The sequence below is a fragment of the Cupriavidus sp. DB3 genome, assembly GCF_020418465.1.
Classification (GTDB): Bacteria; Pseudomonadota; Gammaproteobacteria; order Burkholderiales; family Burkholderiaceae; genus Cupriavidus; species Cupriavidus cauae.
In genome coordinates this window covers 164,454-220,095 of the sequence record NZ_JAIZPL010000007.1, presented here as the reverse complement: position 1 = coordinate 220,095, position 55,642 = coordinate 164,454, and the positions used below count along the sequence as shown (strand labels likewise).

At 68.4% G+C, this 55,642-nt stretch carries 51 protein-coding genes (1 of these 51 running past the window's edge); 20 read left to right on the top strand and 31 right to left on the bottom strand.

The features are described 5' to 3' along the window. The first annotated feature begins 3 nt into the window (after positions 1-3). The gene (locus tag K7G19_RS21960) at positions 4-933 is read left to right on the top strand and encodes a LysR family transcriptional regulator (RefSeq protein WP_226109143.1); all 930 of its coding nucleotides are present in this window, start codon (positions 4-6) and stop codon (positions 931-933) included. 55 nt (positions 934-988) lie between these two features. Here the strand turns inward: K7G19_RS21960 and K7G19_RS21955 are convergent, their stop codons facing one another. From K7G19_RS21955 to K7G19_RS21920, 8 genes are all read right to left on the bottom strand, one after another. Further along, on the bottom strand, positions 989-2,467 hold the full coding sequence (locus K7G19_RS21955; protein WP_226109141.1) for a hypothetical protein: 1,479 nt from the start codon (positions 2,465-2,467) through the stop codon (positions 989-991). Between the two features lie 179 nt (positions 2,468-2,646). Next, positions 2,647-4,299, bottom strand: a complete 1,653-nt coding sequence (locus K7G19_RS21950; protein WP_226109139.1) for a hypothetical protein — start codon at positions 4,297-4,299, stop codon at positions 2,647-2,649. 227 nt (positions 4,300-4,526) lie between these two features. Next, positions 4,527-5,417: an NAD-dependent protein deacetylase gene (locus tag K7G19_RS21945; RefSeq protein ID WP_226109208.1), complete on the bottom strand. Its 891-nt coding sequence runs from the start codon at positions 5,415-5,417 to the stop codon at positions 4,527-4,529. A gap of 5 nt (positions 5,418-5,422) precedes the next feature. Further along, positions 5,423-5,614: an oxidoreductase-like domain-containing protein gene (locus K7G19_RS21940; RefSeq protein WP_226109137.1), complete on the bottom strand. Its 192-nt coding sequence runs from the start codon at positions 5,612-5,614 to the stop codon at positions 5,423-5,425. A gap of 136 nt (positions 5,615-5,750) precedes the next feature. Continuing rightward, positions 5,751-6,737, bottom strand: a complete 987-nt coding sequence (locus K7G19_RS21935; RefSeq protein WP_255650876.1) for a tripartite tricarboxylate transporter substrate binding protein — start codon at positions 6,735-6,737, stop codon at positions 5,751-5,753. Between the two features lie 265 nt (positions 6,738-7,002). Next, the gene (locus K7G19_RS21930) at positions 7,003-8,088 is read right to left on the bottom strand and encodes a phosphotransferase (RefSeq protein WP_149319352.1); all 1,086 of its coding nucleotides are present in this window, start codon (positions 8,086-8,088) and stop codon (positions 7,003-7,005) included. 72 nt (positions 8,089-8,160) lie between these two features. Continuing rightward, positions 8,161-8,940, bottom strand: coding sequence for an oxepin-CoA hydrolase, alternative type (locus tag K7G19_RS21925; protein ID WP_226109135.1), 780 nt, complete (start codon positions 8,938-8,940; stop codon positions 8,161-8,163). A gap of 42 nt (positions 8,941-8,982) precedes the next feature. Beyond that, on the bottom strand, positions 8,983-10,506 hold the full coding sequence (locus K7G19_RS21920; protein ID WP_226109133.1) for a 3-hydroxyacyl-CoA dehydrogenase: 1,524 nt from the start codon (positions 10,504-10,506) through the stop codon (positions 8,983-8,985). Between the two features lie 162 nt (positions 10,507-10,668). Between K7G19_RS21920 and K7G19_RS21915 the strand changes: the two genes are divergently transcribed. Then, positions 10,669-11,313, top strand: coding sequence for a glutathione S-transferase (locus tag K7G19_RS21915; RefSeq protein WP_226109132.1), 645 nt, complete (start codon positions 10,669-10,671; stop codon positions 11,311-11,313). Positions 11,314-11,531: 218 nt separating this feature from the next. On the opposite strand, the gene K7G19_RS21910 is transcribed toward K7G19_RS21915, so the two are convergent. Next, the gene (locus K7G19_RS21910; protein WP_226109131.1) at positions 11,532-12,695 is read right to left on the bottom strand and encodes a pyridoxal phosphate-dependent aminotransferase; all 1,164 of its coding nucleotides are present in this window, start codon (positions 12,693-12,695) and stop codon (positions 11,532-11,534) included. Positions 12,696-12,780: 85 nt separating this feature from the next. Beyond that, complete coding sequence (locus K7G19_RS21905; RefSeq protein ID WP_149319347.1) at positions 12,781-13,362, bottom strand: putative toxin-antitoxin system toxin component, PIN family; 582 nt, start codon at positions 13,360-13,362, stop codon at positions 12,781-12,783. 38 nt (positions 13,363-13,400) lie between these two features. Between K7G19_RS21905 and yaaA the strand changes: the two genes are divergently transcribed. Together yaaA and K7G19_RS21895 are read left to right on the top strand one after the other, a co-directional pair. Next, entirely contained in the window at positions 13,401-14,198 is a 798-nt protein-coding gene (gene yaaA, locus K7G19_RS21900) for a peroxide stress protein YaaA (protein WP_150084788.1), read from the top strand. 89 nt (positions 14,199-14,287) lie between these two features. Continuing rightward, positions 14,288-15,445 (top strand): M14-type cytosolic carboxypeptidase, encoded by a 1,158-nt coding sequence (locus K7G19_RS21895; protein WP_226109130.1) that lies wholly within the window; start codon positions 14,288-14,290, stop codon positions 15,443-15,445. Between the two features lie 129 nt (positions 15,446-15,574). Here the strand turns inward: K7G19_RS21895 and K7G19_RS21890 are convergent, their stop codons facing one another. The 3 genes from K7G19_RS21890 to K7G19_RS21880 all read right to left on the bottom strand — a co-directional run bounded on the left by K7G19_RS21890 (position 15,575) and on the right by K7G19_RS21880 (position 18,530). Further along, on the bottom strand, positions 15,575-16,402 hold the full coding sequence (locus K7G19_RS21890; protein WP_370639587.1) for a BspC domain-containing protein: 828 nt from the start codon (positions 16,400-16,402) through the stop codon (positions 15,575-15,577). A gap of 234 nt (positions 16,403-16,636) precedes the next feature. Next, on the bottom strand, positions 16,637-17,518 hold the full coding sequence (locus K7G19_RS21885; protein WP_226109128.1) for an N-formylglutamate amidohydrolase: 882 nt from the start codon (positions 17,516-17,518) through the stop codon (positions 16,637-16,639). Between the two features lie 25 nt (positions 17,519-17,543). Beyond that, positions 17,544-18,530, bottom strand: a complete 987-nt coding sequence (locus tag K7G19_RS21880; protein ID WP_149319342.1) for a tripartite tricarboxylate transporter substrate binding protein — start codon at positions 18,528-18,530, stop codon at positions 17,544-17,546. Between the two features lie 197 nt (positions 18,531-18,727). Here K7G19_RS21880 and gcvA point away from each other — a divergent pair, with 197 nt between their 5' ends. After that, positions 18,728-19,630: a transcriptional regulator GcvA gene (gene gcvA / locus K7G19_RS21875; protein ID WP_064573152.1), complete on the top strand. Its 903-nt coding sequence runs from the start codon at positions 18,728-18,730 to the stop codon at positions 19,628-19,630. Between the two features lie 16 nt (positions 19,631-19,646). Here the strand turns inward: gcvA and K7G19_RS21870 are convergent, their stop codons facing one another. From K7G19_RS21870 to K7G19_RS21860, 3 genes are all read right to left on the bottom strand, one after another. Beyond that, positions 19,647-20,822 carry a VWA domain-containing protein gene (locus tag K7G19_RS21870; protein ID WP_226109127.1) on the bottom strand — a complete coding sequence of 392 codons (1,176 nt, stop codon included), beginning with the start codon at positions 20,820-20,822 and terminating at the stop codon, positions 19,647-19,649. Between the two features lie 100 nt (positions 20,823-20,922). Further along, positions 20,923-21,528 (bottom strand): GNAT family N-acetyltransferase, encoded by a 606-nt coding sequence (locus K7G19_RS21865; RefSeq protein ID WP_149319340.1) that lies wholly within the window; start codon positions 21,526-21,528, stop codon positions 20,923-20,925. A 69-nt stretch (positions 21,529-21,597) separates the two neighbouring features. Beyond that, positions 21,598-22,488 carry a MoxR family ATPase gene (locus K7G19_RS21860; RefSeq protein WP_149319339.1) on the bottom strand — a complete coding sequence of 297 codons (891 nt, stop codon included), beginning with the start codon at positions 22,486-22,488 and terminating at the stop codon, positions 21,598-21,600. 324 nt (positions 22,489-22,812) lie between these two features. Here K7G19_RS21860 and K7G19_RS21855 point away from each other — a divergent pair, with 324 nt between their 5' ends. From K7G19_RS21855 to K7G19_RS21840, 4 genes are all read left to right on the top strand, one after another. Beyond that, a complete protein-coding gene (locus K7G19_RS21855) occupies positions 22,813-23,160 on the top strand; it encodes a cytochrome c (RefSeq protein ID WP_006578948.1) in 348 nt (115 codons plus the stop codon). Between the two features lie 11 nt (positions 23,161-23,171). Beyond that, entirely contained in the window at positions 23,172-23,570 is a 399-nt protein-coding gene (locus K7G19_RS21850) for a c-type cytochrome (protein ID WP_149319338.1), read from the top strand. A gap of 77 nt (positions 23,571-23,647) precedes the next feature. Continuing rightward, positions 23,648-23,956: a DUF4160 domain-containing protein gene (locus K7G19_RS21845; protein WP_226109126.1), complete on the top strand. Its 309-nt coding sequence runs from the start codon at positions 23,648-23,650 to the stop codon at positions 23,954-23,956. 4 nt (positions 23,957-23,960) lie between these two features. Continuing rightward, positions 23,961-24,215: a DUF2442 domain-containing protein gene (locus K7G19_RS21840; RefSeq protein ID WP_149319337.1), complete on the top strand. Its 255-nt coding sequence runs from the start codon at positions 23,961-23,963 to the stop codon at positions 24,213-24,215. 48 nt (positions 24,216-24,263) lie between these two features. Here K7G19_RS21840 and aroG read toward each other — a convergent pair whose 3' ends face one another. The 4 genes from aroG to K7G19_RS21820 all read right to left on the bottom strand — a co-directional run bounded on the left by aroG (position 24,264) and on the right by K7G19_RS21820 (position 32,633). After that, positions 24,264-25,343 carry a 3-deoxy-7-phosphoheptulonate synthase AroG gene (aroG, locus tag K7G19_RS21835; RefSeq protein WP_174105859.1) on the bottom strand — a complete coding sequence of 360 codons (1,080 nt, stop codon included), beginning with the start codon at positions 25,341-25,343 and terminating at the stop codon, positions 24,264-24,266. A gap of 403 nt (positions 25,344-25,746) precedes the next feature. Then, positions 25,747-27,207, bottom strand: coding sequence for a metalloprotease TldD (gene tldD, locus K7G19_RS21830; protein WP_226109125.1), 1,461 nt, complete (start codon positions 27,205-27,207; stop codon positions 25,747-25,749). A gap of 148 nt (positions 27,208-27,355) precedes the next feature. Continuing rightward, positions 27,356-28,168 (bottom strand): carbon-nitrogen hydrolase family protein, encoded by an 813-nt coding sequence (locus K7G19_RS21825; RefSeq protein WP_226109205.1) that lies wholly within the window; start codon positions 28,166-28,168, stop codon positions 27,356-27,358. Positions 28,169-28,286: 118 nt separating this feature from the next. Next, a complete protein-coding gene (locus K7G19_RS21820) occupies positions 28,287-32,633 on the bottom strand; it encodes a YhdP family protein (RefSeq protein WP_226109124.1) in 4,347 nt (1,448 codons plus the stop codon). A gap of 120 nt (positions 32,634-32,753) precedes the next feature. On the opposite strand from K7G19_RS21820, the gene glnE reads away from it, so the two are divergent. Continuing rightward, positions 32,754-35,669, top strand: coding sequence for a bifunctional [glutamate--ammonia ligase]-adenylyl-L-tyrosine phosphorylase/[glutamate--ammonia-ligase] adenylyltransferase (glnE, locus tag K7G19_RS21815; RefSeq protein WP_150084793.1), 2,916 nt, complete (start codon positions 32,754-32,756; stop codon positions 35,667-35,669). A 6-nt stretch (positions 35,670-35,675) separates the two neighbouring features. Continuing rightward, positions 35,676-36,335, top strand: coding sequence for a rhombosortase (gene rrtA / locus K7G19_RS21810; RefSeq protein WP_370639586.1), 660 nt, complete (start codon positions 35,676-35,678; stop codon positions 36,333-36,335). 128 nt (positions 36,336-36,463) lie between these two features. Here the strand turns inward: rrtA and mprA are convergent, their stop codons facing one another. From mprA to K7G19_RS21790, 4 genes are all read right to left on the bottom strand, one after another. Continuing rightward, the gene (gene mprA, locus K7G19_RS21805) at positions 36,464-38,101 is read right to left on the bottom strand and encodes an MprA protease, GlyGly-CTERM protein-sorting domain-containing form (RefSeq protein WP_226109123.1); all 1,638 of its coding nucleotides are present in this window, start codon (positions 38,099-38,101) and stop codon (positions 36,464-36,466) included. A gap of 234 nt (positions 38,102-38,335) precedes the next feature. Next, complete coding sequence (locus tag K7G19_RS21800; protein WP_226109122.1) at positions 38,336-38,827, bottom strand: hypothetical protein; 492 nt, start codon at positions 38,825-38,827, stop codon at positions 38,336-38,338. A gap of 83 nt (positions 38,828-38,910) precedes the next feature. Then, complete coding sequence (gene recN, locus K7G19_RS21795) at positions 38,911-40,632, bottom strand: DNA repair protein RecN (RefSeq protein WP_226109121.1); 1,722 nt, start codon at positions 40,630-40,632, stop codon at positions 38,911-38,913. A 62-nt stretch (positions 40,633-40,694) separates the two neighbouring features. After that, positions 40,695-41,612, bottom strand: a complete 918-nt coding sequence (locus tag K7G19_RS21790) for an NAD kinase (RefSeq protein ID WP_149319330.1) — start codon at positions 41,610-41,612, stop codon at positions 40,695-40,697. A gap of 102 nt (positions 41,613-41,714) precedes the next feature. On the opposite strand from K7G19_RS21790, the gene hrcA reads away from it, so the two are divergent. From hrcA to K7G19_RS21775, 3 genes are all read left to right on the top strand, one after another. Beyond that, positions 41,715-42,752 (top strand): heat-inducible transcriptional repressor HrcA, encoded by a 1,038-nt coding sequence (gene hrcA / locus K7G19_RS21785; protein WP_149319329.1) that lies wholly within the window; start codon positions 41,715-41,717, stop codon positions 42,750-42,752. Positions 42,753-42,816: 64 nt separating this feature from the next. After that, positions 42,817-43,932, top strand: coding sequence for a ferrochelatase (gene hemH / locus K7G19_RS21780; protein ID WP_023263767.1), 1,116 nt, complete (start codon positions 42,817-42,819; stop codon positions 43,930-43,932). Next, on the top strand, positions 43,929-44,324 hold the full coding sequence (locus tag K7G19_RS21775; protein WP_226109120.1) for an RNA-binding S4 domain-containing protein: 396 nt from the start codon (positions 43,929-43,931) through the stop codon (positions 44,322-44,324). Before hemH ends, K7G19_RS21775 begins: the two co-directional genes overlap by 4 nt. A gap of 36 nt (positions 44,325-44,360) precedes the next feature. On the opposite strand, the gene K7G19_RS21770 is transcribed toward K7G19_RS21775, so the two are convergent. Continuing rightward, on the bottom strand, positions 44,361-44,546 hold the full coding sequence (locus K7G19_RS21770; protein ID WP_149319327.1) for a hypothetical protein: 186 nt from the start codon (positions 44,544-44,546) through the stop codon (positions 44,361-44,363). Positions 44,547-44,808: 262 nt separating this feature from the next. On the opposite strand from K7G19_RS21770, the gene grpE reads away from it, so the two are divergent. Beyond that, complete coding sequence (gene grpE, locus K7G19_RS21765) at positions 44,809-45,399, top strand: nucleotide exchange factor GrpE (RefSeq protein WP_149319326.1); 591 nt, start codon at positions 44,809-44,811, stop codon at positions 45,397-45,399. 89 nt (positions 45,400-45,488) lie between these two features. Then, positions 45,489-45,905, top strand: coding sequence for a co-chaperone YbbN (locus K7G19_RS21760; protein WP_149319325.1), 417 nt, complete (start codon positions 45,489-45,491; stop codon positions 45,903-45,905). A gap of 121 nt (positions 45,906-46,026) precedes the next feature. On the opposite strand, the gene K7G19_RS21755 is transcribed toward K7G19_RS21760, so the two are convergent. Together K7G19_RS21755 and K7G19_RS21750 are read right to left on the bottom strand one after the other, a co-directional pair. After that, complete coding sequence (locus tag K7G19_RS21755) at positions 46,027-47,346, bottom strand: phospholipase A (protein ID WP_226109203.1); 1,320 nt, start codon at positions 47,344-47,346, stop codon at positions 46,027-46,029. A gap of 140 nt (positions 47,347-47,486) precedes the next feature. Further along, positions 47,487-47,918 (bottom strand): DUF1841 family protein, encoded by a 432-nt coding sequence (locus K7G19_RS21750; protein ID WP_149319324.1) that lies wholly within the window; start codon positions 47,916-47,918, stop codon positions 47,487-47,489. A 294-nt stretch (positions 47,919-48,212) separates the two neighbouring features. On the opposite strand from K7G19_RS21750, the gene K7G19_RS21745 reads away from it, so the two are divergent. Together K7G19_RS21745 and K7G19_RS21740 are read left to right on the top strand one after the other, a co-directional pair. Next, positions 48,213-49,145: a DMT family transporter gene (locus K7G19_RS21745; RefSeq protein ID WP_226109119.1), complete on the top strand. Its 933-nt coding sequence runs from the start codon at positions 48,213-48,215 to the stop codon at positions 49,143-49,145. A gap of 84 nt (positions 49,146-49,229) precedes the next feature. After that, on the top strand, positions 49,230-49,817 hold the full coding sequence (locus tag K7G19_RS21740) for a malonic semialdehyde reductase (protein WP_150081793.1): 588 nt from the start codon (positions 49,230-49,232) through the stop codon (positions 49,815-49,817). A 104-nt stretch (positions 49,818-49,921) separates the two neighbouring features. Here K7G19_RS21740 and nth read toward each other — a convergent pair whose 3' ends face one another. Both nth and rsxB read right to left on the bottom strand, forming a co-directional pair. Beyond that, positions 49,922-50,566, bottom strand: a complete 645-nt coding sequence (nth, locus tag K7G19_RS21735) for an endonuclease III (RefSeq protein ID WP_149319321.1) — start codon at positions 50,564-50,566, stop codon at positions 49,922-49,924. Then, on the bottom strand, positions 50,563-51,375 hold the full coding sequence (gene rsxB, locus K7G19_RS21730; RefSeq protein WP_150081923.1) for an electron transport complex subunit RsxB: 813 nt from the start codon (positions 51,373-51,375) through the stop codon (positions 50,563-50,565). Before rsxB ends, nth begins: the two co-directional genes overlap by 4 nt. A 255-nt stretch (positions 51,376-51,630) precedes the next feature. Here rsxB and K7G19_RS21725 point away from each other — a divergent pair, with 255 nt between their 5' ends. After that, positions 51,631-52,266, top strand: a complete 636-nt coding sequence (locus tag K7G19_RS21725; protein WP_149319319.1) for a TetR family transcriptional regulator — start codon at positions 51,631-51,633, stop codon at positions 52,264-52,266. A 205-nt stretch (positions 52,267-52,471) separates the two neighbouring features. Here the strand turns inward: K7G19_RS21725 and K7G19_RS21720 are convergent, their stop codons facing one another. Then, a complete protein-coding gene (locus K7G19_RS21720; protein ID WP_149319318.1) occupies positions 52,472-53,713 on the bottom strand; it encodes a polyhydroxyalkanoate depolymerase in 1,242 nt (413 codons plus the stop codon). A 373-nt stretch (positions 53,714-54,086) separates the two neighbouring features. Then, complete coding sequence (locus tag K7G19_RS21715) at positions 54,087-55,283, bottom strand: amino acid aminotransferase (RefSeq protein WP_149319317.1); 1,197 nt, start codon at positions 55,281-55,283, stop codon at positions 54,087-54,089. Between the two features lie 153 nt (positions 55,284-55,436). On the opposite strand from K7G19_RS21715, the gene uvrB reads away from it, so the two are divergent. Continuing rightward, positions 55,437-55,642 carry the 5' end (the start) of an excinuclease ABC subunit UvrB gene (gene uvrB / locus K7G19_RS21710; protein ID WP_149319316.1) on the top strand. The gene runs 1,891 nt beyond the window's last position, so only the first 206 of its 2,097 coding nucleotides appear in the window; the start codon lies at positions 55,437-55,439; its stop codon lies off the right edge, out of view.

The window sequence follows — 55,642 nt, the reverse complement described above, 5'->3', positions numbered from 1 at the left end:
GCCATGCAGCTCTCCCGCATCGACCTGAACCTGTTCGTCGTGTTTGACGCCATCTACACCGAAGGCAGCATCACGGCGGCCGCCCGGCAGCTGAACCTGACGCAGCCGGCGGTCAGCCATGCGCTCGGCCGATTGCGCACGCTGTTCGACGACCCGCTGTTCGAGCGGCGCGGGCAGGGCATGGCGCCGACCCCGCTGGCGCGCTCGCTGGCCGGGGAGGTGCGCGCCGCGCTGCAGTCGTTCGCCCGCACGCTGCAGGACACGCCGCATTTCGATCCGGCGGCGACGGTGCGGCGCTTCACCATCGGCATGCGCGACGCGCTGGAGTCGACGCTGCTGCCGCCGCTGATGTCGCGCGTCGCCGCGGTGGCGCCGCACGTCGACATCGCCGCGGTGCGCTTCGATCGCCGCGAGATGGAGTCGGAGCTGCTGGCCGGGACGCTCGATGCCGCGATCGACATCCTGCTGCCGGTCTCGCCGGCGATCCACCACGCGCAGTTCATGGCCGATCCGATGGTGGTGCTGGCCCGGCGCGACCATCCGCTGGTGAAGAAGGAATTGACGCTGGAGCGCTATCTGGCCGCCGAGCACGTGCACGTGTCGTCGCGGCGGCGCGGCGCGGGGCTGGAGGACCAGGCGCTGCATCGGATGGGCATGACGCGGCGGGTACGGCTGCGCTGCCAGCACTACGCGGCGGCCTGCCGCATCGTCAGCTGCACCGACCTGCTGGCGACGCTGCCGCTGCGCTATGCGCGCATCGCCAACGAGGCCTATGGCAATCGCCTGCTGACGCTGCCGTTCAAGGTGCCGTCATTGGAGCTGCACTTGTATTGGCATGCGGGCGGGGAGAATGATGGCGCGAACCGGTGGCTGCGGGAGCAGCTGATGGCGGTGATGACGGGGTTGGAGAAGGGCGCGCCGGCAACCTCCTGATCCGTTGCGTCGGCGGCACCGTCGGTAGCGGCGGTGCCGCCGGCGCTCCCCGCGCTCAGTCGGCCATCCGCGGAACCATGACCCAGCTGCCACCGAATAGCGAAAACCGCCGGCGTGCGGCCGCCGCGGTGCCCGAGTCCGGGATGGGGGCCGGATCCTCTGCGATGTCGGCGACCGGCGCGGATTCCTGTTCGGCGATGTCGCGCGCGGACGACTCGCCGCCGGCGCGCTCTTCGCCGTCGTCATCGTCGCTGAGGTCCGACGCTTCGTCGGACGGCGGTTCGCCATGCACCGGTTTGGGCGGCTCCATGCCGCGCGAGTCGTATAGAACCGATTGCATGCAAGGCCGCAGGTCGCCGTCGGTGGTCGATTGCCGCATGACATGGTGCTCGGCGTCGAGCGCTTCGAAGACATAGCAGCCGGAGCCGTTCATCTGACCGTCCGTCCTGCGGGCGACATAGTGGCGTTCATTGGCACGTCTGTATTCGATCGGTTTGAGACTCCTGTCCCGCGCTTCACGTTGCCGATGCAGCTGGATCGGCGTCAGCGACTGATCCTCGGCGGCGTCATCGCTGCGATATTGTCCGATTCCGCAGGGGCGCTCGCATCGGAAGGACTCCGCCTCGCCGGCCGCGATGATGCGGTAGGCCACTCCCTCGCGGCGGCGGCATTCGTCCAGCATGTCGTGAAAGAGGTCGGAGAGGTAGTCGAGCAGCCGGGACAACAGGCGTATCAACAGATTGCCGCTCCCTGGCTGCATCGTCGTCAGGGCCTGGTCCAGCGCCGGCGCCAGGCATGCCACGTGAATGGCGTCGGAGCGTTCGCCCAGCTTGTATCGCTCGGGCTCTCGTCCCTGGAGCCAATTCAACAAGCTGCGCAATGGCGGGTCGTTGGCATCCCAATGGATCTCGATCTGATGATCGATCGTCAGCACGGGGCGCAGATTCGACATGTAATAGGTGTTGTCGTCCGGGCCGGTGTAGGAATGCCATTTCATCAGCTTGTTGATGCGCCAGCCGGTGCCGTCTTCCAGCGGCGTGATGCGTGCGCTGACCACCGAGGGCAGCAGCGGCAGATCGATTCCGTTGCGCACGGAAATCGCTTGCAGCGCCACCGCCTCGGCCTTCCAGAACTCGTCGGTGCAAAGGGTCGCCGCGGCGGTATAGGCGTGCGCCAGATTGTCGATGTTCTGTCCGGGCGCCGCCTGCGCCTTCAATTGGCCCGCTATCGCGGCAATCAGTTCGTGGCCGGCCTGGGTTCTGCTGTAGGGCTCCGCCTCGCGCGCGCGCCTGTCGCGGATGCGATTGTTCAGCCTGGCTTGTTCGACGAGATGATCGGAATTGACATGGCTCGCGCCCGCGAATTCGATGCGGCACCGCTCATCTTCGAACAGTCGCCATGCGGTCTGGGCAAAGGCCATGCCGAAGTTGGCACGCGCAATGTGCTCGGACGGAGCCGTCGGGATGGGCATCGGCGCATGCGTGACGGCGTGCAGCATGGCACAGGGATCGATGAAGGGTTTGGAGAATGGCATATCGGGTAGCAGCGATCGGTATGGAATACGCCGCTGGCCGATCCGCGATCCGGGGCGAATGATCTGCGGGATGCCGAAAGATTTCGATCCGATGCGGCGTCGGCCGGGCGACCTGGACAGGCGATGCAAATGCGGCGCAGAGCGTCCGCACCGCATCGGTGACGTGCTGCGAGCCGGTCTTATGGCTTGTCGTCTGCCCCGGTCGGCGACCCGGTGCCGGCTGCGGCGTTGTTGGCGACCGTAGGCGAAGAGCCCTTCTCCGGCCCCGAAAACGTCATCGCGCGGCCCCTTTTCCCCGGGGTCGGCGCGCCGTTCTGCTTCCGCTCATCCGTTCCCTTTCGCTGCTGGTAGACGAGATCCATCGGTATTTTTGCGAGGTTTTCAGCGGCGAGGCCCGCCTCGTATTTGGCGACCTTCGCTTGCAGTTCCCGTACCTTGTCCTGGGTTTCCTCGTACTGGCTTGTCACCTGCTCGAGCCGGGGCCGCAGGTGGTTTCGCTCGCCCTCCGCGGCGGTCAACCTTTGCTCGAGGTTCGCAACGCTCGCGAGAAGCGTGTTCCGCTCTGCCAGCACCGTGTTGTGCTCGCCCTCGATCCCCTCCCGCAATCGACGTTCCCTTGCCACGGTTTGTCGCAGTGCTTCCAGTTCCGCCTGGACCTCCGGGGATGGGCCGAGCGGCGGTTGCGGGACGAAGTCCGGCGGCGGTAGCGGAAGGTCAGGGGGAGCGATCGGGGCGTCCGGCTGACGGTGCTCCTGATGCTCGATGGGCCCTTGCTGGTTCCAGTCGCCGATGGCGACCCTCTGCCGAAGCGCAGGGTCGCGCTGCTCCAGCAGTGTCCTCAAGGAAGAGGGGGCATCGCCGGCAGCCGGGCCATGTATGCGATGGATCCAGTTGGGCCGATGCGCGAGCTTCTTGATGACGATATGCTGGCCGCTTGCTTCGGGATCCGGTGCGTGCGCGACATGCTGGCTGCCTGCCCATGACCAATTGCCCAGGCTCTTGGGGACCTTCGCGAGGCGGTGACGATGAAAGTCCACGCCTCCGACCCGCACCTTGATCTGCACGCCGCGAAACAGCCGCCCCAATAGCGGAATACTGGCCAGCGCATCGAGCAGCGCGGTGACGAACCCGCGGGTGCCATGCTTCATCAGCTTGTCGCGGATCTCGGGCAGCGGGCTGTTGACATGCAGCGAAACAAAGCTGCCCTCCAGCCACTGATTTCCGGCCCTGCGCTTCAGCGGTATCACGACCTTGACATTGGCGGTGAGCACCGCGCCGTGCTCGCGCATGCAATGCCACTGGCCACCGGACTGGTATTCATGCCAGGCCGCGCTCAAATGGCATTCCATCGATTTGCCGTCCTTCGACATCTCGACGTTCATGCCCAACTGGGCAGGGCTCGCCAAGCGGATTTCGCCGTAAGTGGTGTCGTGGTTCAGCGTCGACCGAAGCGTGGTTTCGGCCGTATTCCAAAAGGCTGGGCTGGCGATCAACGCTGCCACCGCATAGTAGGCCGATTCCTCGATGGCGGAAGTCGGCGCCTGGCCGGCAAACGTGCGGGGCAGCCTCGCCGCGATGCCCTCCAGGATGGCAGCCCCTTGCCTGTCATGGCTGTGTCTTGCGATGTCCTCGAGGGGGACGGCTTCGCCCGCGATCTCCAACTTGACGCGTGGCTCCATGCGTGGGTCCGAGAGGAACAACCGCTCGGCACCATCGAGGAGCTGCGGCAACTCGTCGGCCGTCAGCCCGGGGACACTGATTGGCGCCGCGAACAAGTCCTTGGCCGCATGGCTGTGTCCGGTCGACATCGAATTCAGATAGGAGACTTTCATGGTATTCGCCTGTGACAGGGGAGGTTCACGTCCGGGCGGCATGTACATACCGTGCACCGGACCCTTCGCGCGTGGCGGTGGTCGACGATCGCGACGGACATCCCCAGTCCACGCCGACGCCACAACCAACGACGGGTCACATGCTGCTACCGAATTGGTGTCTCAACTGTCGGTGGTTTACGGCCGTTTCTGATTTGCGACTTATTCGTATCGAAATTGCTGCGAAGTCAGGCGGCGATGTTGCGCAGCGCGGCGTCCAGGCGCGTCAGCGTGGCGCCGCAGGGCGCGGCGATCTTCATGGTCAGCAGGGGATCGGCGCGGGTGCGGCCGAGATTGATCGCGACGACCGGCTTGCCGGCCTGCGCAGCGGCGACGCAGAAGCGGTATCCGGAAAAGACCATCAGCGAGGAGCCCACGACCAGCAGCGCGTCGGCGCGCTGCAATGCCTCGTGGACCGCGGCCACGCGATCGCGCGGCACCGAATCGCCGAAGAACACCACGTCGGGTTTGATGATGCCGGCGCAGCGGCGGCAATGCGGCACGGTGAAGCCGTGCAGGTCGTCGGGCTCGAGATGCGCGTCGCCATCGGCCGACGGCACGGCCGACAGGCCGGCGATGGCCGGGTTGGCCGCTTCGAGTTCGTGCTGGATGTCGGCGCGGGCGTGACGTTCGCCGCAGGACAGGCAGACGACCGAACTCAGGCTGCCATGCAGCTCGATCACGCCGGTGCTGCCCGCCGCCTGGTGCAGGCCGTCGACGTTCTGCGTGACCAGCGCCTCCACGTGCCCGGCCTGTTGCAGGCGGGTCAGCGCGCGGTGGGCGTCGTTGGGCAAGGCGCGCGACATGATCGGCCAGCCCACCATGCTGCGCGCCCAATAGCGCTGGCGGCGCGCGTGCGATTCGAGAAATTCGCGATGCTGGATCGGCGTGCTCGCACGCCAGTTGCCATCGGCATCGCGATAGCCGGGGATGCCCGAATCGGTGCTGATGCCGGCGCCGGTCAGCACCAGCAGGCGCGGGTGCCGGCGTACGAAGCCAATCAGCGCGTCATCGTCGCCATGCGGCGGACCGTCGACCGCGATCGGCGCGGCAGCGCCCGGCGTCGCCGCGGTGGTCATGGCCGTCACGGCGAGGGCGCCTCCTCGGGATGCCGCGCCAGCCAAGCGCGCAGTTCCTGCCGGTAGCGCTCCATTTCTTCGTAATAGAAATCGAAGATGCAGGGGCTGCAGCCGCTCCCGCAACAGGCGTCGTCGTCGGGCCGGTTGGGCGGCAGCGGGCGGGGATCGTCGTGAGAGTGAGGGGAGGGGGCGGACACAGCGGCGGACAAGGTAGCGGACAGCGTGAACCGGTCAAAATCGATAGCAACGGCCAGTATACGCTTGCCGCCTGGGCCACGCCCGGGCTCATCCGGGCCGGGAGGGGAGTGCCGAAAGCCTCCCGGCTGGCCGCCGTCAGTCCAGCTTGATGCCCGCCTGCTTGACCACCGCAGCCCAGCGCGTCTTCTCGGCCGCGAAGAAGCGGTTGGTCTCGGCGGGCGTCATCGTCACCACCTCGGCGCCCTGGCCGGCCAACTGCGCGCGCACCTCCGGCGAACGGATGATGCGCACCAGCTCGGCGTTCAGGCGCGTCACCGCGGCGTCCGGCATCCTGGCCGGCGCCATCACGCCCTGCCAGGTGCCCGATTCGAAATTGGCGACGCCCTGTTCGGCGATGGTCGGCAGATTGCCCACCAGCGGCATGCGGGTGCGCTTGGACACCGCGATCGCCTTCAGCTTGCCGCTCTGCACATGCGGCAGCGTCGCCAGCATGCCGTTCATCAGCACCTGCGCGGTGCCGCCGACGGTATCGGCAATCGCCTGCGCGCCGCCCTTGTACGGCACGTATTGCCATTTGGCGCCGGTGGCTTGCTGCACAGCCACGCCGGCCAGATGCGGGGCGCTGCCGATCGCGGTGACGGCGAAATTCAGCTCGCCGCGCTTGGACATCTCGACCAGGTCCTTCAGCGTATTGGCCTGCACCGACGGGTTGACCACCAGCATGTGCGGCGAATAGGCCAGCATGCCGACGCCCTTCAGGTCCTTGGCCGGATCGAAGGTCAGCTTGGTGTAGACCGACGGGCTGATCGCCAGCGCGCCGACATCGCACAACAGCAGCGTGTGGTTGTCGCCGCCGGACTGCGCCACGAAGGCGGCGCCGACATTGCCGTTGGCGCCCGGACGGTTGTCGACCACGACGGGCTGGCCCAGCGCCTCGCCCAGCTGCTTGCTGATCAGCCGCGCGATGATGTCCGACGAGCCGCCAGCGGGATAGGGCACCACCAGCCGGATCGGGCGGTTCGGCCAGGTATCGGCGGCAAGGGCGGGGGCCGCCAGCGGGGCGGCGGCAGCGGCGAGGGCGGCGGTGGAGGCCAGTCTGAGGAAGCGGCGGCGTGCGTGCATGATGTCTCCGGAACGAGTTATTTGTCAGTCGTCATACAACAATGGTCGCCATCATAAGAGCCGGAATGCCAGGCCGTCTAGCGGTTGAGACCGGATTTTTTGCCCGATTCAGGGAAATCCCGGAGGTGGTGGCGCGGGCTCTGGTTATATGTCATCGGACAATGTGGCGGATGCTTAGAGCCGATGGCGCACAAAGAAAAAGGGCTGGCGCGGCTCGTCGCCGCGCCAGCCCTTGTCGGCCCAGCCTGGGTCGTACGTACCGCGCTCAGGCGATCCGCTGCTTCGCCTTCTGCGCGTACTGCCAGCCCATCTCGGCCATCGGGCGGGCCCGCCGGCCGGCGTCGACCGCCTGCGCCGACGATGCCGTGCCGTCGACCACGCGCTTGGCGATGCCCTGCAGGATGCCGGCGATGCGGAACATGCTGAAGGCCAGGTAGAAGTTCCAGTCGCCGGTGATCTGGCGTCCGGTGCGCTGCTCGTACATGCGGCGGTAGGTCGCCTCGTCGGGAATGCCGAGCGCGGCGTAGTCGAGCCCGGCGATGCCGCGGAACTGGCCCGGCGCGATATGCCAGCTCATGCAGTGGTAGCCGAAGTCGGCCATCGGATGGCCGAGCGTCGACAGCTCCCAGTCCAGCACCGCCAGCACGCGCGGCTCGGTGGGGTGGAACATCAGGTTGTCGAGCCGGTAGTCGCCATGGACGATGCTGGTCAGGTCCTGGTCTTCTTCCGGGATATGGTGCGGCAGCCAGTCCATCAGCGCGTCCATCGCGTCGATCTTCTCGGTCTCGGACAGCTTGTACTGCTTGGTCCAGCGCTCGATCTGGCGCGCGAAGTAATTGCCCGGCTTGCCGTAGTCGCCCAGCCCGATGGCCTGGTAGTCGACGGTATGCATCGCGGCGATGACGCGGTTCATCTCGTCGTAGATCGCGGCGCGTTCGCTCGGGCTCATGCCCGGCAGCGACTGGTCCCACAGCACGCGGCCGTTGACGTACTCCATGATGTAGAAGGCGCGCCCGATCACGGCCTCGTCCTCGCACAGCGCGTACATGCGCGCGACCGGCACGTCGGTGTTCGCCAGCGCGGCCATCACGCGGTACTCGCGCTCGATCGCGTGCGCCGACGGCAGCAGCTTCGACTTCGGTCCCGGCTTGGCGCGCATCACGTAGGTGCGGCCCGGCGTGATCAGCTTGAAGGTGGGGTTGGACTGGCCGCCCTTGAACTGCTCGACCGTCAGCGGCCCGGCGAAATCCTCGACATGGTCGCGCAGCCAGGCTTCGAGCGCGGCGGTATCGAAGCGCTGCTGCTCGGCGACCGGGCGCGTGCCCTCGAACTGGGAAAGATTGCTGCTCATGCTGTCTCCGGTATCTTTTTTATCGGGATCGGTGCGGGTGGGACCGCGGTCGGCCGCGCTGGGCCGTGGGCTTCAACGATAGGTCGGCTTGCGCTTCTCCAGGAAGGCGCTGATGCCTTCGCCGCCGTCGGGGTGATGCAGCGCGGCGACGAAGTTCTCGCGCTCCTGCGCCAGATGCGCGTTCAGCGACAGCGTGCCGGCCTGGTTGATCAGCCCCTTGATGCGGCCCATCGCGTGCGAGGACTGCGCGGCCAGCGACTGGCCCAGGCGCAGCGCTTCGTTCAGCGCCTCGCCCGGCTCGGTCACGCGGTTGACCAGGCCGAACTGCGCAAGCCGCTGCGCGTCGACGGTCTTGCCTTCGATCAGCAGCTCGGAGGCCAGCTGGCGCGGCAGCGCGCGTGCCAGCTCATACGAGCCGCCGCCGTCGGGGGTCAGGCCGACCTTGACGTAGGCCATCACGAACTTGGCATTGCTGGCCGCCACCACGAAGTCGCAGGCCAGCACCAGCGAGAAGCCCGCGCCCGCGGCCGCGCCCTCGACGGCCGCGATGATCGGCTTCGGAAAGGCATGCAGGCTTTCGATCCAGGCATGCAGCATCGTGATGCTGTCGGCCTGCACCTGCGGCGGCTGCGCGCGATTGCCGAGCAGCCGGTTCAGGTTGCCGCCGGCGCAGAACATGCCGTCGGCGCCGGTCAGCACCACCGAGCGGATGCCGCTGTCCTGCTCGGCCGCCTGCAGCGCTTCCCTGGTCGCGAGGTAGATCTCCGGGCCGAGCGCATTGCGCATTTCCGGATTGGAGATGGTCAGCACCAGTGTCGCATCGACGCGTTCGGACAGCAGTTGGGCAGGCATGGCGGCTCGGTGGTGTGATGGAAGGGAAGGGGCCGGGGAGCGTCAGGCTTCCTCGGTCAGCAGCGACAGGCCCAGGCTGGCACGGCGCCACAGCCAAGGGCTCGGGCGATAGCGCATGTCGCCGGTCAGCCGCTCCATATTGCGCAGCACCTCGAGCACCAGTTGCGGGCCGATCGCATCGCCCAGCGCCAGCGGGCCCTTTGGATAGCCCAGGCCCAGGTTGACGGCGAGGTCGATGTCCGACGGCGTCGCGATGCGCTGCTGCGCGATATCGGAGGCGATATTGACGATGCACGAGACGATGCGCTGGGCGACGAAGCCGGCCGAATCGCGGATCACCGTGACCGGCACGCCGTCGCTGGCGAACAGGCCGTGGGCGCAATCGCGCATGGCCGCGCTGGTGGCGGGCGTCGTCATCAGCGTGCGGCGCCTGGTGGCCTCGAACGGCAGCAGCGTGTCGATGGCGACCACGCGGCTGGCGTCCAGGCCCTGCTGCAGCGCGCAGGTGGTGGCATCCAACCCGAGCGGCGTGACGACGATCAGCGCATCGGCCGACGGTGCGTTGCCGCCCTCGGGCGTGACGCCCATCGCGGTCAGCAGCTTGACCACCATCGCATGGCCGCGCTCGCTGTCGCGGCTGACCCAGACGTTGGCCGGGCGCGCGCTGGGCGCCGGCGCGGCGGCGGGCAGCTGCTTCTGGCCATCGACATAGCGGTAGAAACCGGCGCCGGTCTTGCGGCCCAGCAGCCCGCCGACCTGGCGGATCGCCGTGATCGGCGAGGGGCGGTAGCGCGGCTCCTGGTAGAACTGGTTGTAGATCGACTCCATCACCGGGTGCGAGACGTCGAGCCCGGTCAGGTCCATCAGCTCGAACGGGCCCATGCGGAAGCCCGCCTGCTCGCGCATGATCGCGTCGATGTCGGCGAACTCGGCCACGCCTTCCTGCGCGGCCTTCAGCCCTTCGATGTTCATGCCGCGGCCGGCATGGTTGACGATGAAGCCCGGCATGTCCTTGCAGCGCACCGGCGTATGGCCCATCCGGCGCGACAGCGCCATCAGCGCATCGCCGACCGCCGGATCGCCGGACAGGCCGTCGATCACCTCGACCACCTTCATCAGCGGCACCGGGTTGAAGAAGTGATAGCCGACGACGCGGCCTGGGTGCTTCGCGCCGACCGCGATTGCGGTGATCGACAGCGACGAGGTGTTCGACGCGATCACCGCGTCCGCACGCACGATGGCCTCGAGCTTGGCGACCAGCTCGCGCTTGACCTCGAGCCGCTCGACGATGGCCTCGAGCACCATGTCGCAATCGGCCATTTCCTCGAGCGCGCCGCACGGCTGCACGCGCGACAGCGTGGCGGCGGCATCGTCGCTGCTGATCTTGCCCTTGTCGGCGAGCTTGGCCAGCGTGTCCTGCAGATACTGGCGGGCGGCCGCGACGGCCTGGGGATTGGTGTCGAACAGGCGGACGGTCAGGCCGGCCTGCGCCGCGATCTGGGCAATGCCCCGGCCCATCGCGCCGGTGCCCACGATGCCGAGGGTGTCGATAGTCAAAGTGCTCATCGTGCTTCCAAAAAGTTGTGGTTAAATTAGCACGCTCGTGCGGTTTTTGCACTCGTTGCGTGAACACTGCCGCGCCGGCGCGTGCGCTGATCGGCCAAAAAAGCCGGGGCGCGGCCACCGATCCCGTCCGGGAGAACGCAGCACAACAAAGGAGACATACCCATGCTGAAGCTCTGCGGCTTTGCTGCCAGCAACTACTACAACAAGGTCAAGCTGGCGCTGCTGGAAAAGAATGTGCCGTTCGAGGAGGTGCTGGCCTGGATCGGCGAGACCGACCTGAACGCCTCGCCGCTGGGCAAGGTGCCGTACATCGTCGCGGACGGCGGCACGCTGTGCGAATCGGAGGTGATCGCCGAATACCTGGAGGCCGCCTATCCGCAGACCCCGCTGCTGCCGGCCGATCCGCTCGCCGCCGGCAAGGTGCGCGAACTGGTCACCTACATGGAACTGTATCTGGAACTGACCGCGCGGGAGCTTTATCCCGAGGCGTTTTTCGGCGGCAAGGTCAGCGATGGGGTCAAGGAGCGCCAGCACAAGCTGCTGACCCGCTACATTCCCGCCTTCGCCAGGCTGGCGAAGTTTTCACCATATATGGCCGGCGACACCTTCACGCTGGCCGACTGCGCCGCGGTGGTGCATCTGCCGCTGGTGTCGGCGTGCACCAAGATCATTTACGGCAACGACATGCTGGCCGACCTGCCGGTCAAGGACTATCTGAAGCGCATGAGCGAGCGGCCGACGGTGCAGAAGGTCAACGCGGACCGCAAGACCAACACCGAGCTGATGCTGAGCCGGAACAAGCCGTAAGAGGGCGATCGCGGTTTGGAGCCCCCCTCTCCCCAACCCTCTCCCCCTGAGGGGAGAGGGAGAACTCCGCCGGGCCGGGCATTCGTTGCCGGTCCTTCGTAGCGCGCCGGTGTTCATAACCCTCGGTGTACTCCCTCTCCCGCTTGCGGGAGAGGGCCGGGGAGAGGGCCGGGGAGAGGGCAACGGGCGGTCGCATGGCGCAGACCGCCCGCCCTGCCTCACAGCTTGCGCAGCCGCTCCAAGGCCAGCGCCAGCGTCTCCTCCCGCTTGGCGAAGCAGAAGCGCACCACGCCGGATTCGCGCGGCTGCGAATAGAACGCCGATACCGGAATCGCCGCGACGCCGATCTCGCGCGTCAGCCACATCGCGAAATCCGCTTCGCTCATGTCCGAGATCGCCGAATAGTCGACGCACTGGAAATAGGTGCCGTCCGACGGCAGCAGCTTGAAGCGCGTATCGGCCAGTCCCGCACGGAAGTAATCGCGCTTGGCCTGGTAGAAGGCCGGCAATTCGAGATAGGGCCCGGGGTCGGCCATGTAGTCGGCCAGGCCGTGCTGCACCGGCGTGTTGACGGTGAACACATTGAACTGGTGGACCTTGCGGAATTCCGCCATCAGCGCGGCCGGCGCGGCGACATAGCCGACCTTCCAGCCGGTCACGTGATAGGTCTTGCCGAAGCTCGACACGACGAAGCTGCGCCGCGCCAGTTCCGGATGGCGCGCCACCGACTGATGCGACTGGCCGTCGTAGACCATGTGCTCGTAGACCTCGTCCGACAGCAGCAGGATGTCCGTGCCCGCCAGCAGCGCGGCCAATTGGCGCATATCGTCCTCGCGCCAGATCGTGCCTGTCGGGTTGTGCGGCGTGTTGATCAGGATCATCCGCGTGCGCGGCGTGATCGCGGCCGCGAGGCGGTCGAACGGAATGCGGAAGTGCGGCGCGTCCAGCATCACCGGCACCGGCTTGCCGCCGGCCAGTTCGATCGCCGGCAGATAGCTGTCGTAGCACGGCTCCAGCACGATCACTTCGTCGCCCGGATGCACCGCGCACAGGATCGCGGTCAGCAGCGCCTGCGTCGCGCCCGCGGTCACCGTGATCTCGCTGTCGGCATCGTAGGCGCGGCCGTAGAGCCTGCCGATCTTGGTCGCGATGGCCTGGCGCAGGCTCGGCACGCCGGCCATCGGCGGATACTGGTTCAGGCCGCCCCGCATCGCGCGCGTGACCGCGTCGACGATCTTCGGATCGCAATCGAAGTCCGGAAAACCCTGGCCCAGATTGACCGCATTCTTCTCGGCGGCGAGCGCCGACATCACGGTGAAGATGGTGGTGCCCACGTTGGGCAGGCGGGATGGGGGAGGGCTCAGCGGGGCGTCGGCGGACATGGCGTCAATCGTCAAATCGTCAAATGGTCGAACGTCAATCGGATGGCGGGGAGGCGGGGTGGCAGGCTGGCAATCGGAGGCGATTCTAGCGCGCCGGCCGCGCGGCCAGCCAGGGCGCGAAGGCCTGCGGCGTCAATACCGCGACGCCGCTGCTGCGGCGCAGCCGGCCCGCCAGCTTGAGCACCGCCTTGTCCTTCGACACCAGGCATTCGGCGCCGGCGAAGTGCGCCAGCTCGATGAACTTCTGGTCGTCGCCGTCGCGGCAGCGCGGCAGCCGGATCGCTTCGGCCTGCGTCGGGCAGGGCGGTGCGACCGCGGTGGTCAGCCGGTCCACGGTCGCCAGCGCCTCGTCGATATCGACGTCGAAGCGCGCGAACTGCGGGTACGCCAGCACGCGGCGCAATTCCTCGCGGCAATCGGCGCGGATCAGCGGCGCGATGGCGCCGTCCCGCAGGGCCGTGCGGATCGGCTCGGCATGCGGATCGCGGAATACCAGCAGGTCGATCCAGACGTTGGAGTCCAGCACCACGCGGGGCGGGGAGGCGTCGTCGGGCGCTGCGTTCGGAAGCGCGGGCGCGGGGTTGGGTGCGACGCTGGGTCCTGTGGCGGACCCGGCGTTGGACCCGGCGTTGGACCCGATCGCGGGTCCGGTAGAGGGGTTGAGCATTCGTTACAATCGGAACTTTGTTTCTGCCGCATTCTGCCATGTTGATCGTTCTGTCGCCCGCCAAGTCGCTGGACTACGAGACGCCGCCCCGCGTCCGGCCTCCGCTCAATGCCAGCCACCTGCCGCGGCTGATCCCGCGTTCGGCGCAGCTGATCGAACGCCTGCGCGCGCTGTCGCCGCAGGAAATCGGCACGCTGATGGATATCTCGGACAAGCTCGCGGTGCTGAACGCGACCCGCTACGCCGACTGGTCGCCCAAATTCACCGCGCGCAACAGCAAGCCGGCGGCGCTGGCCTTCAACGGCGATGTCTATGAAGGGCTCGACGCCCCCAGCCTGTCCGACGACGACCTCGCCTTCGCGCAGCGCCATGTCCGCATCCTGTCGGGCCTGTACGGCGTGCTGCGGCCGCTGGACTGGATGCAGCCGTACCGCCTCGAGATGGGCACGCGGCTGGCCAACGAGGCCGGCAAGGACCTGTACGCGTTCTGGGGCGACGACGTGACGCAACTGCTGAACAAGGACCTCGCCGCGCTGAAGGGCGAGGGCGCGCCGACGCTGGTCAATCTGGCCTCCGAGGAATACTTCAAGGTCGTCCGTCCCAAGGTGCTGAACGCGCGCGTGATCACGCCGGTGTTCGAGGACTGGAAGGGCGGCCGCTACAAGATCATCTCGTTCCACGCCAAGCGCGCGCGCGGCACGATGGCGCGCTTCGCGGTGACCCGGCGCATCACCGAAGCGGCCGGCCTGAAGAAGTTCGCCGAAGACGGCTACGCCTACGACGCGAAGGCGTCCGACGCGGCGCGCTGGGTGTTCCGCCGCCGGCTGGAAGACTGACGCCGCGCGCGCGGGCGTCGGGCCGATGGCCACGCGCCGGGCCGGCCAACAACGCGGCCAACAACAAATTCGTCTTGCGAGGCTCAGACATGAAGACCGCAGCGCTGCATATCTCCAGCCGGTTCGATTCCGGCGCGATCGAAGTCGAGGCGCTGGACCGCGCCGACGATATCCGGCTGCGCATCCGCGCCGATTCGCATGCCGACTTCCGCCAGTGGTTCCATTTCGGGCTGCACGGCGCGGCCGGCCAGGCCTGCCGGCTGCAATTCCTGAACGCCGGCGATTGCACCTATCCGGACGGCTGGCGCGACTACCGGGCCGTGGCCTCGTACGACCGCGTGCAGTGGTTCCGCGTGCCGACCCGCTTCGACGGGCAGGTGATGACGGTCGAATTCACGCCGGCGCATGACAGCGTCTGGTTCGCCTATTTCGAGCCGTATCCCGAAGAGCGCCACCTGGCCCTGCTGGGCACCTGCCAGCGTTCGCCGCGCGCGCGGCTGACGCATCTGGGCAGCACGGTCCGGGGCCGCGCCATGACGGCGGTGACGATCGGTACGCCGGAAGACGGTGACAATGCCGGCCGCAAGACCATCTGGATGATCGCGCGCCAGCATCCCGGCGAAACCATGGCCGAATGGTTCATCGAGGGCGTGCTGCAGCGGCTGACCGGCACCGGCATCTGGGCCGGCGACGGCGTGGCCGAGCGGCTGCTGCAGAAGGCCGTCTTCCATATCGTGCCGAACATGAATCCGGACGGCTCGGCGCTGGGCAATCTGCGCACCAACGCCGCCGGCGCGAACCTGAACCGCGAGTGGATGGCGCCGAGCCTCGATACCAGCCCCGAGGTCTATCACGTGCGCCGCGCGATCGAGTCGACCGGCTGCGACCTGTTCTTCGACATCCACGGCGACGAGGGCCTGCCGTACAACTTCGTCGCCGGCAGCGAGATGCTGCCCAGTTTCACGGAGTCCCAGCGCGTCGCGCAGGCGCGCTTCGTCGAGGCGTTCAAGCGCGCCACGCCGGACTTCCAGGACGTGCATGGCTATGCGGCGAGCAAGTACAACGCCGATGCGCTGAAGCTGGCCTCCAAGTACATCGGCCACGCGTTCGGCTGCCTGTCGCTGACGCTGGAGATGCCGTTCAAGGACAACGCCGACCTGCCGCAGCCGGAGGTGGGCTGGAACGGCGCCCGCAGCGCGCTGCTGGGCGCGGCGATGCTGCAGGCGATCCTGGCGCAGCTGGACTGAGCCACGCCGCCGCGGGATGCGGCGGCGATTCAGCGGCAAGTCGGCGCCAGTTCAGCGCCAAGTCGGCCGCATTACAGCGGCAAGTCAGCGGCAAGTCAGCGGCAAGCGTGACGATGCCGCGCGGCAGGATCAGCGCGCCGACTTGCTGGTCTTCTTCGTCGATTTGCTGCTGGTGGAAGCGCCGGACTTCGCCGCGGCCTTCTTCGTGCCGCCCGACGATTTCGCCGACGCCGCGGCCTTGCCCGAGCGGCTCGACCTGGTCGCCTTCGCCTTGCGGCCCTTGGCCGTGGCGTTGCGCGGCGCCACGCTGACGGCGGGCTTGGCGGCCGGTTCGACGATGATGTCGCCGTCGTCGTCCAGCAGTTCGTAGGCCAGCATCATGCCGTCGTCATAGCCGCAACGGACCTTGACCGGGTCCCAGCGCGACTGGCCGTTGCGGCGATGCGCGGCGGCCGAGAAGGTCACCACCGAGGTCACCGGCACCGCCTGCTTGCCGCGCGAGAAGCGGCCTTCCCAGCTTTCGACCGAGGCCTGTCCCGACGCCAGCGCGCCGGTCGGGATGCGCAGCGCGTCGTAGGTCGCCGAGCGCGGCACCACCCAGCTCGCGTGCGCGGCGCAGTCGGCCACGTCCGCGCTGGCGTTCTCGCTGCGCATCAGCTGCTGGCGCATCTGCGCCCGGTATTCGGCCAGGCTGACGCGGCCGGTGGGCGGCAGCGTGACGGTCTTTGTCGGGGAGTTGTCGTTGTCCGGCGGCGGTACCGCCTGCTTGTCGGAGTAGGAAGTCGCGCCGCGCGGTGCGGGCGCGGGGGTCTGCGGGGCGGGGCTGGCGGCGGGGGCCTGGGCCTGCTGGCCGGCGGTGTCGCCGGACTCGGAAGGCGCGGTGGCGCACGCGGCCAGCATCAGAGCGGCGGCCGCGGCGGCGAGGGCGCGCAGCCGCATGGAAATTCGTCGGATCACGGGATCTGCTTGCTTCGGGGGCGAAGTGGTTGGCAAAAGACTGCCATGATAGAGGAAACCCTTTGCACAAAGTTCCTCGCGGCAGCCAACCTAGGGTCAGTCCCGAGCGCGGACAGGGCCCGATTTGGACCCGATCCGGCCTCGGTGCGAGCCCGGTCCGCTCCCTCGTGACGCCATTGCGGCGCCCTGGTGCAGCGAATCGCGCCGGGCCGATGCCGGCCCGGCGCTTGGCGCTTAACGCGTCGCCGCCGAACGGGCGAAGCGGTCGAGCTCGGCAAGCAGCGCGTTCAGGTTCTGCTTGAGCTTGTCGAAGCCCGCATTGCGGGTCAGCGCCACCTCGTCCATGTACAGCTTGCGATTGATCTCGAGCTGCAGGCTGTGGCGGCCGGCCTGGGGCTGGCCGACCACGCGCACGATCTCCACGCCCTTGTAGGGGTGGTTGCGCCAGACGTCGTAGCCCATTTCCTTCAGCACGCCCTCGACCAGGTCGGTGAAGCGCTTGTCGCAGGTGCTGCCGTCGCGGTCGCCCACCACGAAGTCCGGATGCTGCAGGCCCGGATGCTCGGTGGCGTATTGCGCCGCCTCGCTCGGCATCGAATGGCAGTTGATGTGCCACGCGCTGCCGTGCTCGGCGATCGCCCGGTCGGCCAGCTTCTGCAGCTGGGCGTAGTAGGGCAGGTAGTAGCGCTCGATGCGCGCCTGCACCTCGGCCACGCTCAGCTTGCGATCGTAGATCGCCTCGCCGGTGTCGAGCACACGCCAGACCAGGCCCTTGCCGAGCCGGGTCTTGGGCGTTTCCTGCATCGGGCCCGGCCAGGGGGCGTCGAGCAGGGCCTGGTCGATCTCCTCGATGCCGCGGTTGGCATCGAGGTAGCTGCGCGGAAAGCCCGCGCACAGCAGCGCGATGCCCTGCTTCGGCGCGTCGGCGTACAGCTCGTCGACGAAGGTGTCCTCGGCCTGGCGCAGCAGGTTCAGGGGCAGCCCGGCGGCGAAGCGGAAGTCCGCCGGGTAGGTGGTCGCGCTATGCGGCGAATCGAGAAAGAGCGGGCTGCTCTCGCCTTCCGGCAGTTGCAGGAAGTAAGGGCGCTCCGCGCTCTTTCGGTCTGCTTCGGTCATGATGCTTGCGGCTCGGTCTTGCGGCTTAGTCCATCGAGATCTTGGCGGCGGCGGCGATGCGCTTGTTCTTGGCCACTTCGTTCTTGATCTGCGTGGCGAAGTGCGCCGGCGTGTCGCCGACCGGGGTCGCGCCCAGCTTCTCGAACTTCTCCTTGACCTCGGGCATCGCCAGCACCTTGACGGTGGCGTCGTGCAGCCTGGTCTGGATGTCGGCCGGCAGCTTGGCCGGGGCGATCAGGCCGAACCACGACGAATCGTTGACCTCGGCCAGGCCCAGCTCGGCGAAGGTCGGCACGTTCGGCAGCGCGGCGACGCGCTTGGGCGCGGCCACGGCCAGCGCGCGCAGCTTGCCGCCCTGGATGAACGGCAGCGACGACGGCAGGTTGTCGAACAGGATCTGGACCTGGTTGGCCAGCGTGTCGTTCAGCGCCGGGCCGACGCCCTTGTACGGCACGTGCAGCAGCTCGGTCTTGCTGCTCAGCTTGAACAGCTCGCCCATCATGTGCGACACGCTGCCGTTGCCGGCCGAGCCGTAGGCCAGCTTGTTCGGCTGCGACTGCGCCAGCGCGATGAAGGCCTTCATGTCGTTGGCCTTGACCGACGGGTGGACGCTCATCACGTTCGGCACCGAGGCCAGGTTGGTGATGGTGGTGAAGTCCTTGGTCGCGTCGTACTGCAGGCGCGGGTAGATCGCCGGGTTGATGCCGTGGGTCGAGGCGGTGGCGATGCCGATGGTGTAGCCGTCCGGCGTGGCCTTGGCCAGGTAGCTGGTGCCGATGCTGCCGCCGGCGCCGCCGCGGTTGTCGACCACCACGGCCTGGCCCAGTTGCTGGCCCAGCTTGTCGGCGACGATGCGGGCGACGATGTCGGTGGTGCCGCCGGCCGGGAAGGGCACGACCAGCGTGATCGGCTTGGTCGGATACGAACCCTGCGCGGCAGCCTGGAACGACAGGCCGGCGGCCAGGGCGGCCGAGCCGGCAGCGATGAGGCGGAGCATGTTACGGCGTTGCATGAATGATCCTGAAAAGGGGTCCAACACGGAAATGGGGGAGAAAGGGCGTCGGCAGGGCGCGCCCGTCGTTGCTGTGCTAGAAAGCCTCGTTGAGCTTTGCTTGCGATTCTGCGCAAATCTGCAAGAACCGTGCAAACGAATTAAAATCGCACGGTCATTCCATTTGGTCGTGAAGTCTGGGAAATCGAGGAAGTCGCATGCGGCGCCTATGCCCGTCGTTGACCGGGCTGCAGGCCTTCGAGGCCGCCGCCCGTCATCTCAGTTTTACGCTGGCCGCCCGCGAGCTCCATGTCACGCAGGGCGCGGTCAGCAAGCAGGTCCGCCAGCTCGAGTCGTCGCTGGGCGTGGATCTGTTCGAACGCGTCCGTCAGCGCCTGCTGCTGACCGATGCCGGCCGCCGCTATCTGGAGCGGATCCGGCCCAGCCTGCAGGAAATCGAGGCCGCTACCGTCGAGCTGGTGGCCAGCCAGGGCCGCGGCGGCACGCTGCATATCGCCAGCATGCCGACGCTGGGCGCCAAGTGGCTGATTCCGCGGCTGCCGCAGTTCTTCGAGCGCCATCCCGAGGTCACGCTGGAATTCGTGCCGCACGCGCAGGGCTATGACTTCTCGCAGCCGGACCTCGACGCGGCGATCCGCTTCGGCGATGGCGTCTGGCCTGGCAGCCTGGCCGACTACATGACCGGCCGCGAGGTGTTGCCGGTGTGCCGGCCGGGTTTGCTGGCCAACGAGCCCAACGGCGTCGCCGCGTCGCCCCAGGCGCTGCTGAACTATCCGCTGCTGCACCATACGACGGTGCCGGAGGCCTGGTCCGACTGGCTGGGCGAGCTGGGCGTGACCACGCGCGAGGCCTGGAGCGGTCCGCGCTTCGACCAGTTCTCGCTGCTGACCCAGGCGGCGCTGTCGGGGCTGGGCATCGCGCTGATCCCGCGCTGCCTGATCGAGCAGGAGCTGGCCAGCGGGGCGCTGGTGGTGGCGCACCCCGCGCGGGTGCTCAGCAAGAAGGGCTATTACCTGTGCTATCCGGAGCAGAAGCAGCACCTGCCGGCGCTGCAGACCTTCCGGCAGTGGCTGATGGAAGGGGTGGACGTGGTGGCGTGAGCGGGCGACGGCCGGCTTACTTCGACAGCACCTTCATCGCCTGCTCGAGCCCGGCGATGGTCACCGGATACATCCGCGCCTTCATGATCTGGTTGATCACCGAGATCGACTGGCGGTACTGCCACAGGCCTTCCGGCTCCGGATTGAGCCAGACGAAGCGCGGGAACTGGTCGATCAGCCGGTTCAGCCAGACCGCGCCCGCCTCGGGATTGTTGTACTCGACCGAACCGCCCGGCTGCAGGATCTCGTACGGGCTCATGGTCGCGTCGCCGACGAAGATCACCTTGTAGTCGGGCGTGTACTTGTGGATCAGGTCCCAGGTGGCGATCTTCTCCGCGTGGCGGCGGCGGTTGTTCTTCCACACGTAGTCGTAGACGCAGTTGTGGAAGTAGTAGTACTCCAGGTGCTTGAACTCGGTCTTGGCCGCCGAGAACAGTTCCTCGACGCGCTTGATGTGGTCGTCCATCGAGCCGCCGACATCCATCAGCATCAGCACCTTGACCTTGTTGTGCCGCTCCGGGCGCAGCCTGATGTCGAGCAGGCCCGCGTTGGCCGCGGTCGAATGGATGGTGTCGTCCAGGTCCAGCTCGGTGTCGGCGCCTTCGCGCGCGAACCGGCGCAGCCGCCGCAGCGCGACCTTGATGTTGCGCGTGCCCAGCTCGACCTGATCGTCGTAGTCGCGATAGGCGCGCGTCTCCCATACCTTGATCGCGGTGCGGTTGCCCTTGGACGGGCCGCCGATGCGGATGCCCTCGGGGTTGTAGCCGCCGTGGCCGAACGGCGAGGTGCCGCCGGTGCCGATCCACTTGTTGCCGCCCTCGTGCTTTTCCTTCTGCTCTTCGAGCAGCTGCTTCAGGCGCTCCATCAGCTTGTCGAGCCCGCCCATCGCTTCGATCCTGGCCTTCTCCTCCGGCGACAGTTCGCGCTCCAGCGTCTTCTGCAGCCAGTCGAGCGGGATGTCGGACTTCCAGTCGACCAGGTTCTCGACGCCCTTGAAGTAGGCCGCGAAGGTCTGGTCGAACTTGTCGAAGTGCTTCTCGTCCTTGACCAGCGTCATGCGCGACAGGTAGTAGAACTCGTCGATCGACGGCGCGATCACCTGGGCCTTCAGTGCCTCCAGCATGGTCAGGTATTCCTTGACGGATACCGGCAGCTTGGCGTGCCGCAGCGAGAAGAAGAAGTCGATCAGCATGGCGGGTCTCGGTGTCGCGGTGGGCTGGCGGTGCGTGCGTTGCGCTCTGTGCGCGCTGTGTGTCGTGTGCGTGCGGTCGGTGCGATCGTGCACGCGGCGCTCAGCGCGGCATCTCCAGGCGGTAATGCAGATGGCGCTTCACCGTCGGCCATTCGCTGGCGATGATCGAGAAGACCACGGTGTCGCGCAGCGAGCCGTCGGGCATCACCTGATGGTTGCGCAGCACGCCGTCCTGCTTGGCGCCGAGCCGGGCGATCGCGGCGCGGCTCTGGTGGTTCATCCAGTGCGTGCGGAATTCGACCGCGATGCAGCGCAGCTGCTCGAAGGCATGCGCGAGCAACAGCAGCTTGCACTCGGTGTTGACCGCCGTGCGCTGCACACTCTGCGCATACCAGGTGTGGCCGATCTCGAGCCGCCGGTGGGTCTCGTCGACATTGAACATCCGCGTCGAGCCGACCACCGGACCGACCACGCCGTCCTGCACGCGCCGCACCACGAAGGGCATCGCGCCGAGGCGGTCGCGCTGGTCCAGCGCGGTGTCGATCCACGCGCGCATGCCGTCGGGCGTCGGCACCGAGGTGTACCACAGCTTCCACAGCTCGCCATCGCTCGCGGCCGCGCGCAGTTCGGTTTCATGCGCGGCGTCGAGCGGCTCGAGCATGACGTGCCGGCCTTCCAGCACGATCGGCGCGATCAGACGGGTCATCGGGGTTCCTGGGGAGGGTTGGAGGTTCGAAGGTCGAGGTTCGCAGTTCGATGAAGGGCAGGGCGGCGTTCAGCGGTTGGCGCGGTTCATGAAGACCAGGCGCTCGAACAGATGCACGTCCTGCTCGTTCTTCAGCAGCGCGCCGTGCAGCGGCGGGATCGCGGCCTTCTTGTCCGGGCTGCGCAGCGCCTCGGGCGGAATGTCCTCGGCCATCAGCAGCTTGAGCCAGTCGATCAGCTCCGAGGTCGACGGCTTCTTCTTCAGGCCCGGCAGGTTGCGCATCTCGTAGAACGCCTCGAGCGCGGCCGATACCAGTTCGCGCTTGATGCCCGGATAGTGGACGTCGACGATGCGCTGCATGGTGTCGGCGTCGGGGAACTTGATGTAGTGGAAGAAGCAGCGGCGCAGGAAGGCGTCCGGCAGTTCCTTCTCGTTGTTCGACGTGATGATGACCAGCGGACGATGTCTGGCGCGGATCAGTTCGCGCGTCTCGTAGACGTAGAACTCCATCCGGTCGATTTCGCGCAGCAGGTCGTTGGGGAATTCGATGTCCGCCTTGTCGATCTCGTCGATCAGCAGCACCACCGGCTCGTCGGACTCGAACGCCTGCCACAGCACGCCCTTGACGATGTAGTTGCGGATGTCGTGCACGCGGTCGTCGCCGAGCTGCGAGTCTCGCAGGCGGGACACCGCATCGTATTCGTACAGGCCCTGCTGCGCCTTGGTGGTCGACTTGATATGCCATTGCAGCAGCGGCATGCCCAGCGCGGCGGCGACTTCCTCGGCCAGCATGGTCTTGCCGGTGCCAGGCTCGCCCTTGATCAGCAGCGGACGCTGCAGCGTGCGCGCGGCGTTGACGGCGAGCTTCAGGTCGTCGGTGGCCACGTAGTGGGCGCTGCCCTCGAAGCGGGCGGAGGGGGCGGCAGAGGCGCCAGCGGCGGCTTGGGCGGTATCGGTCATGTCGCGTTCTGAGGCTTCGTTCGGGTTGGAATGGGCCAGTATAAAAGAGCTTTCCCGTTCGCGTGCGGCCATGGCGCCGCTCTATGGACTGCCGCGTGCCGCGTGCGGTACAATGCGCCGGTTTGACGCGCCCCCACGTCCATCCTCCTTCCCCGGCCGCCCACGTCGCACCCTGGCGGCCCTGGTCGGGAAGCGGCGATCACGAAAGAATGGCCGGCATGACGGTCGATGCGCACGGCCCCGGCCGTGCATTCGGCGGGAGTTCCATGTCTGGCCGCTCGGGCAGGTCACGCAGGGTTCAATCCTTCCAATCCGACTACGACAATGAAAAAGCTCCTCACGATGGTGGTGCTGGGCGCCGCCGCGACGGCAGCGCAGGCCCAGGAAGTCAAGGGCAATGTGGAGGCAGCCCGGGACAAGGTGGCGATGTGTATCGGCTGCCACGGAATTCCGGGATATCGGGCTTCGTTTCCCGAGGTGTACGAAGTGCCGATGATCGGGGGCCAGAGCGCGAAGTACATCGCGAACGCGCTGCAGGAGTACAAGAAGGGCGGCCGCAAGCATCCGACCATGCGTGGCATCGCGGCGACGCTGAGCGACCAGGATATTGCCGACGTGGCTGCGTACTACGCGCAGCAGAAGCGCGATACCCGCGACAATCCGCAGAAGTGAGAGGACCCGACATGAAGACGCTCAAGACGCTCTCGTTCGCGCTCGGCGCACTCGTGCTGGGTGCCTCGGCGATGTCGGCCTCCGCCGCCGACATCGAAGCCGGCAAGGCCCTGGTGCAGAAGGGCAATTGCGCCGCCTGCCACGGCGCCGACATGAATTCCCCGATCGCGCCGGACTATCCGAAGCTGGCCGGCCAGCACGCCGGCTACCTGTATCACGCGCTGGTCGCCTACCAGGTCCACGGCAACCCGCAGGTCGGCCGCTCCAACGCGATCATGCAGGGCCAGGTCAACGCCAACCCCGGCGTGCTCGGCAAGGACGGCAAGCCCCGCCCCTTCACGCGGCAGGAGCTGAAGAACATCGCCGCCTATCTGGAATCGCTGCCGGGCGATCTGGTGTTGAAGAGGTAAGGCAGCCTACCGCCGTCAAAAAGCCGCTTCCTTCGAGGCGGCTTTTTTTATATCTTCGGCATGGACCGATCGAAGGCATGATGACCCCGCAATACGATGGTGCTCCCTCAACAGCGGGAGCCAATGTGCCAACCCTCAGCATATTTTTCGGGATCGTGATCACGATGTATTGGCGTGACCACGAACCGGCCCATTTCCATGCGCGCTATGGCGACGCCGAAGCGATCATCCGAATCGATACGCTTGAGGTTATCGCCGGGTCGCTCCCTCGGCGTGCGCTTGCACTGGTATTGGAATGGGCGTCGGCGCATCGAACCGAATTGGCCGAAGATTGGCGGCTTTGCAGAAATCACGAAATGCCAAAGCCCATTCCGCCCCTGGAGTAATGCAATGGTTGCGTGGCACGTCACCCGTCTGGCTGTCCTGCCAAATCATCGACTGGACGTTGAATTCGCCGATGGCACGCGCGGAATCGTGGATATGTCGCGCGATGATTTCCATGGCGTGTTTGCCCCGTTGGCTGATGAGGCCTATTTCGCCAGGGCCTCTATTGCGGATGGCGCGGTGGTATGGCCAAACGGGGTCGATATCGCCCCGGATGCGATGTACGAGGAAGTGACGGGGCGCCCGTTGATCCGATCGTAGGGGCCCGTCGGGTGAGTGGCGGCGCGGTGGCCGCCAACTCAGCGTTCATCAGTTCCCGCTGCCCTTCGCCAACCGCCGTGCCTTGACCGCGTTGGCCAGGATCTCCAGCACCCGCACCGAATCGTCCCAGCCGATGCAGGCGTCGGTGACCGACTGGCCGTAGGTCAGCGAGTCGATCGGCGCGCCCTGGACATGGTCCTGGCGGCCGGCGATCAGGTGCGATTCGACCATCACGCCGATGATGCGGTCGTCGCCCGCGGCGAGCTGGCGGCCGATGTCCTCGCAGACCGGGATCTGGTTCTCGTGCTTCTTGCTGCTGTTGGCGTGCGAGGCATCGATCATCAGCCGCGCCGCGAGCCCGGCCTTGGAAATCGCGTCGCAGGCCTGCTGCACGCTTTCGGCGTCGTAGTTCGGATTCTTGCCGCCGCGCAGGATGATGTGGCAGTCCTCGTTGCCCGAGGTCGACACGATCGCCGAATGGCCGCCCTTGGTGACCGACAGGAAGTGGTGCGGCTGCGACGCGGCCTTGATCGCATCGACCGCGATCTTGACGTTGCCGTCGGTGCCGTTCTTGAACCCCACCGGGCACGACAGCCCCGAGGCCAGCTCGCGATGCACCTGCGATTCGGTGGTGCGCGCGCCGATCGCGCCCCAGCTGACCAGGTCGGCGATGTACTGGGGCGAAATCATGTCGAGGTATTCGGTGCCCGCCGGCAGGCCCATCTCGCTGATATTGAGCAACAGCTCGCGCGCGGTGCGCAGGCCGTCGTTGATCTTGAAGCTGCCGTCCATGTGCGGATCGTTGATCAGCCCCTTCCAGCCGACCGTGGTGCGCGGCTTCTCGAAGTAGACCCGCATCACGACCTCGAGCTCGTTGCTGAAGCGATCGCGCTGCTCCTTCAGCAGCTTGGCGTATTCGAGCGCGGCGCGGGTGTCGTGGATCGAGCAGGGGCCGATGATGACGATCAGCCGGTCGTCCATGCCATGCAGGATGCGGTGCATCGCCTGGCGCGCGCCGTAGATGACGTCCGACGCCTTCTCCGACAGGGAGAACTCGCGGATCAGGTGCGCCGGCGGCAGCAGCTCCTTCAGTTCGCGAATACGAAGGTCGTCGGTGTTCTTCAACATGATGGCTCCAGGTCTTGTCAGGTCGTGAGAGTGGGGGGGTATTCGATGCTGCGGGGAAAGTCGGGCCAAAAAAAAGCCGCCAGGTCTGCTGGCGGCTTTTTTGCAATCTTGGGAGGCGCTTACGACTGATCCTCTCCTTCCGCCAGCGGTGCGAGATCGCTAAAAAAGTAAAAGTAAAACTTGGCGGACATGTGGGAGGAAAGCGCGGTATTCGGTCGGTCTTGCGATTGGTATTGCGTCTGTTTTCGTCGGTATCGCGTGTCGGCGAGGCGGCAAGCGCCGGCGACGAAGCCACTTTATAGCCCGTTTCGGCACGCTTGGCAAGCGCGCCGAAACGCCGGGGCAAGGCGGAAGAGGGCCGGCTGTGGCGCCGGCGCAGCAGCGGCGCCGACGCCCGCGGCCGTCAGGCGGTGCCGCCCACCGTCATGTTCTCGATGCGCAGGGTCGGCTGGCCGACGCCGACCGGCACGCTCTGGCCTTCCTTGCCGCAGACACCGACGCCCGAGTCCAGCCGCATGTCGTTGCCGATCATGGTGACGTCCTTCAGCGATTCGGGACCGTTGCCGACCAGCGTTGCGCCCTTGACCGGCGCGGTGATCTTGCCGTCCTCGATCAGGTAGGCCTCGCTGGCCGAGAACACGAACTTGCCGTTGGTGATGTCGACCTGGCCGCCGCCGAAGTTGACCGCGTACAGGCCGCGCTTGACGCTGGCGACGATCTCCTGCGGGTCGCGGTCGCCGTTCAGCATGTAGGTATTGGTCATGCGCGGCATCGGCAGCGCGGCGAAGCTCTCGCGGCGCGCGTTGCCGGTCACCGGCATCTTCATCAGCCGCGCGTTCAGCGTGTCCTGGATATAGCCGCGCAGGATGCCGTCCTCGATCAGCGTGGTGCACTGGGTCGGATTGCCTTCGTCGTCGAGGTTCAGCGAACCCCGGCGGCCTTCCAGCGTGCCGTCGTCGACCACGGTAACGCCCTTGGCCGCCACGCGCTCGCCCATGCGGCCGGCGAAGGCCGACGAGCCCTTGCGGTTGAAGTCGCCTTCCAGCCCGTGGCCGACCGCCTCGTGCAGCAGCACGCCGGGCCAGCCCGGCCCGAGCACGACGGTCATCGCGCCGGCCGGGGCGGGGCGCGCCTCCAGGTTGACCAGCGCCGACGACACCGCCTCGTCGACATAGGTGCGCAGCAGATCGTCGCTGAAGTAGCCGTAGTGATAACGGCCGCCGCCGCCCGAGGTGCCCATCTCGCGCCGGCCGTTCTGCTCGGCGATCACCGTGACGGACACGCGCACCAGCGGCCGCACGTCGGCGGCGATCACGCCGTCGCTGCGGGCGATCAGCACCACGTCGTATTCGCCGGCCAGGCCCGCCATCACCTGCACGATGCGCGGATCCTTGGCGCGCGCCATCTTCTCGACGCGCTCGAGCAGCGCGACCTTCTCGGCCGCCGGCATCGAATCGAGCGGATCGTTGGGTGCGTACAGGTCGCGGCCGCCCTGCGAGGCCAGCGAACCCGCCACCTTGGTGCGGCCGCTGCCGACCTTGCCGATGGTGCGGGTCGCGGCGCTGGCCTGCAGCAACGCCTCCAGGCTGATCTCGTCGGAGTAGGCGAAGGCGGTGCGGTCGCCCGACACGGCGCGCACGCCGACGCCCTGGTCGATATTGAAGCTGCCCGACTTGACGATGCCTTCCTCGAGGCTCCAGGCCTCGCTGCGGGTGTACTGGAAATACAGGTCGGCGTAGTCGACCTTGTGCGTGAAGATGTCGGCCAGCACGCGTTGCAGCCGGGCTTCGTCAAGCCCGTACGGGTTCAGCAGCAGCTGCTGTGCGGTGGCGAGATTGCGGATTCCGAGATCGCCGGCGTTCATGAATGTCCTCTGTTGGATTCGGTGTCGCGCTGCCCGGCATCGGGCCGGCAGCCGCAAGGGTGGGGCGCCGGCTGGTGCGGCGCCCGAATGTTCGGTACTACGGTTCGGTCAGGTACCACGGTTCGGTCGGGTCCTACGGGTGTCCATGCTACAGCACCCGGTGGCGCAGCGCAGGCAGGTTCTGCCGCACTTCGGCGATGCGCGCCGGGTCCAGCGTGCCGCTGACCACGCCCTCGCCCTCGGGCAGCATGGCCAGCACCTCGCCCCAGGGATCGACCAGCATCGAGTGACCCCAGGTGCGCCGGCCGTTCTCGTGCTTGCCGCCCTGGGCCGCCGCCAGCACATAGCACTGGTTCTCGATCGCGCGGGCGCGCAGCAGGATTTCCCAATGCGCCTGCCCGGTGGTGTAGGTGAAGGCGGCCGGCATCAGGATCAAGGCCAGGCCGTTCTCGCTGTCGGTGCTCGCCATCTGCCGATACAGCTCGGGAAAGCGCAGGTCGTAGCAGACCGACATCGCGACCCGGCCGCACGGCGCACCGAAGGTCACCGGCTCGCGGCCGGCCAGGATCGTGCGCGACTCGTCGTAGCGCTCCTCCCCGCGGGTGAAGCCGAACAGGTGGATCTTGTCGTAGCGCGCCACCCGTTCGCCCTGTGGGTCGAAGGCGAGCGAGCTGTTGCGGACGCGCTCGGCGTCCTCGCACCACAGCGGCAGCGTGCCGCCGACCAGCCAGATGCCGTGGCGCCTTGCTGCATCGGCCAGGAAGCGCTGGATCGGTCCGTCGCCGTCCTGCTCCCGCACCGCGACCTTGTCGCTCTCATGGCGGCCCATCAGGCAGAAATACTCGGGCAGCAGCACCAGCTCGGCGCCGCCGCGCGCGGCCTCGGCGATCAGCGCATCGGCGCGCGCCAGGTTGGCGTCGAGCGCGGTGCCGGTCACGGTCTGGATCGCGGCAACACGCATTGCACGCGTCGCGCTTGGCGTGGCGGAGGGGGAAGCGGCAGGGCTGGCTGGCGCGCTGGTGGGGCGGGTAGCGGGATCGGCGGCTGGCATGGCGTTTCCTCGATGCGCGTGGGCGCAATTACGGCATGTAGGACTGCTCGGGCTGGCGGCGATCGGGAGCGCGCCTGGACCCGTCCGCGTTATTGTCGCCGACCTTGGCGATCCGCGGCTCGGCCCAGCTTCCTGTCACCTTGTAGTGCTGCGTGAAGGCCTTGGAGAACTCGTCGGCGAACAGCAATTGCGCCGCCAGCGTGCCGATCCCGAGCGCCGGATTGATGAAGGCGGCGGCGACCGAAGCCGAGGTCGCGTTGATGCGCGGCACCAGCGCGACCTCCAGATCCTGCGTTTCCTGCGGAAGATTGGCGCTGCCGGTCATCGCCGCGCTGACCTGCGGGCTCTTCAGGCGGAAGTCGCTGGTGCTGGCGATGCCGTTCTCGATGGTGCCGGTCGCGCTGATCTCGTCGAACACCAGGCCCTCGCCGGCGATGCCGCGGAAGTCCAGCGTCACCAGCCGCATCACGCTCTGCAGGCTCAGCACGCCCAGCAGCTTGGCCGCCCCGGGCTCGACGCTGACGATCTGGCCATTCTCGAGCTTGAGCGCCACGCGGCCGTTCAGCGAGGGGTAGTCGATCGCCAGCGGCGAGCCGATCCAGCGGATGCGGCCCTCGAGCTTGCCCTTGCCGTCGCGCAGCGTATGCGGCATGCCGAGCCGGTCGAGTACATCGCCGGCATTGCGCACGTCGACGTTGAAGCTGAGCAGTGTGCGGCGCTGGCCGCCGGCCTTGCCGCTGTCGCGCACGCGACGCGGCACGCGCCAGCTGCCCTGGCCGGTGAAGGTCGCGCCGGGCTGTTCCAGCGTCAGCGATTCCAGCGTCCAGACCGGTTCGCCATTGTCGAGCGCGCTGTGTGCCTTGACCTGCAGCTTGCCGAAGTCGTGGCCACGCAGTTCGAAGCGCTCGGCCTGCAGGTCGATCGACGGCAGTTGCTCGATCTGGCCGGCCAGCGCGTCGGCGACCTTGCTGGTGTCCTGGCTGTCGGGGATGTTCAGCCGCGACAGCCGCAGCGTCAGCGCGCCGCCCGGGCTGGACGGCACCGCGCGCCACTGCATCTGGCCGGCGATCTGGCGCGAGTCGAGGCGGAACTGCCAGCCGGGATCGCCGGCCTGCGCGGTGCGCACGGCGTCCAGCGTCACGTCGTCGAGCTCGCGGCCGAAGGCGAGCAGCGTGCGCGAACGCGCGGTGATGCGCTCCGGCAGATACGAGGCCGTGGCCGGTTCGCGCGCGCCGCCGCCCTTGTCGTCGGCGGAGCCGCTGGCGGGTGCACCGGCGAGCGCCGTGCGCCAGCCGTCCAGATCGAAGCGCTCGACCGCCAGCGCGGCGCTGACCCCGGTGGCGGGCGTGGGCGCCGGCTGGCCGATGCCGATGCCGCCGTTGACGACCTCGACGCCGCCGGCGCCACGGCGCAGCAGATAGCGGGCGTTCAGCATCGCGCCGTATTGCAGTTCGAGTTCCTCGTGGCCCGCGCGTCCGGCCACCGGTCGTACCTCCAGGCGCAGTGGCGCCGGTTGCCCGGCCGGCTTGGTCAGCGGCGCCGGCAGGTCGACCGCCATGCCGGCGAGGTCCGCGGTGAACGAGATCACCGGCTGGCGTTCGCGCACGCCGATCACCGCCTGGTAGCTGGCATTGCCGTCGAAGCGGCGCGCCAGCGGCGTCAGCCCGGCACCGGACAGCGCCTCGGCGATGCCGCGCGAGTTGGCGCTGCCGGCCGCGGTCACGCGCACCGTGCCGTCGGACTGCGTGCCGCCGCTGGCGCGCACCTCGCCGCCGAGCAGGCGCGCGCGCACCGCATCGAGCTGGAAACCGTGCTCGTTGAAGGCCACCGTGCCGGTGGCGCCGCCCAGCATCGGCAGGCCCGGCGCCAGCACCACGTCGTTGCCGGTCAGGCGGTACTGGCCCTCGACCTTGCTGCGGGTGGCATCGGCCAGCGGCAGGTCCAGCTTGAGCCGCAATTCGCCATTGCCCTGGCCGCGCGCGTCGCCGGTGACGTTGCCGGTCCACTCGCGCACCGGGCTGCTGGCGATATAGCGCAGGAAACCCTGCATCGGGCCGCTGGCGCTGCCGTCCAGCGTCAGCCGTCCGCGGTGGTCCAGCTCGTCGATGCGGCCCTTGACGTCGCGCAGCGCCACGCCGGCCAGGCCCTGCACCGAGGCGCGCTCGACGTTCAGCGCCATCGCGCCGCGCTCGAACCGGAGGCTGCCATCGATCTCGGTGAACAGCGGCCACAGCGGCTTGCCGTCCGGACCGTGCGGGTCGATCTGGTAGGACGCCTGCCGCAGCGGCACGTCCACGTGGAAGTCGCCATGCCGGGCGGCGTCACCATGGAAAGGGAAGTGGGCCAGATCGCCCTTGACCTGGAAACGGACCGCCTCGGACTCGCCGCCCGCCAGCGCGCCGGCCAGATAGTGGCGCGTACTGGCGGGAATGTGCAGCGGCAGGTAGCGCGGCACGCGTGCGATCTGCGCGCGGCCGAGCTCGCCGTCCAGTTCCGCAATGCCGGCGTGGCCGTCGCCGCCTTCGCGCCAGCTGCCGCGCACGGTGCCGGCCGTGTCGGCGTTGGCGAAGCGGATGCCGTCGGTGCGCACCACCAGCTTGCCGCCCTCGCGGCGCCACTCGAATGCGCCGGCCAGTTCGTCGAAGGGCAGTCGCGGGTCTTCGAAGACGCCGGGGAAGGTCAGCGTGGCCTGGGTGCCCTCGAAGCGCGCGCTGCCGCCCTGCTGGTCGAAGGAAAAATTGCCGGACAGGCCGCTGAAGCCGGGAATGCCCAGGTTCGCATGGCCGTCCTTGTCGAACGCCGGTTCGGCCGGCTGCTCGCGCACCGACACGTTGCGCAGCGTGCCGTGGATGCGATAGCGGGCGGGACCGCCTTGCCGCTGCAGCAGGCCGCCGCGCTCGCGGGTCCAGTCGACGTCGAGATTGTCGAGCCGGCCGGACGGCCGCAGCGCGCGCACCTGGCGGGCCAGCGCGGTATCGAGCGGCATCGCGGTCGACAGCGCGCGCAGCGCGTCGAGGTCGAGCGTCGGCGCCTTCAGCGCCAGCCGCCGCAGCGCGCCGTTGTCGTCGCGCGCCCAGCGCAGCGTGACGCGGCGCATGCCTTCGCGCCAGGCGCCGCCGGTGGCCTGGGCCTGCGCGCCGGCGGGCTCCCACAGCAGCGTGTCGACGGTCAGCTGGTTGTCGGCGCCTTCGCGCCGATGCAGCAGCAGCGCCTGCGACTGGTTCAGCCGCAAGGGCTCGGCCGCGCCGGCCAGGCGCAGATCGACCGCGTTGGCGCGCAGCCGGGCCTGGCTGCGCAGCATCTCGCCATTGGCGAACTCGATGGTGCCGTCGCTGCTCAGCACGCCGCTGTCGACCCGCTCGAACAGGCTCAGGTAGCGCTGCACCGCGGGCAGCTGCAACTGGCCGATATCCCAGCTGGCCTGGCCGCGCCAGTTGCGCCAGTCGCCCTGCGCATGCAGATAGGTATGGCGGAAGGTGCCGGTGACCACCAGCGGGCGCGCGGCCAGCGCGGCCGAGCGCGCTTCCAGCCGCAGGTCGTGGCGGGCGCCGCTGCGGGTCGAACGCAGCAGGATGTCGCCGACCTCCAGCACCGGCAGGCCGCGCTGCTCGTCGAGCCAGCGGACCTTGCCGCCGGTCAGCGTGACCGAGCCCTGCGCCAGCAGCCAGTCGAGAAAGCGATGATCGTCGCCGCCGCTGCGGTCCTGCGTGCGCATCGGCATGCCCGCCACCTCCAGCCGGCCCTGCGCCGAGCGGTGCACCAGCACGTCGGCGTGGTTGGCGTCGAAGCGGGCGAAGCGCAACTCGAGCGTGCTCAGCGACTGCCAGGACAGCGCGCCCTGCAGCGTCTCGGCCGACAGCAGCACGCGCTGCTGGTCGTCGACCAGACGCACGCCGCGCGCATGGAAGGCCGGATGCCAGCCATCCCAGGTGGTTTCCAGCGCGGCGATGGTCAGGTGGGCCGACAGCGCCTCCGAGCCGCGTTGCTCCAGCCAGGCGCGTGCGCCCGCGGCCTGGGGCCACAGCACGAAACGCATCAGCAGGAACAGCACCGCGGCCACGGCCGCCAGCGTGACACCGATGCGCAGCAGCCAGCGCGCGATCCAGCCCCAGCAGCGGTGGCGCACCGCTGCCGCGACGGCGCGGCCGATGGCGCGCGGCGAGGCCTTCAGGGAGCGAAACAACTGGCCGGCCCGGCGGCGCCAGGCCGAGGTCGAAAACGACTTGCCGGAGGGAGGGGAGGTCGAGGAAGCGGTACCGGAACCGGAACCCTGGGCCGCCGCGGCACCGGCGGGGGAGCCCGCGGACCCTGGGGTTGCTGCCGCGCCGCTGGACGGGGTGGGGCGTTCGGCGGGTGGGGTGGCGCGGCTGGACATGCGCAGATTATCCGACAATACTAGCCGCTCTCCAATTCGAAGCCAGCCCGGGCGGCGTTACCGGTGGCGCATGATTCCTCGCGCGGCGTTCCTCTGCCGCGAGCCATCCAAGTGACAGGAATGACTTCCCCAGATATCGCGAGTTCCCAGGCGGGCGCCGGTCGGCATGCCGCCGACGCCGCCGTTGCCGTCGATGCCGCCACCGCGGCCAGCGGCCTGGGCGGCATGGCAAGCGGCGCCTTTGCGGTGGCCGCGGCGACCGGTCTCGACCCCGCCGATTGCGGGGGACACGCATTGTACTCGGCGGCCGCCTCGCACTACGTGCGGCGCGTGATGCAGGCCCGGCCCGAACTGCCGGCCCTGGTCGCCCAGGCCAGCGCCGAGCCGCTGACGCGGGTCTGGATGGAAGCGCGGCTGGCCGAGCTGCGGCAGCCGGCCGCCGACGCCGAGCAGGCGATCGGCCAGGCGCTGCGGCGGCTGCGCGCCGAGGTGATGTGCATCGTCATCGAGCGCGATCTGCGCGGGCTGGCCACGCTGGCCGAGGTCACCGGCGCGATGACCGACCTGGCCGAGCTGTCGATCCAGCATGCGCTGGCCACGCTGACCGAGGACATGGCGCCGACCTTCGGCCGACCCGTCGGCGAGCACAGCGGCGAGGTACAGGAGCTGATCGTGGTCGGCATGGGGAAGCTCGGCGGCCGCGAGCTGAACGTCTCGTCCGATATCGACCTGATCTTTCTCTACGACGAGGACGGCGACACCGCGGGCGGCCAGCGCAGCCTGTCGAATCATGAATACTTCACGCGGCTGGGCCGGCGCCTGATCAGCGTGCTGGCCGAGACCACCGCCGACGGCTATGTGTTCCGCGTCGACATGCGGCTGCGGCCGAACGGCGACGCCGGGCCGCTGGCCTGCAGCCTCGGCATGCTCGAGGAATACCTGGTGGTGCAGGGCCGCGAATGGGAGCGCTACGCCTGGATCAAGGGCCGCGTGGTGTCGTCGCTGGCCACGCCGCACGCGCAGCGCACCGCCGATCAGCTGGCGCGGCTGACCACGCCCTTCGTGTTCCGCCGCTATCTGGACTACGGCGTGATCGCCGCGATCCGCTCGCTGCATGCGCAGATCCGCGCCGAGGCAGCCAAGCGCAGCGGGGGTCTGGCCGGCCATGGCGTCAACCAGCGCTCGGCCGATATCAAGCTGGGGCGCGGCGGCATCCGCGAGATCGAATTCATGGCGCAGGTGTTCCAGCTGATCCGCGGCGGCCAGGACCTGGCACTGCGCGCGCGGCCGACGCTGGAGGTGCTGGCGATCGCGGTCGAGCGCGGGCTGCTGCCGGCGGGGCAGGCGCTGCAGCTGTCGGATGCCTATCGCTTCCTGCGCCAGCTGGAGCACCGGCTGCAGTATCGCGACGATGCGCAGACCCACCATCTGCCGACCAGCGAGCAGGAGCAGTCCGCGGTGGCGCGCATGATGGGCTGCGCGGACTGGCCCGCGCTGCAGGCGCGATTGGCGGAACTGCAGGAGCCGGTGGCACAGCAGTTCGAGGTCACCTTCTCCGACCCGGAGCAGGGCCAGCCGCCCGCCGAGACGCTGTGGCCGGCGCTGGCGCACGGCGAGGACGAAGAGGCGCCGTGCGCGCGGCTTGCGCAGGCGGGCTATTCCGACTGCGTCGGGTTGCTGGAGCGGCTGCGCGCCACGGCGGCCTCGCCGCGCTACCGCGCGCTGTCCGAGCAGAGCCGCGCGCGCTTCGACCTGCTGGTCAACCGCGCGCTCGACCTGGCCGGACGGCAGGACGATGCCGATGCCACCATTGCGCGCTTTCTAGACTTCTTCGATGCGATCAGCCGGCGCGCCTCGTATCTGTCGCTGCTGTCCGAGTATCCGCAGGCGATGGAGCGCGTCGCCCATACCTTGCACGCGTCGCGCTGGGCCGCCACCTATCTGACGCGGCATCCGCAACTGCTCGACGAACTGCTCGATGCCGAGGCGCTCGCCAGCGTGCCGGACTGGGAGGCCTTCCGCGCCCGGCTCGGCGAGCGCCTGCTCGCAGCGCACGGCCAGGTCGAGGCGCAGATGGATATCCTGCGCCGCGAGCACCATGCCGAGACCTTCCGCGTGCTGCTGCAGGACCTGCACGGCAGGCTGACGGTCGAGCAGATCGCCGACCGGCTGTCCGACCTGGCCGACGCGATGCTCGACGTCACGCTGACCGCGGTCTGGCAGCAACTGCCGATGCGCCATCGCGACACGCCGCGCTTCGCGGTGATCGCCTATGGCCGGCTGGGCGGCAAGGAGCTCGGCTATGCGTCCGACCTCGACATCATCTTCCTGCACGACGACGATGACGACGGCGCCGCGGAGATCTACGCCGCCTATGCGCGCCGCCTGATTACCTGGCTGACCAGCCATACCGCGGCCGGCATGCTGTTCGACGTCGACACGCGGCTTCGTCCGAACGGCGCTGCCGGCCTGCTGGTCACCAGCTTCGAGTCGTTCCGCCGCTACCAGCTGCGCCAGGGCGACAACACCGCCTGGGTGTGGGAGCACCAAGCGCTGACGCGCGCGCGCTTCTGCGCCGGCGACCGCGAGCTGGGCGCGCGCTTCGAGCGGCTGCGCGAGGAGGTCCTGTGCCAGCCGCGCGATGCCGACACGCTGCGTCAGGACATCGTCGCGATGCGGCACAAGGTGGCCGAGGGCCATCCGAACCGCAGCGACCGCTTCGACCTGAAGCACGACCGCGGCGGCATGGTCGACATCGAATTCACCGTGCAGTACCTGGTGCTGCTGCACAGCCGCGCCCATCCCGAGCTGACGCGCAACGCCGGCAATATCGCGCTGCTGCGGATGGCGGGGCAGCTCGGCCTGATCGACGCCACGCTGGCCGAAGCGGTCGGCGACGCCTATCGGACTTTCCGCGCGCGCCAGCACAAGCTGCGGCTCGACGGCCAGGATCAGGCCCGCGTGCCGCCGCAGACCATCGAGGCGCAGGCGCGCGATGTGCGCGCGCTATGGCAGGCCGTGTTCGGCCAGGACTGAGCGGCGGTGGTTGCCGAGCACGAGGACGGCGGCGCCGTACCGGTCGCGGCGGCGCCGTCCGCGTGGCGTCGCGCGCTGCCGGCCCTGGCCGCGGCGGCGGCGGTCGCCGCGTTGTCGGCCGCCTTCACCTTCGTGCCATGGCTCCATGCGCACGGTCTCTACCTTCGCGATGCGCTGATGCTGCCCGGGGGCGAGCGCCAGTGGTGGCGGCTGCTGACCGCGATGTGGGTCCATCTGGATGGACGCCACTGGCTCGGCAATCTGCTGGCGGCATCGGGTTTGCTGTTGCTGGCCGGGCGCGCGGCCGGCGCACGGCAGATGCTGCTGGCCTTGCTGGTGTGCGGGATCGCGGTGCAGGTTGCGCTGCTGTGGCAGCCGGCGGTTCGCTGGTATGGCGGGCTGTCGGGCGCGCTGCATGGGCTGGCGGTCTGGGGCGCCTTGCGGCTGCTCGCCGCCGACCGCTGGTCGCGCGCGATCGGTGTCGCGCTGGTCGCCGGCGTGCTGGTCAAGCTGTGGCTGGAGCAGTCGTGGCTCGCGCCGGTGCGCTTCGATGCGGCCTGGGGATTTGGCGTCGTGCGCGCCGCCCATGCGGCCGGCGCGGTGGCCGGCTTTGCCTGGTGGCTCGCACAGCAGTGGTGGGGGCAGCGGCGCGCCGCCGCGGGCTAGCGCGCCGGCCCTGGAATCAGGGCCCTTGATTCCGGGCCCTTGATTCAGGGCGCTCGGTTCAGGGCACTCTGTTCAGGGCGCTCTGTTCAGGGCGCTCGGTTCAGGGCCCTTGATTCAGGGCCCTTGATTCAGCGCCGCGCCTGGCGGCGACGGCCGGACGGCAGCAGCACGGCGAACAGACCGGCCAGCGCCAGGGCGGCACCGCTCCACAGCGGCACGGCACCGCCGCCACCATCGTCGCCACCGCCGCCGTTGTTGGCGGGAGGCGGCGCCGGGGGAACCGGTGCGCCCGCGGCCGCTGCCAGCGCACGGTTCGCGTCCAGCAATCCGGCGCCGCAATTGCCGGCGTTATTGCCCGTCGTGCAATAGGTATTGGCCGGATGCGGGCGCGCGCTGCTCTTGAGCAGTTCGGTGACCTGGGCGCTGGTCAGGTTGCCGTTGACCGCCAGCATCAGCGAGGCGACGCCCGACACCATCGGCGCGGCGAAGCTGGTGCCCTGCGAGTTCACCAGGGTGTAATTGCGCGCCGTCGTTTCGCCGTCGTTGGTCAGCGTGCGGATCGTCGACGGCGGAGCCAGGCAGGTCCCGTTGGACACCTTGCTGTTGGCACAGCCGCCACCGGGCGCGCTGATCGCGATCTGCGGGCCGACGTTGGCATAGCTGGCGTTTTCGCCGTCGTTGACATGGGCGGTCACCGCGATCACGCCACGGCAGTCGGCCGGCGCTTCCACCGCGCCGGCGCTGTTGCCGGCGGCGGCCACCACGACGACGCCGCGCGCGGCGAGCTCATCCACCGCCTGCTGCTCGAAGCTGCTGCAAGTACCTGCGCCGAGGCTGATATTGACCACGCGCGCCGGCGTGGGATTGTTCGGGACGTTCGGTACCGGCAGGCCGCCGGCCCAGCGCATCGCGTCGACGGTATCGGACAGCAGGGCGCCGCAGCGGCCCGAAACGCGCAGCGGCTGGATGCGCGCGCTCCAGTCGACCCCGGCGATGTCCTGGCCGTTATTGGTCACCGCGCCCAGCACGCTGGCGACGCGGGTGCCATGCCAGGTGCTGGGACGCTGGTTCGGCGCGGCCGGCATGCCGGGGCAGGCGAAGCCCTGCGGCACGAAGTCGCCGGCATCGGTCGGGTCGCCATCGCGGCCGTCGCCGTCCTGCGAGTACAGCGGATCGGCGATGAAGTCATAGCCCGCCACCAGCCGCGCGGCCAGGTCCGGGTGCCGCAGCACGCCGGTATCGACCACCGCGATCACCAGGCCTTCGCTGCCGCGCGAACGGTCCCAGGCAGCGGGCAGATTGGCGGCACCCGGAATGATCGCCGGCGAGCCGAAGTAGGGCTGGTTGATGGCGAATTCGGGATCGTTCGGCACCGTGTCGTGCGGCCGCAGCCAGCGGTCCGGCACCGCGTCCGCCACGCGCGGATCCTGGCGCAGCTGCGCGGCCACCGCCTCCGGATCGGCGCCCTTGCCGGCCGGCACGCCGAGCAACGCCAGGTTGCCGCCCATCTGCCGCTTGACGGTCAGTCCGATGCCGGTCTGCTCGGCGACCTTGCGCACCTGTTCGGCGGCGGCCTCGGCCGGCATCAGCGCGGTGCCGGCGGGGGCGTCCTTCCAGCGGACGATGATGTTGCCGCTGTAGACCGGGGCCGGGCGGGCGTCCGGACTCGTCGCGGCCATCGCGGCCGAAGGGGGCAGGATGGCGCCCGCCGAGACGGCGGCGGCCAGGACCAGACGCAGGGCGACGGGCGGAATCGAACGCGGCATGAACACCTCCGGGAGGGGCGAAGCCGGGGTGCAGGGGCCGGCGCTCGCGGGCATGTGGCTCAAAGATAGTTGGGGGAATGCGGGCGGGCAATCGGCGCTCGTCCGACAGCGCACGCTATCGGGGTGACGTCCGGGGCGGTTTCGCCTTGCTCGATCGGCTGCCTCGAGCCGCCTGCGTGGTCCGCCTGCCTGGCCGCTTTCCCGATCCGGTTAACGGCAGCCGTCGCCCGGTTTTCAGTTCGCCGGCATGTCGCGCCCGGTCGGCTTGGGCCGGCTGGGCGTCAGGCGGCGGTCCGCCTCGGCCGCCTCGATGCGCGGCAGCGCGCGCAGCGTGGTGACCGCCTGCTCGATGGTGGCCTCCGGCGACGGCGAGATCGCGGTGACCAGCCAGGTGCCGCCGGACATCGGGCGCTTGACCACGAAGCGGATCGGTCCCTTGGCCTGGGCCAGCAGTTCGCCGGCCTGCAGCGAGGTATCGACGGCCGGCGGCGTGAAGCGGACCAGGATGTCGCCGACCGCGCGGTCGTCGGTGATGGCGCCCGGCGGCGGGGTGGCGGGCTTCGAGCTGCAGGCGGCTGCCAGCGCCAGGCCGCACAGGGCCACCGCGAGCGTCAGGCGGCGCGTGGCGCGGCGCGCAGGGCGGCTCACCGGGCGGCGGCCCGCGTCGGCGGAGCCGGTCGTGCCGGACGGGTCGTCGAGTGGCGAGGGCGGCTTGGCGAAGAACATGGGGTTTCCTGTGGTTGATGCGGTTTGTGGTGCGATGGGATCGTGCTCGTCGGTGGTCCGGGGCGCCGGACGCCGCGACCGGCTCAGCTCGCCGCCCGGCGTGCGCGCCGGCCCTCCCTGGCCGCCGCCGGCACGCCGCGCGCGCCCTGCGCCAGCATCTCCTCGGCGTGTTGCAGCGTGGTGGCGGTCACCGTCGCGCCGCCCAGCATGCGCGCGGTCTCGACCACGCGGCCGGCGGCGTCGAGCACGCGGATCTGCGAGCGCGTCACGGCCTCGCCGCCATCGCCGACGGTCTCCTTGCTGACCAGCAGGTGCGTGCCGGCCTGCGCGGCGACCTGGGGCAGGTGGGTCACGCACAGGACCTGGCGCGCGCGACCAAGCTCCTGCAGCCGACGGCCGACCACCTCGGCGACCGCGCCGCCGATGCCGGTATCGACCTCGTCGAAGATCAGCGTCGGCGTCGGCGCTGCCTCGCTGGTGATCACCGAGATCGCCAGGCTGATCCGCGCCAGTTCGCCGCCCGATGCCACCTTGGCCAGCGGCCGGGCGCTCACGCCCGCATGGCCGGCCACCAGGAACTCGACCTGTTCGAGCCCGTGGCTGGCGCCTTCCTCGAGCGGGTGCAGCGCGACGGTGAAGCTGCCGCCGGCCATCGACAGGCCCTGCATCGCCTCGGTGACAGCCGCCGACAGCCGCTCGGCGGCCTCGCGCCGGCTGTCGCTCAGATGGCGTGCGATGGTCAGGTAGGCGGCGCGGGCCGCCGCCTCGCGCGCGGTGATCTTGTTCAGGTCCTGCGCGGCCTGCAGGTCGTCGAGCTGCTGGCGGCGCGCCAGCAGTTCCTCGGGCAACTGTTCGGGCGGCACGCGGAACTTGCGCGCGGCGGTGTGCAAGGCCTGCATCCGCTCCTCGACCACCTGCAGCCGCTCGGGATCGAGCTCGAGCCGGTCGACGTAGCGGGTCAGCGAGTGGGCCGCTTCCTCGGCCTGCACCTCGGCCGCTTCGAGCGCGGTCACTACATCGGCGAGCGCGGGGTCGACCTCGGCCAGCTGGCGCAGCCGGTGCGCCATCGCATTGAGCGCCGACAGCACCGCGCCGTCGGCCTCCGACAGCGCATCGAGCGCGGCGCGGCCGCCCTCGAGCAGATTGGCCGCATGCGACAGGCGCTTGTGCTCGCCCTGGATCGCTTCCCATTCGCCGGCCTGCGGCGCCAGCTTGTCGAGCTCGCCGACCTGCCACTCGAGCCGCTCGCGTTCGAGCTGCATCTCGCGCGACTGCTGTTCGACGGCCTCGCGCTGGCGCACGCAGGCCCGCCAGGTGCGCCAGGCCTCGGCCACCGCGGCGGCCTGCGCGGTCAGGCCCGCGTGCGCGTCGAGCAGCAGCCGCTGCGCGTCCGGCCGCAGCAGCAGCTGGTGGGCGTGCTGTCCGTGGATGTCGACCAGCTGGTCGCCGACCTCGCGCAGCTGCGCGAGCGTGGCGGCGTTGCCGTTGATGAAGGCCTTGCTGCGGCCGTTGGCATCGACGACCCGGCGCAGCAGCACGTTGCCGTCGTCCTCGGCCAGCGCCTGCTCGTTGAGCCAGGCGTCCAGCGCGGGGTGCGTGGAGAAGGTGGCGCTGACGCTGGCGCGCGCCGCGCCCTCGCGCACCACGCCGGCATCGGCGCGCTCGCCGAGCACCAGCGCGAGCGCATCGATCAGGATCGACTTGCCGGCACCGGTCTCGCCGGTGAACACGGTAAAGCCGGCGGTGAAGTCGAGGTCGAGCGTGTCGACGATGACGAAATCGCGGATGGACAGGCTGCGCAGCATCTTGGGAGACGGAAGGCGGCGGTGACTTGGGAGGGATCGGGACCGGCGGGGTGCGCTGGCGCTCAGAGCCGGTTGTCTTCGGTCGGGTACTCGTGCCAGTGCAGCTTCTTGCGCAGCGTGGCGTAGTAGTTGTAGCCGACCGGGTGAAGCAGGTTGATGGTCCTGGCCGAGCGGCGCACGACGATGCGGTCGCCGGGCAGCAGCGAGGTCAGCGACTGCATGTCGAAGTTGACGCTGGCATCGCGGGCGGTGGCGACCTCGATCGACACCTCGGCGTCGTGCGGCAGCACGATCGGCCGGTTCGACAGCGCATGCGGGGCGATCGGCACCAGCACCAGTCCGGACAGCGTCGGATGCAGGATCGGCCCGCCGGCCGACAGCGCATAGGCGGTCGAGCCGGTCGGCGTCGACACGATCAGGCCGTCCGAACGCTGGTTGTACATGAAGTAGCCGTCCACCGAGACCGCCAGCTCGACCATGCCGGAGATGCCCGAGCGATTGACCACCACGTCGTTCAGGGCCAGCGCGGAGAAGATCACGCCCTCGTCGCGGATCACGCGCGATTCGAGCAGCATGCGGTTCTCGGGCTCGTAGTGGCCGCTGAGCATGGCCGGCAGCACCGATTGCACATCCTCCAGCGGGATGTCCGTCATGAAGCCGAGGCGGCCGTGGTTGACGCCGATCAGCGGCACCGAGAAGCCGGCCAGCTGGCGCGCGATGCCGAGCAGCGTGCCGTCGCCGCCGAGCACCACGGCGACGTCGGCCTGCCGGCCGATCTCTTCGGCGGACAGCGCGGGGTAGTCGGTCAGGCCGGTCGCCAGCGCCGTCTCGCGTTCGAACACCACGTCCTGGCCGTTGCGCAGGATGCAGGCCGCCAGTTCCTCGAGCGGGCCCTCGATGCCCGCGGTCGAATACCTGCCGACCAGGGCGACCGTGCGAAAGGGCGCGTGCGCGGCGCCGGACTTGGGGTGTGCAGACATGCCCGGATTAGACCATACCGCCATGACCATTGTCAGCACGGGGCGGGGGGCGAGTGCCAGCGCGAGCCCCGGCGCGCAAAACTTGCGTAAAATCGGGACACCATGGACGAACGAGCGAAAACCCTTCTCAAGACCCTGATCGAGCGCTACATCGCCGAAGGGCAGCCGGTCGGCTCGCGTACGCTGTCGAAGTACTCGGGACTGGACCTGTCGCCGGCGACCATCCGCAACGTGATGTCGGACCTGGAGGAGATGGGCTTCATTGCCAGCCCGCACACGTCGGCGGGGCGCATTCCGACCCCGCGCGGCTACCGGTTGTTCGTCGACACCATGCTGACGGCCCAGCCGCTCGACAGCCAGTTCGACCGCACCAAGCTGGCCGGGCTGATCCAGGGCGAACTCGGCGCGCAGGAACAGAGCCCGCAGCGGATGATCACCACCGCCGCGCGCACGCTGTCGAACCTGTCGCAGTTCGCCGGCGTGGTGATGACCCCGCGCCGCGCGCAGGCGTTCCGGCAGATCGAATTCATGCGGCTGTCCGACAAGCGCATCCTGCTGATCATCGTGACGCCCGAAGGGGACGTGCAGAACCGCATCATCCAGACCGAGCTGCCCTACAGCGCGTCGCAGCTGGTCGAGGCGGCCAATTTCATCAACACGCATTACGCCGGCATGCGCTTCGACACGGTGCGGGAGCGGCTGCGCGACGAACTGAAGGCGCTGCGCATCGACATGTCCGAACTGATGCAGGCCGCGGTCGAGGCCGGCAGCAGTGCGATGGCCGACGAGGACGACCAGGTCTATATCTCAGGCGAACGCAAGCTGCTCGAGGTCGAGGACCTGGCCTCGAGCATGGACAAGCTGCGCCGGCTGTTCGACGTGTTCGAGCACAAGACCAGCCTGCTGCAGCTGCTCGATGTGTCCAGCCATGCCGAGGGCGTGCAGATCTTCATCGGCGGCGAGAGCCGGCTGGTGCCGCTCGAGGACATGGCGGTGATCACCGCGCCGTACGAGGTCGACGGCCAGATCGTCGGCACGCTGGGCGTGATCGGCCCGACGCGGATGGCCTATGACCGGGTGATCCCGATCGTCGATATCACCGCGCGGCTGCTGTCGAGCGCGCTGAGCAGCCAGAACTGATGGCGGCCAGGGCGGGCTGCCACGCGCAGGGCGGCCTTCGCGCCCCAGCGATACCGGAATCCCTATGACCTTTACCGCAGAACCGGCCTATCGGCATGGGCAGGCGCCCCGCACGGCGATCCTGCTGATCAATCTGGGCACGCCCGACGAGCCGACCCCCAAGGCGGTCGGCCGCTATCTGAAGCAGTTCCTGTCCGATCCGCGCGTGGTGGAGATTCCGCGCGCGGCCTGGCTGCCGGTGCTGTACGGGCTGATCCTGCCGCTGCGCTCGCGCGCGTCGGCGCTCAAGTACGAATCGATCTGGCTGCGCGAGGCGCACCGGACCGGCTCGCCGCTGCTGGTCCACACCGAACGGCAGGCGCATGCGCTGCAGCAGTTGCTGGCGCAGCAGGGACACGACGTGACGGTGGCCTGCGCGATGCGCTACGGCAACCCGTCGATCCCATCCGTGATGGAGGCGCTGCGGCGCCAGGGCTGCGAGCGCATCCTGGCGCTGCCGATGTACCCGCAGTATTCCGGCACCACCACCGCGACCGCCTTCGACGAGCTGTTCCGCGTGCTCGGCGAATGGCGCAACCAGCCCGAGCTTCGGCTGGTCAAGCATTTCCACGATCATCCGGCCTACCTGGGCGCGCTGCACCAGCAGGTCGGCGCCTACTGGGCCCAGCACGGCGCGCCCGATTTCGCGCGCGGCGACCGCCTGATCCTGTCCTTCCATGGCGTGCCGCGGCGCACGCTGGAATTGGGCGATCCGTATCACTGCGAATGCCTGAAGACCGGCCGCATGCTGGGCGAGGCGCTGGGTCTGCAGCCCGGCCAGTACCAGGTCACGTTCCAGTCGCGCTTCGGCAAGGCCGAGTGGCTGCAGCCCTATACCGCGCCGACGCTGACCGAGCTTGGCAAGGTCGGCACCGCGCGGGTCGACGTGTTCTGCCCGGGCTTTCCGGCCGACTGCATCGAGACGCTGGAAGAGATCGCGATGGAAGGGCAGTCCGAATTCAAGGTCGCCGGCGGCAAGGAGTTCCACTTCATTCCGTGCCTGAATGACGCGCCGTTCTGGATCACCGCGCTGTCGGAGATTGCGCTGCAGCATATGCAGGGCTGGCCCCTGCGGCTGCCGCACGCGCACGAACTGGAGGCCAGGCGCTCGCTGGCGCAGGCAAGGGGGGCGGCGGCATGAATCCGTCATACGAGGACGATGCGCGCCAGCGCATCGACAAGTGGCTGTGGTGCGCGCGCTTCTTCAAGACCCGCTCGCTGGCGGCGGAGGCCGTCGAGCGGGGCCGGGTGGAGGTCAACGGCCAGCCATGCAAGAATTCGCGGGAGGTCAAGCCGGGCGACACGATACGCATCGACGCCCATCAGCAGCGCTGGGAGCTGGTGGTCAAGGGCGTCGCCCCGGCCCGCGGGCCGGCCTCCGTCGCCCAGACGCTCTACGAGGAAACCGAGGAAAGCCGGACGCGGCGCGCCGCCGAGGCCGAACGGCGGCGTCTGCATGTCGAGCCGGCGTCGCAATTGCAGGGGCGCCCGACGAAGCGGGACCGCCGCCGCATCGAGGATCTGAAAGGGTGAACCGAAGCGGCACGGCCCGCGCGGGCGGGCCGTGTGTCAGCGGGAATACTGGATGATGTATTGGCGCAGCGCCGGATCGGCGCCGCCTGCCACGCTGTCGCGCGGGGTCAGTCCGTCGGAGAGCCAGATGAAGACGGTCAGGGCCGCCAGCGAAAGAAGTACCAGCAGGGTGAAGAGCGAAAACTTCGGCGTTTTGTTCGACGGCTTCGGCAGCTTGCGCATGGCCTTACCCCGGCAGGAAAGACTTCAATATGGGACGGCACCCCGGCAGTTTTGTCGTTTTTTTGGATTTATCTTAGAAGCTGCACTGCAGCAAAGCAATTTCACTCCCCGCAGCACTGGTTTAAGTTTGTAAGCTGATGTTTCCTGCAGATGTCCATCCGCTCTTGAAATATCGGCTTGGCGCCACCAGTTGCCAGCTGAATTCCGATTGACCCCAGGCGGACCGCCGGTGCGGCCGCAACTTGTTCTGAAACGGATCGACATGGAAGACCAGAAGCAAACGCCATCCAACACGCCGCCGACCTCGCCCGCCGACCAGGCCGCCGAAGCGCAAGCCGCGCAACCGGCAACGCCGAACCAGACGACCGAGCCCGCCGCAGCCGCGGATGACGTGGCCACCCAGCTCGCCGCACAGCTGGCCGAGCAGGAAGCCAAGGCACGCGAGAACTACGATCTGTATCTGCGTGCCGTCGCCGAGGCCGAAAACATCCGGCGCCGGGCGCAGGAGGACGTGGCAAAGGCCCACAAGTTCGCCATCGAGAGCTTCGCCGAGCATCTGCTGCCGGTGATGGACAGCCTGCAGGCCGCGCTGGCCGATGGGTCGGGCGATATCGCCAAGCTGCGCGAGGGGGTCGAACTGACCGCCAAGCAGCTGGCCAGCGCCTTCGAGAAGGGCCGCATGGTCGAACTGAATCCGGTCGGCGAGAAGTTCGACCCGCATCGGCACCAGGCGATTTCGATGGTGCCTTCGGAGCAGGAACCGAATACGGTGGTGGCCGTGCTGCAACGCGGCTATCTGATCGCGGACCGGGTCCTGCGGCCCGCATTGGTGACGGTGGCTGCGCCGAAGTAAGGGTCGGCGGGCAGACCGGCCTGCCTCCGATGCGCAGCCACGCCCGGCGCCGTTTCGGCACCGGGCGTTCTCGTTTGTGGAGAAATGCGATGCCTTACCCGTTCGGCGCAGCGCCGGCGCCCCATACGGATCACCGCGCGTTCGAGGCCTTCGGCATGCGCGCGGTCGATCATGACACCATCGACGACGCGCTCGCCGCCGCCGGCGACAAGCTGGTCTGCGTGTTCTTCTGGGGCGAGGACTGCTACAACTGCGAGATGGCCAAGAAGGCCATGCTGGCCAATCCGGACCCGCTGCGCCAGCTCGATCTGCACTGGCTGCATGCCGACGTCTACACCTATCCGGCGCTGGGACGGCGCTTCGGGCTGTACGGCATCCCGGTGTTCATGTTCTTCCACCGCGGCAAGAAGCTCGGCCGCGCCACCGGCTGGCATGGCATCGGGCAGTTCGCCGCGGCGGTTGCCAATGCGCGGCTGAAGGCCAGCGGCAAGCCGCTCGCCGGGTGACGGCCCGGTAGCCGCCGCCGCGGCTCGGCGGCCGGGCGCGCCTGGAGGCTCGACGGTCGCCTTTCCCGGCGGCTCGACGCTCGCGCGCCCGGCGACTCGGCAGGCGCGGGGGCTCGGCCCCTCAGCGGTTCAGCGAGTAACCGATGCGGAACTGCCACGGCGTCTTGCGGTTGTAGTCGAGCAGGCTCTCGCCATAGCCGACGAAGTAGCCGGCCATCAGGTAGCCGGCCGTGCCCGGGATCAGCCTGCCCATCGGGTAGGTGAACTGCGCATCCACGCTGCCGTACCACTGGCGGGTGCCCTTGCGCACCGTCGCCGCCAGCTCCCACGAATCGGGTTTGCCGTAGGCGACCCGCAGATCCATATAGCCGCGGTAGCGCGCGATATCGCTGTTGTCGCTCTTCTCCAGGTAGTAGTAGAGCTTGGGCGTCACGGTCCAGTGCCAGTCGTTCGTCTCGCCGAAGTGGAAGGTCGGCTTCAGGAACAGCGTATTGATGCTGCGCGACTGGTCGCCGTCGCGGCCGTTCGATTCGTGTTCGAGGCCGGTCGCCACCGACAGCCGGCTGATCCAGCGATTGCGCACGCCGGTATCGGACAGGTAATAGAAGATGCTGGGCCGGTAGTTGGTGTCGTGGAACGGCTTCGATTCCTCCGACAGATCCCACAGCGAGAACTGCGTGTAGCCGACGTACAGATTGTCGAGCCAGTAGCGCGAGTTCGGATCGCGGCCCTCGAAGATCCGGTACTTGAAGCTGAACTGGAACTTGGCATTGGCGCCACCGTGCGCGCCGACGGCGAAGTACATCGGATCGTTGAAGGTCAGCCGGCTGCCGCCCGACAGGATCGGCTGGTCGTAGACCGGCTGGCCCGGTCCCTTCGGCTGGACCACCGTCTCGACCGGCGTCGCCGCGATATCCGCCTGCTGATCGTCGTGGTCGGCCGGCGCGGCCGCGGTCGTTGCCGCAGGCGTACCGGCGGACGGTGCCGCGGCGGTGGCCGGGGGCGCGATGCCCGACTGGTTCAGCGTCACCAGCACCGGCGCGGCGTCGAGGCCGACCGGATCGAGGCGGATCTGGCCGCGCAGCGTCGACGGGATCTCGCCCTGGTACTGGATGGTGCGATTTTCCCCGCGGCGCAGGCGCACCGTGGCCGGCCCCGGCGTGATCCGGCGCATCGTGATCCGCACCGGCGCCAGCATTTCCGGCGAGGCGACCACTTCCAGCGTATCGGGCACCAGATAGCTGCGGTTGGCGGTGTCGGCGGTCACCAACAGCGTCAGCCGCAGCGGCTGCGCGCCGTCCAGCACGCGCGGCGGCTGCAGCAGCGCGATCGCGGCGTGGGCGGACGGCGCGCACAGGGCGGCGAGGGCGAGGGAAACGGCGGCGGCGGGCGCGAGCAGGCGCGGACGACGAGCCGCGGACGGGCTTCGGAGCATCGGCATCATGGGAAATATTGGAAGGGGTGTGCCGGATATGACGCATGGCACGGCCCGGAATGGCAACGCGCCAAAGCCTAGCACGTGGCCGGCCGGACTAGCTGTGACGATTTGTACCGGCCGATCGGCCGGCGGCCCGGCGGAAATCAGCCGCGCGCGCGGCGCTGGACGCAGGCGATGTAGTGCTCGCCGTCCGGCGGCAGCCCGCTGCGTTGCGATTGCCACAGCATCTCGCCGAGGCATTCCATCATCTGATGATGGGCCTCGTGCGGCGAATCAAGCCGGCGCGCCAGCTGTTCGAACGCCTGGCGGATGCCGCGCGGCTGGTCGACGGACACTTGCTCGGCGATCGACAGATGCATGGCCAGATGCAGGAAGGGGTTGGTCTGCCCGCGCTCGGGCGTGAATTCCTCGGCGATGGCCGCGTCGGCGTCGGCGAGCTGGTCGTGGTATTCGGGGTGGGCGCGGATCCAGTCGACGGCGATCGCCTCGAGCGGCGTCAGCACTTCGTTGGCGCCTTGCTTGCGCCAGGCTTCGCAAAAGAACCGGCGGACTTCTTCACGGGAGGGATTGAACATGATGGAGCGGATTGTAAACGACGGCCCGCGGGCTTGCCGGCGCTGCCCCGCGTTGGGTGCCACTGAGACTGTGCCGCAGGGGCCGCATGCCGACTAGAATGCGGGATCGTCCGGCGTGCCGTTCGACCCGGCGCTTTACCCGCGCTCGACTCGAGTTCGTCCTGCCTTCGACCCGTGATCGACCCGTGTTCGACCCGAGTTCGACCCGAGTTCGACCCGAGTTCGACCCGTGTCGGCCCCGTTCGACCTGAAGTTGGACCTTCCGTAGACCTCGCCATAGGGCCCGGCTCCTCCATGACCGCTACCCCCCGCCCATCGACCCTGCTGCGGCACGCCGGCGACAAGCTGGCCGGTGTGCTGCTGATCGCGATCTCGGCCAGCGCCTTCGGCGCGATGGCGATCTTCGCCCGCTTCGCCTATGACGCCGGCGCCGACGTCTATGGCCTGCTGTCGGTGCGCTTCGTGCTGGCTGCGATCGCGCTGGCGGCGGTGATGCGCTGGCAGCGGATCGCGCTGCCGCCGTGGCCGCGCGTGCTGGCGCTGGCGGCGATGGGCGGCATCGGCTATGTCGGCCAGTCGTTCTGCTTTTTCAGCGCGCTGAACCATGCGCAGGCCAGCCTGGTGGCGCTGCTGCTCTATCTGTATCCGGTCTTCGTCACCGTGATGGCCGCGCTGTTCCTGAAGGAGAAGCTGACGGGCGCGGCGGTGACCGCGCTGGTGCTGTGCTCGGTCGGCGCGGGCCTGACGGTCGGCGGCGGCGAGGGCAGCGCGCTCGGCATCGGCCTGGGCCTGGCGTCGGCACTGATCTATTCGGTCTACATCATCGTCGGCGCGCGGCTGACGCCCGGCGTGCACCCCGTGGCGACCACCACGGTGGTCTGCACGGCGGCCGCGGTCGTCTATGTCGGCGCCGCGCTGGCCCGGGCCGCGGCCGGCATGCCGCCGCAGTTTCCGGCCGATGCCGGCGGCTGGCTCGCGTTGGCGGCGATCGCGCTGCTGTCGACGGTGCTGGCCATCCTGACCTTCTTCGCCGGCCTGCAGCGGCTCGGCGCGGCGCAGGCCTCGATGCTGTCCACGCTCGAACCGGTGGTCACGGTGCTGCTGGCCGCGCTGCTGCTGGGCGAGCAGATCGGCCTCGCCCAGGCCGTCGGCGGCGGCCTGATCCTGGCCGGCGTGCTGTGGCTGACGCGCAAGGGCACGGCGCCCGCGCCTGTACAACAAAATTGAACGGCTTGCTGAAATCCTTGGCGTGGAACGGGTGGAACGCGTCGGTAGAATGCGCCCTTTCCCGTACTTCCCTGAGGAATCCGCATGAAATCGCTCGACCAGGCCGCCATCGCCCAACTGTTCACCGAGGCCCGTACGCATAGCGCCTGGCAGGACCGGCAGATCGACGACGCCGTGCTGCATCAGCTGTACGAGGCGATGAAGTTCGGCCCGACCGCGGCCAACAGTTCGCCGGCCCGCATCGTGTTCGTCAAGACCGCGGCGCAGAAGGCGAAGCTGGTCGAATGCGTGTCGCCGGGCAATGTCGACAAGACCCGCTCGGCCCCGGTGACGGCGATCGTCGCCTTCGATACCGCCTTCCACGAGCAGCTGCCCAGGCTGTTCCCGCACGCCGATGCCCGTTCCTGGTATGTCGGCCAGCCGGAGAAGATCGCCCGCGACGCGCTGGTCAACAGTTCGCTGCAAGGTGCCTATCTGATCCTGGCGGCGCGCGCGCTCGGCCTCGACTGCGGGCCGATGGGCGGCTTCGACCCCGCCAAGGTCAATGCGGCGTTCTTCCCCGACGGCAAATGGTCGGTCAACTTCCTGATCAACCTCGGCTATGGCGACGCCGACAAGCTGTTCCCCCGCAACCCGCGCCTGAGCTTCGACGAGGCCTGCCGGATCGTCTGATCGGGTGAAAGGATGACCGGTGACCGGACCGGTTGACCGGGTGACCGGGTGACCGGGTGACCGGTCGACGGATGATCAGGTCACCGCGCTGGCTGCTCGCGTGATCACAGGCGCGGCGGCAGCGTCTTGTCCGGGTACTCGCACAGCGTCTCGATCGCGCAATGCCAGCATTCGGGCTTGCGCGCCTTGCAGACGTAGCGGCCGTGCAGGATCAGCCAGTGGTGCGCGTCGTGCAGGAACTCGTCGGGCACGACCTCCAGCAGCTTCATCTCGACGGCCTGCACGGTCTTGCCGGGCGCCAGTCCGGTGCGGTTGCTGACGCGGAAGATGTGCGTGTCGACCGCGACGGTCGGATGGCCGAAGGCGGTGTTCAGCACCACGTTGGCGGTCTTGCGGCCGACGCCCGGCAGCGCTTCCAGCGCCTCGCGATCGGCCGGCACCTTGCCGCCGTAGCGCTCCGCGAGGATCCGGCAGGTCTCCATCACGTGCTTCGCCTTGGTCTTGTACAGGCCGATGGTCTTGATGTATTCGATCAGCCCCGACTCGCCCAGGGCCAGGATCTTCTGCGGCGTGTTGGCGATCGCGAACAGCCTGCGGGTGGCCTTGTTGACGCCGACATCGGTGGCCTGCGCCGACAGCAGCACGGCGATCAGCAGTTCGAACGGCGAGCTGTACTCGAGTTCGGTGGTGGGCGACGGGTTGGTTTCTCTGAGCGTTTCAAACAGCGCGCGGCACTTGGCGGCGTTCATTGTGGTCGCTTGGTGTCGGAGGGGACGGGATGGTCGGAATGGCCGGAATCGCCGGAATGGTCGGAAGGCTCGGGCCCGGCGGCCGGCGCCGGCTCGGGGCGGTCAACCGGATCGGCCGGTGCGGCGTTGAGCGGCTGGGCGGCCTGCCGCTTCTGGCGCGCCCGTTCGATCGCCGCCTGGATGATGGCCTTCTTGCGCTCCTGCGCCTGGCGCTCGGCCTCGGACGACGCCGCTTCCTGGCGCAGCGCTTCGAGCTTGGCGGCGGCCTTGGCCGCCAGGCGCGCTTCGTTCTCCTCGCGCTCGCGCACCAGCCGCTGCTTGCGCGACAGGTAGCGGGCACGGGCGGCGTCGGCCTGCGGCTGCGACCAGGCGTCCCAGCCGGTGCGCTCGCCGGTGACCGGGATCATCGCGATGCAGTCGACCGGGCAGGGCGCCACGCACAGGTCGCAGCCGGTGCACCAGTCCGGCAGCACGGTGTGCATCTGCTTGGCGGCGCCGACGATCGCGTCGACCGGGCAGGCCTGAATGCACAGCGTGCAGCCGATGCACAGCGTCTCGTCGATCCGCGCGACCGCGCGCGGCTGTTCGGTGCCATGACTCGGATCGAGCGGCAACGGCGCGACACCGAGCTCGGCCGCCAGCCGCCGGATACCTTCGGCACCGCCGGGCGGGCAGCGATTGCAGTCGGCCTCCCCGCGCGCCATGGCCTCGGCATAAGGACGGCATCCCTGAAAGCCGCACTTGGTGCATTGCGTCTGGGGCAGCAGGGCTTCCAGGCGGTCGGCGCGGGCCGCCAGACCGACGTCCAGGGAAGCAGCGGCGGGGGAAGCGGAAGCGGTATCGGCGGCGGAAGCGGTCACGAAAGCAGGGGAACGATGCGGGGTAACACAAGGTGCAGCCGTACGGTGCGGCTGACGCGGCAAGGATTATCCCCGATTTCGCCGCGCCGCAGAAACCATGAAGATGCGCCCTTTGCCATGGCGCCGAAGCTGATCAACCCGGAGCGCCCGCGCCAGTGGGGCAGGTGCGCCATGCCATCATCCACAAAATCGAGCCGACCACGCATGTCGAACGCCACCAAGACGAAACGCGATCCCGAAGGAACCCGTCGTCGCATCATGGATGCGGCCACCGAGGAGTTCGCCAAGGGCGGCCTGGCCGGCGCACGCGTCGACCAGATTGCCCGCCGCGCCGAGACCAACGAGCGCATGCTGTATTACTACTACGGGAGCAAGGAGGGCCTGTTTCTCGCGGTGCTCGAACGCCAGTATGCGCAGTTCCGCGCCGCGGAGGAGCGCCTGCAGATCGGCGACGAGGACCCGGTCGCCGCGGTCCGCAAGCTGGCCCGCTTCGTCTGGGACTGGTACTACCAGCATCCCGAGTTCATCCGCCTGGTCAACAGCGAGAATCTGCACGAGGCGCGGCACCTGAAGAAATCCACGCAGCTGCACGACCTCGTCAATCCGGTGGTCGACGTGCTGGCCGAGATCGTTCGCCGCGGCCAGCGGCAGGGCGTGTTCCGCGACGGCGTCGATGTGCCGCAGCTCTATCTGACGATCTCGGCGCTCGGCTATTACGTGCTGTCGAACCGCTACACCATCAGCGCGGTGATCGGCCGCGACGTGGCCTCGCAGGACGAGCACGAGCGCTTCGCGCAGCTGCATACGGACATGCTGCTGGCGTATCTGGCGCGGCGCTAGGGGCCGGGAAAGGGCAATGAGAAACGGGACCGCGTTGCGGTCCCGTTTCTCATTGGCGATCGGCTGGTGAGCTCTTGACGATCTGTCTTCGCCTCGGTCGGCCGAGTCGGGCTCGGTCGGCTGGGTCGGGCTCGGTCGGCTCGGCCCGGCTCAGTTCGGCTCAGCTCGGTTCGGCTCAGTTCGGCTCAGTTCGGCTCAGTTCGGCTCAGCGGTACTTGCGAATGAAATCGCGCAGTTCCGGATAGATCGTTTCGCGCCAGCGCCGGCCGGAGAAGATGCCGTAGTGCCCGCACCTGGGCGCGGTCAGATGTTGCTTGCGGGTCTTCGGAATGCCCGCGCACAGGTCGTGCGCGGCGGCGGTCTGGCCCGCGCCCGAGATGTCGTCGAGCTCGCCTTCGATCGTCATCAGCGCGGTGTGCTTGATGTCCTGCGGCCGCACCGGCTCGCCCTGGATCTCCCAGGTGCCATTGGCCAGCCGGAACTCCTGGAAGACTTCGCGGATGGTGTCGAGGTAGTACTCGGCCGCCATGTCCAGCACGGCATTGTATTCGTCGTAGAAGCGCACATGCGCCTCGGCATCGTCGGCATCGCCCTCGATCAGGCTGAGGTAGTAGTCGTAATGCGAGGACAGATGGCGGTCCGGGTTCATCGCGACGAAGCCGGCATGCTGCAGGAAGCCGGGATAGACGCGCCGGCCGTGGCCGGGATAGTTGGCAGGCACCGTGTAGATGACATTGTTCTCGAACCACTCGTACGACTTGTTGGTCGCCAGCGAATTGACCGCGGTCGGGCTTTTGCGCGCGTCGATCGGACCGCCCATCATCGTCATCGTCTTGGGCGTCTTCTCGCCGGCGGAGGCCATCAGCGAGATCGCGGCCAGCACCGGCACGGTCGGCTGGCAGACCGACACGACATGCAGGTCCTCGGCGCCGAGATGGCGGATGAATTCCTGGATGTAGCGGATGTAGTCGGCCAGGTGGAAGGGGCCGTCCTCGACCGGCACCATGCGCGCGTCGACCCAGTCGGTCACATAGACCTTGTGGTCCTGCAGCAGCGTGCGCACCGTGTCGCGCAGCAGCGTCGCGTGGTGGCCGGACAGCGGCGCGCAGACCAGCACCGACGGTTCGTCCTTCAGCAGCTTGATCGTGTCGGGATCGTCCGCGTAGCGCTTGAAGCGGATCAGCTTGCAGAACGGCTTTTCCATGATCGTCTGTTCGACGATCGGAATATCGCGGCCGTTGGAGCGCACGGACTTGATGTCGAAGGCGGGCTTCTCGTATTCCTTGCCGAGCCGGTACAGCAGCTCGTAGCCCGCGGCCAGCCGGGTGGCCCCCGGCACCAGCGACAGCGGGCTCAGGGGGTTGGTAAACGTCTTGGCCGTCGCCTGGGCCCACGCGGTCAGCGGGTTCAGGATCGAGCGCTGAAATTCATGCAGTTGGTAAAGCATTGCCGCACACCTGCCTTTCGATATCGGGTTTTGCTGTGGCGGATTATGCGCTCAACTCGTTCGTTTTGCGAACGACCGTACGCACAATCTTGCAACGCAGCATATACCTAAAGGTATGCCGGCGTGAGTGGAACTCAATAGGACAATGGCTGTAATTCTGGCGCGGTGTTGGACTACACCGACAGGGTGGGCGATGTGGGTGCTGTGCGGCGCACAAAGCGCGCCGATAAGCGGGGAGGCGCAAGCGGCCGGAGGCGGGCGCCGCTGGAGCGGCCGGGCCGATTGGAACGGGTGGGAGAGTTTGAAACGGCCAGCAGAAAGCACGCGGGCCCATCGACGATGGGCCCGCTGGGGTCAGGAGTGGTCCCGAGGCTTACAGCACCGCGGCGATCGCGTCGACCACGGCGTCGATATTGCGGCTATTGAGCGCCGCCACGCAGATGCGACCGGTGCCGACCGCATAGATCCCGTGTTCCGACTTCAGGCGCTCGACCTGTTCGGTGGTCAGGCCCGAGTACGAGAACATGCCGCGCTGCGCCTTGACGAAGGAGAAGTCGCGCGACACGCCCTTGGCGGCCAGCTTGTCGACCAGCGCGTGGCGCATCTGCTTGATGCGGTCGCGCATTTCGGCCAGTTCTTCCTCCCACATCGCGCGCAGTTCCGGGCTGTTCAGCACGGTCGCGACCACGGTGCCGCCATGCGTCGGCGGGTTCGAGTAGTTGGTGCGGATCACGCGCTTGACCTGCGACATCACGCGCTGCGCCTCTTCCTTGCCGGTCGTCACGATCGACAGGGCGCCGACACGCTCGCCATACAGCGAGAAGCTCTTCGAGAACGAGCTCGAGACGAAGAACGGCAGGCCCGACTCGGCGAACAGACGCACCGCGGCGCCGTCCTGGTCGATGCCGTCGGCGAAGCCCTGGTAGGCCATGTCGAGGAAGGGGATCAGGTTCCGTTCCTTGATCAGGCCGACCACCTGTTGCCATTGCTCGGCCGACAGGTCGACGCCGGTCGGATTGTGGCAGCAGGCGTGCAGCACGACGATCGTGTTGGCCGGATACGACTTCAGCGACTCCACCATGCCGGCGAAATTCAGGCCGTGGCTGGGGGCGTCGTAATAGGCATAGTTGACCACCTGGAAACCGGCAGCTTCGAACAGCGCGCGGTGGTTTTCCCAGCTCGGATCGCTGATCGCGACCTTGGCGTCCGGATACAGGCGCTTCAGGAAGTCGGCGCCGATCTTCAGCGCGCCGGTGCCGCCGAGTGCCTGAGCCGTCACCACACGGCCTTCCGTGATCAGCGGCGAGTTCTTGCCGAACAGCAGCGTCTGCACTGCCTGGTCGTAGGCCGCGATGCCCTCGATCGGCAGGTAGCCACGCGGGGTGGCCGTCGTCAGGCGTGCCTTCTCGGCTTCCTGCACCGCGCGCAGCAGCGGAATTTTCCCTTCGTCGGTGAAGTACACGCCCACGCCCAGATTGACCTTGTTGGCACGGGTGTCGGCGTTGAACGCTTCATTCAGGCCCAGGATGGGATCGCGCGGGGCCATCTCGACGGCAGAAAACAAACTCATTTGGGATTCTCGTGGTCAGCTATGTAACAAAACGGGAAGGCGTAGAATGCTCGGACTGCGCTGGGGGCGTGCGGTGGGTCCGCCTTGAAACGGACCGCGCAACCCCGAGATTCTAGCGTATCCGCCCGTATTCCAAAGGTTTTCTGCCTGTCTATGTCGAATCTCGCCGTGCCTCTCGCGGATGCCGCGCACACCCTGGACGAGGACAAATTCGTCAGCTTCCCCGGTTCGCCGTTTCAGCTGTATCAGCCCTATCCGCCGGCCGGCGACCAGCCCGAGGCGATCCGCCAGTTGGTCGAAGGCATCGAGGACGGCCTGTCCTACCAGACGCTGCTCGGCGTGACGGGCTCGGGCAAGAC

Excerpts from the sequence above, each read along its gene's own strand:
- K7G19_RS21960 (WP_226109143.1), top strand. The coding sequence starts at position 4 with ATGCAGCTCTCCCGCATCGACCTGAACCTGTTCGTCGTGTTTGACGCC.
- K7G19_RS21955 (WP_226109141.1), bottom strand. The coding sequence starts at position 2,467 with ATGCCATTCTCCAAACCCTTCATCGATCCCTGTGCCATGCTGCACGCC.
- K7G19_RS21950 (WP_226109139.1), bottom strand. The coding sequence starts at position 4,299 with ATGAAAGTCTCCTATCTGAATTCGATGTCGACCGGACACAGCCATGCG.
- K7G19_RS21945 (WP_226109208.1), bottom strand. The coding sequence starts at position 5,417 with ATGACCACCGCGGCGACGCCGGGCGCTGCCGCGCCGATCGCGGTCGAC.
- K7G19_RS21935 (WP_255650876.1), bottom strand. The coding sequence starts at position 6,737 with ATGCACGCACGCCGCCGCTTCCTCAGACTGGCCTCCACCGCCGCCCTC.
- K7G19_RS21930 (WP_149319352.1), bottom strand. The coding sequence starts at position 8,088 with ATGAGCAGCAATCTTTCCCAGTTCGAGGGCACGCGCCCGGTCGCCGAG.
- K7G19_RS21925 (WP_226109135.1), bottom strand. The coding sequence starts at position 8,940 with ATGCCTGCCCAACTGCTGTCCGAACGCGTCGATGCGACACTGGTGCTG.
- K7G19_RS21920 (WP_226109133.1), bottom strand. The coding sequence starts at position 10,506 with ATGAGCACTTTGACTATCGACACCCTCGGCATCGTGGGCACCGGCGCG.
- K7G19_RS21915 (WP_226109132.1), top strand. The coding sequence starts at position 10,669 with ATGCTGAAGCTCTGCGGCTTTGCTGCCAGCAACTACTACAACAAGGTC.
- K7G19_RS21910 (WP_226109131.1), bottom strand. The coding sequence starts at position 12,695 with ATGTCCGCCGACGCCCCGCTGAGCCCTCCCCCATCCCGCCTGCCCAAC.
- K7G19_RS21905 (WP_149319347.1), bottom strand. The coding sequence starts at position 13,362 with ATGCTCAACCCCTCTACCGGACCCGCGATCGGGTCCAACGCCGGGTCC.
- yaaA (WP_150084788.1), top strand. The coding sequence starts at position 13,401 with ATGTTGATCGTTCTGTCGCCCGCCAAGTCGCTGGACTACGAGACGCCG.
- K7G19_RS21895 (WP_226109130.1), top strand. The coding sequence starts at position 14,288 with ATGAAGACCGCAGCGCTGCATATCTCCAGCCGGTTCGATTCCGGCGCG.
- K7G19_RS21885 (WP_226109128.1), bottom strand. The coding sequence starts at position 17,518 with ATGACCGAAGCAGACCGAAAGAGCGCGGAGCGCCCTTACTTCCTGCAA.
- K7G19_RS21880 (WP_149319342.1), bottom strand. The coding sequence starts at position 18,530 with ATGCAACGCCGTAACATGCTCCGCCTCATCGCTGCCGGCTCGGCCGCC.
- gcvA (WP_064573152.1), top strand. The coding sequence starts at position 18,728 with ATGCGGCGCCTATGCCCGTCGTTGACCGGGCTGCAGGCCTTCGAGGCC.
- K7G19_RS21870 (WP_226109127.1), bottom strand. The coding sequence starts at position 20,822 with ATGCTGATCGACTTCTTCTTCTCGCTGCGGCACGCCAAGCTGCCGGTA.
- K7G19_RS21865 (WP_149319340.1), bottom strand. The coding sequence starts at position 21,528 with ATGACCCGTCTGATCGCGCCGATCGTGCTGGAAGGCCGGCACGTCATG.
- K7G19_RS21860 (WP_149319339.1), bottom strand. The coding sequence starts at position 22,488 with ATGACCGATACCGCCCAAGCCGCCGCTGGCGCCTCTGCCGCCCCCTCC.
- K7G19_RS21855 (WP_006578948.1), top strand. The coding sequence starts at position 22,813 with ATGAAAAAGCTCCTCACGATGGTGGTGCTGGGCGCCGCCGCGACGGCA.
- K7G19_RS21850 (WP_149319338.1), top strand. The coding sequence starts at position 23,172 with ATGAAGACGCTCAAGACGCTCTCGTTCGCGCTCGGCGCACTCGTGCTG.
- K7G19_RS21845 (WP_226109126.1), top strand. The coding sequence starts at position 23,648 with ATGATGACCCCGCAATACGATGGTGCTCCCTCAACAGCGGGAGCCAAT.
- K7G19_RS21840 (WP_149319337.1), top strand. The coding sequence starts at position 23,961 with ATGGTTGCGTGGCACGTCACCCGTCTGGCTGTCCTGCCAAATCATCGA.
- aroG (WP_174105859.1), bottom strand. The coding sequence starts at position 25,343 with ATGTTGAAGAACACCGACGACCTTCGTATTCGCGAACTGAAGGAGCTG.
- tldD (WP_226109125.1), bottom strand. The coding sequence starts at position 27,207 with ATGAACGCCGGCGATCTCGGAATCCGCAATCTCGCCACCGCACAGCAG.
- K7G19_RS21825 (WP_226109205.1), bottom strand. The coding sequence starts at position 28,168 with ATGCGTGTTGCCGCGATCCAGACCGTGACCGGCACCGCGCTCGACGCC.
- K7G19_RS21820 (WP_226109124.1), bottom strand. The coding sequence starts at position 32,633 with ATGTCCAGCCGCGCCACCCCACCCGCCGAACGCCCCACCCCGTCCAGC.
- glnE (WP_150084793.1), top strand. The coding sequence starts at position 32,754 with ATGACTTCCCCAGATATCGCGAGTTCCCAGGCGGGCGCCGGTCGGCAT.
- mprA (WP_226109123.1), bottom strand. The coding sequence starts at position 38,101 with ATGCCGCGTTCGATTCCGCCCGTCGCCCTGCGTCTGGTCCTGGCCGCC.
- K7G19_RS21800 (WP_226109122.1), bottom strand. The coding sequence starts at position 38,827 with ATGTTCTTCGCCAAGCCGCCCTCGCCACTCGACGACCCGTCCGGCACG.
- recN (WP_226109121.1), bottom strand. The coding sequence starts at position 40,632 with ATGCTGCGCAGCCTGTCCATCCGCGATTTCGTCATCGTCGACACGCTC.
- K7G19_RS21790 (WP_149319330.1), bottom strand. The coding sequence starts at position 41,612 with ATGTCTGCACACCCCAAGTCCGGCGCCGCGCACGCGCCCTTTCGCACG.
- hrcA (WP_149319329.1), top strand. The coding sequence starts at position 41,715 with ATGGACGAACGAGCGAAAACCCTTCTCAAGACCCTGATCGAGCGCTAC.
- hemH (WP_023263767.1), top strand. The coding sequence starts at position 42,817 with ATGACCTTTACCGCAGAACCGGCCTATCGGCATGGGCAGGCGCCCCGC.
- K7G19_RS21775 (WP_226109120.1), top strand. The coding sequence starts at position 43,929 with ATGAATCCGTCATACGAGGACGATGCGCGCCAGCGCATCGACAAGTGG.
- K7G19_RS21770 (WP_149319327.1), bottom strand. The coding sequence starts at position 44,546 with ATGCGCAAGCTGCCGAAGCCGTCGAACAAAACGCCGAAGTTTTCGCTC.
- grpE (WP_149319326.1), top strand. The coding sequence starts at position 44,809 with ATGGAAGACCAGAAGCAAACGCCATCCAACACGCCGCCGACCTCGCCC.
- K7G19_RS21760 (WP_149319325.1), top strand. The coding sequence starts at position 45,489 with ATGCCTTACCCGTTCGGCGCAGCGCCGGCGCCCCATACGGATCACCGC.
- K7G19_RS21755 (WP_226109203.1), bottom strand. The coding sequence starts at position 47,346 with ATGCCGATGCTCCGAAGCCCGTCCGCGGCTCGTCGTCCGCGCCTGCTC.
- K7G19_RS21750 (WP_149319324.1), bottom strand. The coding sequence starts at position 47,918 with ATGTTCAATCCCTCCCGTGAAGAAGTCCGCCGGTTCTTTTGCGAAGCC.
- K7G19_RS21745 (WP_226109119.1), top strand. The coding sequence starts at position 48,213 with ATGACCGCTACCCCCCGCCCATCGACCCTGCTGCGGCACGCCGGCGAC.
- K7G19_RS21740 (WP_150081793.1), top strand. The coding sequence starts at position 49,230 with ATGAAATCGCTCGACCAGGCCGCCATCGCCCAACTGTTCACCGAGGCC.
- nth (WP_149319321.1), bottom strand. The coding sequence starts at position 50,566 with ATGAACGCCGCCAAGTGCCGCGCGCTGTTTGAAACGCTCAGAGAAACC.
- K7G19_RS21725 (WP_149319319.1), top strand. The coding sequence starts at position 51,631 with ATGTCGAACGCCACCAAGACGAAACGCGATCCCGAAGGAACCCGTCGT.
- K7G19_RS21720 (WP_149319318.1), bottom strand. The coding sequence starts at position 53,713 with ATGCTTTACCAACTGCATGAATTTCAGCGCTCGATCCTGAACCCGCTG.
- K7G19_RS21715 (WP_149319317.1), bottom strand. The coding sequence starts at position 55,283 with ATGAGTTTGTTTTCTGCCGTCGAGATGGCCCCGCGCGATCCCATCCTG.